The 57,671-nt window shown below is 39.6% G+C and carries 55 protein-coding genes, 1 tRNA gene and 1 riboswitch (1 of these 57 running past the window's edge); of the genes, 32 read left to right on the top strand and 24 right to left on the bottom strand.

Annotated elements, in window-relative coordinates; translation table 11 throughout:
* Positions 1–522, bottom strand: the 5' portion of a protein-coding gene (locus BLQ87_RS30085; protein ID WP_074612611.1) for a hypothetical protein. The gene continues 195 nt to the left of window position 1, outside the view; only the first 522 of its 717 coding nucleotides appear in the window; the start codon lies at positions 520–522; its stop codon lies off the left edge, out of view.
* Positions 523–532: 10 nt separating this feature from the next.
* Positions 533–1,522 carry a hypothetical protein gene (locus BLQ87_RS30080; RefSeq protein ID WP_143010593.1) on the bottom strand — a complete coding sequence of 330 codons (990 nt, stop codon included), beginning with the start codon at positions 1,520–1,522 and terminating at the stop codon, positions 533–535.
* Between the two features lie 199 nt (positions 1,523–1,721).
* Between BLQ87_RS30080 and BLQ87_RS30075 the strand changes: the two genes are divergently transcribed.
* Positions 1,722–3,302: a hypothetical protein gene (locus BLQ87_RS30075; RefSeq protein WP_074612610.1), complete on the top strand. Its 1,581-nt coding sequence runs from the start codon at positions 1,722–1,724 to the stop codon at positions 3,300–3,302.
* Between the two features lie 183 nt (positions 3,303–3,485).
* On the opposite strand, the gene BLQ87_RS30070 is transcribed toward BLQ87_RS30075, so the two are convergent.
* Positions 3,486–4,076, bottom strand: a complete 591-nt coding sequence (locus tag BLQ87_RS30070) for a hypothetical protein (protein WP_245723960.1) — start codon at positions 4,074–4,076, stop codon at positions 3,486–3,488.
* A gap of 466 nt (positions 4,077–4,542) precedes the next feature.
* On the opposite strand from BLQ87_RS30070, the gene BLQ87_RS30060 reads away from it, so the two are divergent.
* The 7 genes from BLQ87_RS30060 (at position 4,543) to BLQ87_RS30030 (ending at position 10,915) form a co-directional block, all read left to right on the top strand.
* Positions 4,543–4,941 (top strand): hypothetical protein, encoded by a 399-nt coding sequence (locus tag BLQ87_RS30060; protein WP_074612607.1) that lies wholly within the window; start codon positions 4,543–4,545, stop codon positions 4,939–4,941.
* A gap of 113 nt (positions 4,942–5,054) precedes the next feature.
* Positions 5,055–5,750 (top strand): flavin reductase family protein, encoded by a 696-nt coding sequence (locus tag BLQ87_RS30055; RefSeq protein WP_074612606.1) that lies wholly within the window; start codon positions 5,055–5,057, stop codon positions 5,748–5,750.
* A gap of 639 nt (positions 5,751–6,389) precedes the next feature.
* A complete protein-coding gene (locus tag BLQ87_RS30050) occupies positions 6,390–7,610 on the top strand; it encodes an erythromycin esterase family protein (protein WP_172664998.1) in 1,221 nt (406 codons plus the stop codon).
* Positions 7,607–8,515, top strand: coding sequence for an ABC transporter ATP-binding protein (locus BLQ87_RS30045; RefSeq protein WP_074612604.1), 909 nt, complete (start codon positions 7,607–7,609; stop codon positions 8,513–8,515). Before BLQ87_RS30050 ends, BLQ87_RS30045 begins: the two co-directional genes overlap by 4 nt.
* Positions 8,508–9,278, top strand: coding sequence for an ABC transporter permease (locus BLQ87_RS30040; protein ID WP_074612603.1), 771 nt, complete (start codon positions 8,508–8,510; stop codon positions 9,276–9,278). Before BLQ87_RS30045 ends, BLQ87_RS30040 begins: the two co-directional genes overlap by 8 nt.
* A gap of 246 nt (positions 9,279–9,524) precedes the next feature.
* A complete protein-coding gene (locus BLQ87_RS30035) occupies positions 9,525–10,142 on the top strand; it encodes a hypothetical protein (RefSeq protein WP_074612602.1) in 618 nt (205 codons plus the stop codon).
* Positions 10,143–10,231: 89 nt separating this feature from the next.
* A complete protein-coding gene (locus BLQ87_RS30030; RefSeq protein WP_074612601.1) occupies positions 10,232–10,915 on the top strand; it encodes a tetratricopeptide repeat protein in 684 nt (227 codons plus the stop codon).
* 41 nt (positions 10,916–10,956) lie between these two features.
* Here the strand turns inward: BLQ87_RS30030 and BLQ87_RS30025 are convergent, their stop codons facing one another.
* On the bottom strand, positions 10,957–11,595 hold the full coding sequence (locus BLQ87_RS30025) for an NAD(P)-dependent oxidoreductase (protein WP_074612600.1): 639 nt from the start codon (positions 11,593–11,595) through the stop codon (positions 10,957–10,959).
* Between the two features lie 76 nt (positions 11,596–11,671).
* Between BLQ87_RS30025 and BLQ87_RS30020 the strand changes: the two genes are divergently transcribed.
* A complete protein-coding gene (locus BLQ87_RS30020; protein ID WP_074612599.1) occupies positions 11,672–12,067 on the top strand; it encodes a winged helix-turn-helix transcriptional regulator in 396 nt (131 codons plus the stop codon).
* A gap of 8 nt (positions 12,068–12,075) precedes the next feature.
* Here BLQ87_RS30020 and BLQ87_RS30015 read toward each other — a convergent pair whose 3' ends face one another.
* From BLQ87_RS30015 to bla, 4 genes are all read right to left on the bottom strand, one after another.
* A complete protein-coding gene (locus BLQ87_RS30015; protein WP_074612598.1) occupies positions 12,076–14,754 on the bottom strand; it encodes a TonB-dependent receptor in 2,679 nt (892 codons plus the stop codon).
* Positions 14,744–15,589 (bottom strand): GLPGLI family protein, encoded by an 846-nt coding sequence (locus tag BLQ87_RS30010; protein WP_083362129.1) that lies wholly within the window; start codon positions 15,587–15,589, stop codon positions 14,744–14,746. The genes BLQ87_RS30015 and BLQ87_RS30010 overlap by 11 nt, the downstream gene beginning before the upstream one ends.
* Positions 15,590–15,598: 9 nt before the next feature.
* Positions 15,599–15,943, bottom strand: a complete 345-nt coding sequence (locus tag BLQ87_RS30005; protein ID WP_074612596.1) for a hypothetical protein — start codon at positions 15,941–15,943, stop codon at positions 15,599–15,601.
* 187 nt (positions 15,944–16,130) lie between these two features.
* A complete protein-coding gene (bla, locus tag BLQ87_RS30000; RefSeq protein ID WP_074612595.1) occupies positions 16,131–17,048 on the bottom strand; it encodes a class A beta-lactamase, subclass A2 in 918 nt (305 codons plus the stop codon).
* 117 nt (positions 17,049–17,165) lie between these two features.
* On the opposite strand from bla, the gene BLQ87_RS29995 reads away from it, so the two are divergent.
* From BLQ87_RS29995 to BLQ87_RS29965, 7 genes are all read left to right on the top strand, one after another.
* Positions 17,166–19,565, top strand: coding sequence for a TonB-dependent receptor (locus BLQ87_RS29995; RefSeq protein WP_074612594.1), 2,400 nt, complete (start codon positions 17,166–17,168; stop codon positions 19,563–19,565).
* 13 nt (positions 19,566–19,578) lie between these two features.
* Positions 19,579–20,544: an NAD(P)-dependent alcohol dehydrogenase gene (locus BLQ87_RS29990; RefSeq protein WP_216857883.1), complete on the top strand. Its 966-nt coding sequence runs from the start codon at positions 19,579–19,581 to the stop codon at positions 20,542–20,544.
* A 48-nt stretch (positions 20,545–20,592) separates the two neighbouring features.
* Positions 20,593–21,213: a Crp/Fnr family transcriptional regulator gene (locus BLQ87_RS29985; RefSeq protein ID WP_074612593.1), complete on the top strand. Its 621-nt coding sequence runs from the start codon at positions 20,593–20,595 to the stop codon at positions 21,211–21,213.
* Between the two features lie 246 nt (positions 21,214–21,459).
* Positions 21,460–23,019: a hypothetical protein gene (locus tag BLQ87_RS29980; RefSeq protein WP_143010592.1), complete on the top strand. Its 1,560-nt coding sequence runs from the start codon at positions 21,460–21,462 to the stop codon at positions 23,017–23,019.
* Positions 23,020–23,030: 11 nt separating this feature from the next.
* A complete protein-coding gene (locus BLQ87_RS29975; protein ID WP_143010591.1) occupies positions 23,031–23,369 on the top strand; it encodes a hypothetical protein in 339 nt (112 codons plus the stop codon).
* Positions 23,366–24,916 (top strand): hypothetical protein, encoded by a 1,551-nt coding sequence (locus BLQ87_RS29970; RefSeq protein WP_074612590.1) that lies wholly within the window; start codon positions 23,366–23,368, stop codon positions 24,914–24,916. Before BLQ87_RS29975 ends, BLQ87_RS29970 begins: the two co-directional genes overlap by 4 nt.
* Before the next feature lie 160 nt (positions 24,917–25,076).
* Complete coding sequence (locus BLQ87_RS29965) at positions 25,077–25,649, top strand: dihydrofolate reductase family protein (protein WP_074612589.1); 573 nt, start codon at positions 25,077–25,079, stop codon at positions 25,647–25,649.
* A 26-nt stretch (positions 25,650–25,675) separates the two neighbouring features.
* On the opposite strand, the gene BLQ87_RS29960 is transcribed toward BLQ87_RS29965, so the two are convergent.
* Complete coding sequence (locus BLQ87_RS29960; protein WP_074612588.1) at positions 25,676–25,885, bottom strand: zinc-binding dehydrogenase; 210 nt, start codon at positions 25,883–25,885, stop codon at positions 25,676–25,678.
* A 501-nt stretch (positions 25,886–26,386) separates the two neighbouring features.
* Between BLQ87_RS29960 and BLQ87_RS29955 the strand changes: the two genes are divergently transcribed.
* The 4 genes from BLQ87_RS29955 to BLQ87_RS29940 all read left to right on the top strand — a co-directional run bounded on the left by BLQ87_RS29955 (position 26,387) and on the right by BLQ87_RS29940 (position 30,633).
* Positions 26,387–26,671: an LDL receptor domain-containing protein gene (locus tag BLQ87_RS29955; RefSeq protein WP_172664997.1), complete on the top strand. Its 285-nt coding sequence runs from the start codon at positions 26,387–26,389 to the stop codon at positions 26,669–26,671.
* Positions 26,672–26,810: 139 nt separating this feature from the next.
* Entirely contained in the window at positions 26,811–28,253 is a 1,443-nt protein-coding gene (locus tag BLQ87_RS29950) for a TlpA family protein disulfide reductase (RefSeq protein WP_074612586.1), read from the top strand.
* Between the two features lie 596 nt (positions 28,254–28,849).
* Complete coding sequence (locus BLQ87_RS29945) at positions 28,850–30,082, top strand: alpha/beta hydrolase-fold protein (RefSeq protein ID WP_074612585.1); 1,233 nt, start codon at positions 28,850–28,852, stop codon at positions 30,080–30,082.
* A 92-nt stretch (positions 30,083–30,174) separates the two neighbouring features.
* Complete coding sequence (locus tag BLQ87_RS29940; protein ID WP_074612584.1) at positions 30,175–30,633, top strand: MaoC family dehydratase; 459 nt, start codon at positions 30,175–30,177, stop codon at positions 30,631–30,633.
* Between the two features lie 101 nt (positions 30,634–30,734).
* On the opposite strand, the gene BLQ87_RS29935 is transcribed toward BLQ87_RS29940, so the two are convergent.
* Entirely contained in the window at positions 30,735–31,397 is a 663-nt protein-coding gene (locus BLQ87_RS29935) for a hypothetical protein (RefSeq protein WP_074612583.1), read from the bottom strand.
* A 195-nt stretch (positions 31,398–31,592) separates the two neighbouring features.
* On the opposite strand from BLQ87_RS29935, the gene BLQ87_RS29930 reads away from it, so the two are divergent.
* Both BLQ87_RS29930 and arr read left to right on the top strand, forming a co-directional pair.
* Entirely contained in the window at positions 31,593–32,822 is a 1,230-nt protein-coding gene (locus BLQ87_RS29930) for an exo-beta-N-acetylmuramidase NamZ family protein (protein WP_074612582.1), read from the top strand.
* Positions 32,823–33,191: 369 nt separating this feature from the next.
* The gene (arr, locus tag BLQ87_RS34310) at positions 33,192–33,617 is read left to right on the top strand and encodes an NAD(+)--rifampin ADP-ribosyltransferase (protein WP_074612690.1); all 426 of its coding nucleotides are present in this window, start codon (positions 33,192–33,194) and stop codon (positions 33,615–33,617) included.
* Position 33,618: 1 nt separating this feature from the next.
* Here arr and BLQ87_RS29920 read toward each other — a convergent pair whose 3' ends face one another.
* From BLQ87_RS29920 to BLQ87_RS29905, 4 genes are all read right to left on the bottom strand, one after another.
* A complete protein-coding gene (locus tag BLQ87_RS29920; protein ID WP_074612581.1) occupies positions 33,619–34,995 on the bottom strand; it encodes a hypothetical protein in 1,377 nt (458 codons plus the stop codon).
* 113 nt (positions 34,996–35,108) lie between these two features.
* A complete protein-coding gene (locus BLQ87_RS29915) occupies positions 35,109–35,954 on the bottom strand; it encodes an AraC family transcriptional regulator (RefSeq protein WP_074612580.1) in 846 nt (281 codons plus the stop codon).
* Positions 35,955–36,025: 71 nt separating this feature from the next.
* A complete protein-coding gene (locus BLQ87_RS29910) occupies positions 36,026–36,721 on the bottom strand; it encodes a peroxiredoxin-like family protein (protein ID WP_074612579.1) in 696 nt (231 codons plus the stop codon).
* Between the two features lie 107 nt (positions 36,722–36,828).
* The gene (locus BLQ87_RS29905; RefSeq protein WP_074612578.1) at positions 36,829–38,133 is read right to left on the bottom strand and encodes a spondin domain-containing protein; all 1,305 of its coding nucleotides are present in this window, start codon (positions 38,131–38,133) and stop codon (positions 36,829–36,831) included.
* 289 nt (positions 38,134–38,422) lie between these two features.
* Here BLQ87_RS29905 and BLQ87_RS29900 point away from each other — a divergent pair, with 289 nt between their 5' ends.
* Both BLQ87_RS29900 and BLQ87_RS29895 read left to right on the top strand, forming a co-directional pair.
* Positions 38,423–39,178, top strand: coding sequence for a DUF3667 domain-containing protein (locus BLQ87_RS29900; protein ID WP_074612577.1), 756 nt, complete (start codon positions 38,423–38,425; stop codon positions 39,176–39,178).
* Between the two features lie 97 nt (positions 39,179–39,275).
* Complete coding sequence (locus BLQ87_RS29895) at positions 39,276–39,959, top strand: DUF6304 family protein (RefSeq protein ID WP_074612576.1); 684 nt, start codon at positions 39,276–39,278, stop codon at positions 39,957–39,959.
* A 52-nt stretch (positions 39,960–40,011) separates the two neighbouring features.
* On the opposite strand, the gene BLQ87_RS29890 is transcribed toward BLQ87_RS29895, so the two are convergent.
* The 3 genes from BLQ87_RS29890 to BLQ87_RS29880 all read right to left on the bottom strand — a co-directional run bounded on the left by BLQ87_RS29890 (position 40,012) and on the right by BLQ87_RS29880 (position 44,153).
* Positions 40,012–41,532, bottom strand: coding sequence for a hypothetical protein (locus tag BLQ87_RS29890; protein ID WP_074612575.1), 1,521 nt, complete (start codon positions 41,530–41,532; stop codon positions 40,012–40,014).
* Positions 41,533–41,603: 71 nt separating this feature from the next.
* A complete protein-coding gene (locus BLQ87_RS29885) occupies positions 41,604–42,530 on the bottom strand; it encodes a DUF4465 domain-containing protein (RefSeq protein ID WP_083362126.1) in 927 nt (308 codons plus the stop codon).
* 141 nt (positions 42,531–42,671) lie between these two features.
* Entirely contained in the window at positions 42,672–44,153 is a 1,482-nt protein-coding gene (locus BLQ87_RS29880) for a PKD-like domain-containing protein (RefSeq protein WP_074612574.1), read from the bottom strand.
* A 349-nt stretch (positions 44,154–44,502) separates the two neighbouring features.
* Positions 44,503–44,708, bottom strand: a riboswitch (cobalamin riboswitch).
* Positions 44,709–44,898: 190 nt separating this feature from the next.
* On the opposite strand from BLQ87_RS29880, the gene BLQ87_RS29870 reads away from it, so the two are divergent.
* From BLQ87_RS29870 to BLQ87_RS29850, 5 genes are all read left to right on the top strand, one after another.
* On the top strand, positions 44,899–45,999 hold the full coding sequence (locus BLQ87_RS29870; RefSeq protein WP_074612572.1) for an SPFH domain-containing protein: 1,101 nt from the start codon (positions 44,899–44,901) through the stop codon (positions 45,997–45,999).
* 4 nt (positions 46,000–46,003) lie between these two features.
* The gene (locus BLQ87_RS29865) at positions 46,004–47,113 is read left to right on the top strand and encodes a TFIIB-type zinc ribbon-containing protein (RefSeq protein ID WP_074612571.1); all 1,110 of its coding nucleotides are present in this window, start codon (positions 46,004–46,006) and stop codon (positions 47,111–47,113) included.
* A 156-nt stretch (positions 47,114–47,269) separates the two neighbouring features.
* Complete coding sequence (locus tag BLQ87_RS29860; protein ID WP_074612570.1) at positions 47,270–48,127, top strand: chromate resistance protein ChrB domain-containing protein; 858 nt, start codon at positions 47,270–47,272, stop codon at positions 48,125–48,127.
* Positions 48,128–48,170: 43 nt separating this feature from the next.
* Complete coding sequence (locus BLQ87_RS29855) at positions 48,171–48,698, top strand: hypothetical protein (RefSeq protein WP_074612569.1); 528 nt, start codon at positions 48,171–48,173, stop codon at positions 48,696–48,698.
* An 11-nt stretch (positions 48,699–48,709) separates the two neighbouring features.
* Entirely contained in the window at positions 48,710–49,888 is a 1,179-nt protein-coding gene (locus BLQ87_RS29850; RefSeq protein WP_074612568.1) for a chromate transporter, read from the top strand.
* 167 nt (positions 49,889–50,055) lie between these two features.
* On the opposite strand, the gene BLQ87_RS29845 is transcribed toward BLQ87_RS29850, so the two are convergent.
* The 4 genes from BLQ87_RS29845 to BLQ87_RS34105 all read right to left on the bottom strand — a co-directional run bounded on the left by BLQ87_RS29845 (position 50,056) and on the right by BLQ87_RS34105 (position 53,620).
* The gene (locus BLQ87_RS29845) at positions 50,056–51,114 is read right to left on the bottom strand and encodes a serine hydrolase domain-containing protein (RefSeq protein WP_074612567.1); all 1,059 of its coding nucleotides are present in this window, start codon (positions 51,112–51,114) and stop codon (positions 50,056–50,058) included.
* A gap of 423 nt (positions 51,115–51,537) precedes the next feature.
* The gene (locus BLQ87_RS29840) at positions 51,538–52,146 is read right to left on the bottom strand and encodes a class I SAM-dependent methyltransferase (RefSeq protein WP_074612566.1); all 609 of its coding nucleotides are present in this window, start codon (positions 52,144–52,146) and stop codon (positions 51,538–51,540) included.
* A gap of 18 nt (positions 52,147–52,164) precedes the next feature.
* The gene (locus BLQ87_RS29835) at positions 52,165–52,959 is read right to left on the bottom strand and encodes a response regulator transcription factor (RefSeq protein ID WP_074612565.1); all 795 of its coding nucleotides are present in this window, start codon (positions 52,957–52,959) and stop codon (positions 52,165–52,167) included.
* Positions 52,960–53,203: 244 nt separating this feature from the next.
* Positions 53,204–53,620: a glycosyl-4,4'-diaponeurosporenoate acyltransferase CrtO family protein gene (locus BLQ87_RS34105; RefSeq protein WP_245723963.1), complete on the bottom strand. Its 417-nt coding sequence runs from the start codon at positions 53,618–53,620 to the stop codon at positions 53,204–53,206.
* Positions 53,621–53,972: 352 nt separating this feature from the next.
* Between BLQ87_RS34105 and BLQ87_RS29825 the strand changes: the two genes are divergently transcribed.
* Entirely contained in the window at positions 53,973–54,440 is a 468-nt protein-coding gene (locus tag BLQ87_RS29825; RefSeq protein ID WP_074612563.1) for a hypothetical protein, read from the top strand.
* Here the strand turns inward: BLQ87_RS29825 and BLQ87_RS29820 are convergent.
* Genes BLQ87_RS29820 through BLQ87_RS29810 form a run of 3 tightly spaced genes read right to left on the bottom strand, consistent with a single transcriptional unit; the run spans position 54,437 to position 56,162 of the window.
* A complete protein-coding gene (locus BLQ87_RS29820) occupies positions 54,437–54,658 on the bottom strand; it encodes a hypothetical protein (RefSeq protein WP_216857882.1) in 222 nt (73 codons plus the stop codon). The genes BLQ87_RS29825 and BLQ87_RS29820 overlap by 4 nt on opposite strands.
* Before the next feature lie 15 nt (positions 54,659–54,673).
* The gene (locus BLQ87_RS29815) at positions 54,674–55,486 is read right to left on the bottom strand and encodes an endonuclease/exonuclease/phosphatase family protein (RefSeq protein WP_245723958.1); all 813 of its coding nucleotides are present in this window, start codon (positions 55,484–55,486) and stop codon (positions 54,674–54,676) included.
* A gap of 10 nt (positions 55,487–55,496) precedes the next feature.
* Complete coding sequence (locus tag BLQ87_RS29810) at positions 55,497–56,162, bottom strand: response regulator (RefSeq protein ID WP_074612560.1); 666 nt, start codon at positions 56,160–56,162, stop codon at positions 55,497–55,499.
* Between the two features lie 124 nt (positions 56,163–56,286).
* Here BLQ87_RS29810 and BLQ87_RS29805 point away from each other — a divergent pair, with 124 nt between their 5' ends.
* Together BLQ87_RS29805 and BLQ87_RS29800 are read left to right on the top strand one after the other, a co-directional pair.
* Positions 56,287–57,072: a hypothetical protein gene (locus BLQ87_RS29805; protein ID WP_074612559.1), complete on the top strand. Its 786-nt coding sequence runs from the start codon at positions 56,287–56,289 to the stop codon at positions 57,070–57,072.
* A gap of 353 nt (positions 57,073–57,425) precedes the next feature.
* Positions 57,426–57,501, top strand: a tRNA-Lys gene (locus BLQ87_RS29800).
* The last annotated feature ends 170 nt before the right edge of the window (positions 57,502–57,671 follow it).

Genomic DNA, 57,671 nt, shown 5'->3' with positions numbered 1-57,671 from the left:
AGCAATTATTCCAGTAATTTTTTGGTTATTGAATAAAAGTCTACCTACTCCGATAAACCACACGGAAGCGAATAACGCTTCTAATATATTCCATAAGCCTTTGGTTACGATGGTGGTTAAAACAGAGGTCATAAGCACAATATTTTCGATTTCAATGGCAGAAGCGTGCAAATAATCTTGCATCAGTAGTGGCCAGGCTACCGCAAGTGTTATGGCTCCGATAGCTCCAATTAATACATAACACAATCCACAATTTGTAATGAGCGAAAGCCATGGCGTACGAAATCTATATTGTTGATCAAAATAAAAAACAAGTGGAAGTAACAATATATAGTAACCGAACATATCCAATATATTAAACCAATAAGCAGCTTTAAATTGACTTGCGTACTCCAAAATGAGTATAGGATCCGAAAATGCTTCAAAATTATAGTTAACCGCAATGGCTCCCACCAACAAACAGGCGATGGATAAAACACCAGAGAGGATACTTAGATAAGCTATAGAAATACGATAATTCATGATTTTAAGTTTAAAGTGTAGCGAGGTAAGCTTTTAATAATGCGATACCTTCGCTATGTTTTATGGTCGTTCCGAGCTTTGGCATGCGCTTATTCTCTAGCTGAATTACAATGGACTTTTTATAGTTTTCCAGGAATGTTTTATTGAAAGGTATTTCATAAGCAGGTCTGAGCACAAGTCGTTTACAAACACCCTGATCATTATGGCAGTGGGCGCAATTCACATCCAAGTAAGCCCGAGCTCTCTCTTCTAGTGTATGGCTTGTATTTTCCCAGTTGGGTAAACGACTAAACGACGTGGGATTGATATTACCAAATATGCCTTCACGTTGTAAGTGGGTTAGCTGATTTATCGGGGTACCACTTCTTGTTACTTCTCTGTTCAGGTTGTGAAGTTTAAAGCCAATGGGCATACTTATTTCAGCAGATTGATGACAGGTATTACATTCGGTATTACTGGGGATGTGGTAATTAACAGTTTTACTAATACCATGTTCATCTACCCAGCTTACATTTTCTGTTGCGCCTGCTGTGATCAGGACAGCATCATTCTGTTCGTTATCCCATTTATAGGTTGCTACATTCCATTTATCTTGTTCCTTAATTAAAAGCCTTGTTTCTATGATTTTCTTTCCCAATAAATGGTTTTGTTTGTCTTTATAATAGTAAAAGGTTTTAACCAAGATTGTACCGTCAGGGAAATTCGGCAAACCATCGCCTGTCGGGGTTAGCTTTGTTCCACCAGGTAATTTTATGAGCCTTTGTTTTTCGGCGTAATCTGTAAACAAGGCTGTTGAAAGTTCATAAACTTTAAAGGTCGCTTCTGGAATTAAATCAGATGGTGTCCCTTGAAAGATCTGATAGTCAGACAGTTTTTCTTTAAACTGCATATTATTGGGGATGGTCACCAAAAAAATATCCTTTTTGCAAGACTGCACATAAACCATGCAGGTAAAGCAGGCTATTAAGCCTACTATTACTTTAAAAGTATTTGAAATCATCTTTTTTTTTCTACAAAGTTCTATTGTAGGCCATAAATAGAATGGCTAAAAGACGACAAAATGAGGGATAGATTGCGACATTTCTCAATAGAATTCAAGGGAATTATTATACAATTTCAATAGTTTAGGGTCTGCTTATAAATTAAATCGGTTTGTATATTTAAAACAAATTTGAAATTCAAACAAAACACCATAAACTATGTCACTAATTAACAATCTATCCAATGCGGGAATTATTGAGCAGCAAGAAGCTATCGAATTGAATAAGAAAATCGGAAAAAGTGGCTCAGAATCAAAAGCTGTTTTAGAAATCCTATACCACTTTTTTATGCAAAAAGTAACTGGGAGCTCTGAAATTGGAAATGTTTTCGTGTCGGTGGGGTCGGCAGAAAAGCAAGACGATATGAACTGTCACAATAAAAAAGAACATTCAAAATTTCTTGAAATCCTATATAAGGAAGGTATAGTCCCAGAGACGGTATACCAAAAAATAAAAACCATTCCACTTACAGCAGATGAGTCTGGTTATTTTGGCATACTCCATTTATCTATAGAATTAATGTCCTTTTATAGATCCTTCACTATTGAGAATCAACTAGCATTTGCCTCCTTACTTGAAGGGAAAAGTCCTTATGGCTCTGATTCCTTGCTCGACGGTCAAAAGAAAAATAAACTTATTCAGGACATAAAGGCCGAAAAACTTGAGACCTATCTCGATTTTTTTAGGTATTGTCATGGATGCAGATTTGTCAATGTTGTGGGTTATCAGGGCAAAGAACATATTCTTTTAAAAGAAGCAGTTAAAATATTGAATCAATTATGCTACAATGCATTTACCATCGTTGAAATTACCAGTTATGATGAGGATTTTGCAGGAGAGCCTTCCTATCACAATAAACAAACTACAATTGTTGTCAGTACTGGTGCCAGAGAACATCGTTATACTTATACATTTTGGCAAAACGAGAATAAAGACCAAAGCGAAAACAAATCAAATTCATTGTTGGAAAACCTTTTGCTACTGGCAAATCAGCTATTAGCCGATTTTAACGCCACTTATAGATTAACAGGAATTACCAATTATTTAAGTGAAGCGCTATTCCCAGACAGTAGAACACAATATGCCATTTGCCGTTTTCAACAGGAAAATCGTAATATCCTAGAATTTTATGCTATGCAAAAAAGGTTTTTGTTTAATCGTCCTTCTCCTGTGTTCATTAGATTTCCACTTTCATATCTGCGAATAGAATATGCTCTTTACCACATTAAAAAGTGTGGGTTATTAGCGCACATAAATAATGAACAATATGATGATATTCTAACTAACATTTACAAAAGCACTTATGATCACGTGGCAAATTTACTCGCTATCTTTCCAAATATGGTTGCTGCTGTTAATCGAACAGTGAGTTCTGGCCAGAAACCATATGATGCTTTCCTATTGGCACTAAATCAAATTTCGCATGGTGTTCTCAACTTTACTGAAATTCACGATGGGATTCCAGAAGATTTTACATTGGAAAGTGAATTAACTTTTAAGGTTTCCTTTAGATGTAATGGCGAATATCATGAGGTAGATTGCAACCTAATTGGTAAAGAATTTAGTGATAACATAGTTTATTACATCATTAATGAAATCATCCGAAAGAAATATACCGAATACCGACTCGTACAACTAATTAATAGTAAACATACACACGATATCTATCTTTTTGTTTCAAATCCACAAGGTGAATATTTGCAAAGCATGAAGCTTTGGGAAACAATAGATCGTTTTTAGTTCTTTATCTGGATAAACCAGAATGTCAGTGAGGTTCACGAAAGCCTCAATGCAAATCGAGGCTTTTTATGTAAAAAGATATTTCAAAATACTCCATGCAGCCAATCATCCACGCTGCAGAATAGCATTCTTCAGAAAATATCACTCATTATACCTGCAAGTGGTTGCTGCTTCGAAGTTAAATTATGAATCATGTACATGATTCTTTAATGTTCCATCTCGGTTAATAAATTTCAATTTGTAATCTTGCTCAATTACCTTACCTCCTGTCTGCAAAAAGCTCCCAAATAATCCACGCCAATCTTCAACATCCTTTTCCTCAGGGGTATCCCACCTTATTAGCCCCAAAGCATCCGTGTCGTCATTACCTTTGAGAACTAGGCCAATTTCATTATTGAGAGATACAATTGTTTCAGGCAAAAATTCTTGATTTCTTTTCCATCTGTCTGTTCTATAAAATATCCTTAGGCCTAGATCCTTGCCTACGTTACCCATTATTAAGTCCCATTTGTTATTGGGATTAAACCACTCCCAAATTCTAGTAAAATCGATAACATTATCACCCTCAACTTCATAAAGCTCTTCGATAAACTCGCCTTTGAATTCTTCAAAGCCGATGCTTGGGTTTAATTTATTCTCGTTTAGGAGCTGCTCTGCAAGATGTAGGTCATCAAACAGTTCAAAAAACTCCCACTGCTTCCAGTAGTCAATCTTTGAAATCCTATTTTGAATATCCCTCTTAAAAAATCGTCTGAACATGTTTCTGATCAACATAAGTTAGATGTTTATAGTTATCCATTCTTATCTACGTTTATCTGAGCAGATAAACCCGAAATTATATACCATATTAGAATATTAAAGCTATTCATTATGCTGAACGTTATTATTGATACTTTCCAAGATCGAGTTTTTTTACTGATGAAAGATACGATCATAAATTGATTTGCATGCTGCTAAATTCAATTGGAATATCATCTTCAGTTCTAACTGAGATTGTGTAATTCAGATGGTATGTGTAAATTGCAATATAATTTTGGCGCGATATGAAAAAAGAATCTAAAGACAATCTTAACGAAGTTCCTAAAACATACGTTACCAAATTATCTGATAATGAGCGTCTGCTAAAAGATATATTCCGACCCGATATTGACAAGCTTAAACTCTTTACCAAAATGTTGTGTACAAATAGTCTTTTAAATAAGGCAGTAATTATTCATAAATAATTTTATGGATGTTTTAGATGAAATATTGCTTCGGTTTTAACCGAAGTACAGATGATTTGGATATTTGGTTATACGATACACTAGATCATAGAAAAAATTTTAGAGCTGCATTTAACGAATTGGATTATGGCGATTTTCCATCTTTTGAAACTATGGAATTTGTACCTGGATGGACCAGTATCTACATAGATAATGCAATAGAATTGGATATTATGACTTCAATGAAAGGATTGGAATCTCTTTCTTTTTTAGAGTGCCTTGATCTAGCATCTATCGCAGCTTTTGAAAATGTAAAAGTTCCGTTTTTACATATCAATCAATTGATAGCTAATAAAAAAGCAGTAAACAGACCTAAAGATAATTTAGGAGCGTTTTTTCATTGCAGGCGTTTGCCAAAGGCCCACACTCTCTATTGAGGGATCAAGGATCAATGCCAAATTGGCACCTTAGAGGTTAACTTTAATACCGCAAGAATCGGGTTCTGTGCAATATACTATTATGGTAGATTTGGTTATAAATAAATATCCATATGCATCAGTTAAGCGAACCCTCAATTCTTTATTTCGGCACTCCTGTAGTGCTAATCACCACCACTAATCCTGATGGAACATATAACATCGCACCTATTTCATCTATTTTCTGGCTTGGTTGGCGTGCTATCATAGGCATTTCGAATTTCTCAAAAACTACTGAAAATATTCGTCGTACTGGTGAATGTGTTCTAAACCTCCCTTCTATTCATCAGGCTGCTGCCGTCAATCGCTTAGCGCTAACCACAGGTGCTTTTCCCGTTCCGCTCGGCAAAATACAGAAAGGCTACGTCTATGAGGCTGATAAATTTGACCTTGCTCAACTTACACCTGTACAATCCGAAACAGTTAACCCACCTAGAGTGGCAGAATGTCCGGTGCAAATGGAAGCTGTAATGGAGAACTTTCATGGAATTGCAGAAGATGATGAGCAACAGCGTGGCCGCCTGGTTACTATTGAGCTACGCATTCAACGTGTTTATCTTGATGAATTAATTTTAATGGATAGAAATCCAAATCGGGTTGACCCGAATAAATGGAGACCGCTTATAATGAGCTTTCAACAATTTTATGGTCTTGGTGAACAGATACATGTTTCTACCCTGTCATCTATATCTGAGGATTTATATCGTAGTCCTGATGTTGAGCGGGCAAAAAATTTCACAAAAGTAGTTGAGCCTTTGTCCAAAGGATAGCTAAAAAATCATTTGAATTTGATCCTTTCCACTTTTATACAATCCTCTATAAAAGTGTTCGATGACGGTACCAGCGGGATCACGAAATGCATCAATTTGCATTGAGGCATTTTGTATTAAAAGGTATGCCGGAATCGGTGTTTTCGATTGGATGTATTGCCGCAGGCACAACGAAGGAGCTATATCGTGTTCCCCCTCCTTTTTTCTATTTTTTGTAATTCTTCTACATCGGCCTTATCCTTCTTCTTCATCAAAGTCCATTTGCTTTAGAACATCCAACAATTTCAACTTATTTACATTGTCGGGTCTTAGCTATAAATCCACATCGCCAGTGCTTCTTGCGTAGCCATGAAATATCACAGAATATAAAGAGGTTCATCCAACTGTAATTATTCTAATGGAGGTCTGTTTTACTCACAAACTACTTTTAACTATTTATTATTCAGAAAGTTCAAAATCTGGAAGACTTTATACAATTAAACTGACGGGTAACTTCGCATCAAGTATAATTTTTGATTCTATAGATTGTTTTGATATGAATATTTATATCTTTAGAAGAGTGGTTAACTTTTAATGATAAAAAAAATATTACTGTCTTTGATAGCTTGCGTTGTGTTGATTGTAATAACCAACATGGTCATGTACCAAGACGTCCCCGAATTAACTAGAAAAGAACATCTTTCTGAAATTGAGCGCTACAAATCGAATATTAGAAGTCTGTCCATAGGCGATACTAATGATAATGATTTAAAAATTTTTGATACCATCCTTTTGAGAAATAAAGTTTTGATGTTAGGAGAAAATACTCATTATGATGGTCAAACCTTAAAAGCAAAAAGTAGACTTATTAAATATTTACATGAAAATCAAGGTTATAATATTGTTTTATATGAAGCGGGGCAGTTCGATACTTGGATAATGAATGAGGAAATGAATAAACATAACAAGTCAAAAATCGCTGCTGATTCAGTTGGTGGACTTGGGCTGTTTTATTGGTGGTGGGCAAATGAGGAAACACAGCCTCTTTTCAGATACTATCTAAAAACAAAATTATCATCGTCACCTATAGAAATAGGTGGATTTGACATCCAGTTTTCAGGAAGCCTTTTGGAAGATAAGCGGACAAGTCAGCTAAAACATTTTCTCGAAAAAAATAAAATTAGCATTGAAAAATATCCGCTCTTCAATAAATATAATGACAACCTTAATTTCTTGTTGGACAACGCTTATGTAAACAAAACACTGAATGCCCAACAGAAAACACAATTTCTTGAAGAGATCAGTGGATTGGAGCAAGCAGTATTAAAGCTCGAGCAGACTAAAGAAAATACCATCTATGCCAGATATCTTAATGATGTAAGAAATAATTACCACAAATCATGGGAATATGAGCCGGGTACATGGCCGAGCATGAATTATAGGGATTCGCTAATGGCCAGAAATCTTATTTATCAGATTGATTCAGTTTATAAAGATCAAAAAATAATTGTATGGTGTGCCAATATCCATACATTTTCACGCAGATTTAGTAAAGATTTTCTACCCTTGGGTGCCTATATCAAAAAGAAATATGGGGTAGCATCTTATATGCTTAGTTTTTCATCTTATGCGCGACATTATGCTGAAAACAAAGTTGTTAATAAGCCGGGAAAGCAAGCGATAGAGAATGATTTTCACAATACAAAATCTCCTTATTTTTTTATTGACTTTAAAAACATCCCTGCAAATTCGTTTTTGAAAAACCATTTCGTCTCCACTATTAATCAGGGAATGGACCAAAAAAAACAATGGAGTAAATTCACCGACGGAATCTTCTATATTGATATAAATAAAAATCCCTCTTATCCAGAAAAAAAATGACTGAGAGCATAACGACGAAAAACCTATGTTTTCAAATTGGTTCTAAAACCATTTTGAATAATATTAACCTGAATGTCCCAAAAGGCAGTATTTACGGCTATTTGGGAAGAAATGGAGCGGGAAAATCAACTACAATTAAACTTCTTCTGGGGCTTTTGGAAGACAAGAATGATCATGTTTTTGTCCACGGTAAAAGTCTAAAACAGAATATTACACAAATTCATGCGATTACCGGAAACCTTATTGAATCCCCTTGTTTTTATAATAAACTGACTGTATTTGAGAATTTAAAATACCTGGACATTATCCATAAAAAAGGAACAAGGAGGATTGAGGAAGTTCTGGAGCTCGTTGATCTCCATGAACAGAAAAAAAAGAAAGCTAGCAAATTGTCTATGGGAATGAAGCAAAGATTAGGAATTGCTATGGCCATATTTCACGATCCCCAACTGCTCGTTCTTGATGAACCATTGAATGGACTTGATCCACAAGGCATTTTTGAAATGAGAAAGCTGTTTCAAAATCTTAATGAACAGGGGAAAACTATCTTCCTTTCAAGCCATATTCTAAGTGAACTAGAGAAAGTAGCAACACACATAGGGATCATTGAAAAGGGAGAAATGATATTCCAGGGAACTAAAAACGACCTTTTAGGGCAGGTGGAAAGGTATGTTAGCTTAAAGGTTAATGATGCGGAAACTGCAATCACTATATTATCAACTTTAGGTTTTTCAATTCAAAATAATGTAAATAATAAAATTTCGGTTAAGATAAACGATGATCAGCAATTCAACTCACTTCTAAAAAGTCTAGTTCATAATGGGATTGAAATCTACGAACTTGAAGCGCAAAATGCTAATCTGGAACAGATATTCATCAATTTAATTTCTCAAACAAATGACTAATACTTTTTTTAAGACTTTTTCAGCCGAACAGTACAAACTCTCTAAAAATAGAGAAATTTTTGGCGTATTGCTGCTCCCTGTCTTGTTAGTGTTTATGGTTGATGGGTACATTATTTACAAGGCTAACACGGAAGTTTTTGCGGAGTCGCTTACAAATCCATGGGTAGTACTATTAGGGAGATATGTTTTCCAGTTCTATAATCTCCTGTATCCCATTCTCGTTGCTATTTTTGTGTATGCATGCTGTGATATTGAATATAAAAACAATAACTATAAAATTCTTTTCACCATCCCAATATCTAAAACTGAAATATTCTTTTCTAAAGCACTCTTTATTACATTGGTTATTTTGTTTTCAGTAATACTACCTTATTTAGCATTCTTGCTAAGCGGATATTTTTTAAGCGTAATGTATCCTGAAATTGGGTTTCAAAATTATGATTATCGAGAAGTTATTTTTTATACCTTTTTTAAACTATTTATCGCCCTGTCTGCTATTTCAATGATTCAGCTATCTATAAGCCTTGCTCTTAATAGTTTTATTTACCCTATTGGCTTTAGCATGTTCATGGTAGTATTTTCGATAGTAGTGGCGCGGAAGGAATTTTCGGATTTTATTCCCTATACCGGAACTTACAAATCTTTTGAAAATATTCTGAGTGAGAATAATTCTTTTGCGCGGCTTGACTACAGTAATATTGTAATGATGATTTTATTTCTACTGGCTAGCTATTACCTGTTTAAGCGAAAAAGAATAATTTAGGATTGTTAATATTAACGAGTCCGATAAGCAGTTTGTTTTACAAATATTTTTAGCTACAAAATAAGTGGTGAGCTATTCGCTGATTTTTACACTAGGTGCCAATCCCAGCGGGGTGATATTTGAAAATAGTCTTCTATTCCATTTCAATACTCATTTTGTGTTCGAGTACTATGAGGTCTTAATATAAAATTATCCTTTAGCCACTTTTCTTAGCAATTTGTATCTTTATTACCTATCATTAGATGAATGGAAGTTCAAGAGGGTGCTACTGCTTTAAAAGAGAATACTGATGTTTGGATATTAAAATACTATCCCCTACTTGATCCTGTACCTGTTTTTTTATTATGGTACACAGATACTGATAAGGAAAGTACAGATAAATTATTCACGTTCAAAACAGGTCAGATATTTGCCACTAATTCCCTAAATGATTTAAAAAATATTATAGTTCAAAATTATGCTGTGATCAAGGAGTTTGAAAACCTTAATGTTTGGCTAAATGATTTCGACAGTCAAGTTTCCAGTAAGTTTATCATCTATGATATTAATAAAATTTATAACGCTGTTAAAGTTCAAAACTTTGAGATTGAAATTCTTGAAGGATTAACGAATTTCATTAATTTATTTGGGGACTATGTTCATCAGGATCATAGCAATAAAAATTTAAAGCTCTTAGTAGATAATAAGTCAATAAGAAAAGCCTGGGACTACTATTACAATTATGTCTTTTGGCCACGATTTAATGATAAAGATCGATTTGAAGCTTGGGAAAGGCCTCCCTTTAAAGTCAATGTTGTGAAACTGATACAGGGACTTGAAAAATTAATAAGATGCTTTGAGGATAAAATTACAATTATAAATTAATCTATATAGTTCTGGTTCAATTCTGTGATTTTTAAACTTCAAATATAAAAGTGTTAGAAATTGGGATATAAATAATACATCGACTCTAAATGACAACAAAAATAAACACAAATGAAGATTGGAATCACATATTAGAACTTGCTGAATCTGATAATAATATGGCACAATATGAAGTTGCTGTAATTTATGACTCCGGACTGGTAATAAAGGGTGTTGAAATTGTTGAAGAAAGTCAATCAGAGGCTTTCAAATGGTATTATAAAGCTTATCAAAATGGCAATATTGACGTTATTACCCGCATAGCCGATTTTTTTAGCGAAGGAATTCATTGTGAACAAAATCTGGAATTAGCAATTGAACTTTATCAAAAAGAAATAGACAAGGGCAATGGTTTAGCGGCAAATAATTTAGCAACAGTTTACCGGGATCTGAAAGATTATAAAAAAGCATTTGAATTTTATAAAATTGCCCGAGATTTGGACAATTCAGATTCATTACCTTTAGCATTGTGCTACTATTTTGGTATTGGAACAGAAAAAAATCTGGCAACATCTTTTGAAATATTACTAAAGATTTCAGAAGACAAATCAAAATCTGGAAATCATCAATATGCTATTGATGAGGCAAACTACTTTTTAGGAAGAATATATTTAGATGGAGAAATAGTTGAAAAATCTATTGTTAAGGCACTTGCATTTTTAAAGATCGCAAACGCAGACAATGATCACCGTTCAGCACAAGAGCTTCTAAATATCGTTGGGGGAAACGATTAAACTTATATTATGCTTATCCTCAAATCCCTGGGTATCAATATTCATGGATTCGCTACATCAATTGTACTTTTAAACGTTCCGCTGTCTGCGATGTGGGTTAACATAAAAGCGGCTAAATCAGCGCGCGAGATTTTCGGGATACCCCTTAGCGGCAAGCCAGTTATATTTTTATACTTTCCTGTTGCTTTGCCATCAGTTAGTTTTGGCGCCCGAACAATCGTCCAATCCAATCCGGATGCTTTTATAATTCCTTCCATGATACGCATATCAGCATATATGGGCTTATAGAGCTTTTGTAAGACATTCTTCAACAGAAAAGTCATGATGAACGAGCTATGGGCTGGAATGTCTAACGCACCTGACGAAATGCAGATTAGACGCTTCGGGCGTGATTTCTCCATAATGCTGACAATATTGCGGATGCCCGACGAATACAGTGTGGTTTGCTGGATTTTAGGAATTCCCAGGCAAGAAACTACTGTTTCACACTCTTCAAGCTCTTTTTCATAGGTTTTGGGGATTAAAACATCTCCTTTAATAACCGTTAGGTTTTGATGTGCTACTGTAAATGCATCGGGATTTCTAATAACAGCCGTTATGGCATACCCAGCGCTTAGGGCCTGTTCAATAAAATGCTTTCCAGTTCCACCAGAACCACCAAATACAAGAATTTTTTTCATTTGTGATATTTTAGTTGAAACAAAGGTATATTTGAACAAACATTTGTACAAGTACGCACCTAAAAGTAAGTGTTAAATGAATAAAATTAAAGCGTCATCGACCATACAATTAAATAAGGAAACGGTCTTTAAATTGTGCCCGGTAACCTATGTCATGGAAAAAATTGGCAGCTATTGGAAACCCATCATCATTTTCCACCTAATGTCCGGATCGAAGCGGTATGGGGAGCTGAAAAAGGCAATGCCCCATGTTACAGAAAAGATGCTTGCACAACATTTGAGGCAGCTTGAAGCAGATGGACTAATCTCAAGGGTAGCATTGCCTGTAGTACCCCCGCACGTTACCTATAGCCTGACGGATGCCGGACAGGCTTTGCGGCCAGTGCTGTACGCCATGGCAAACTGGGCAATCGAAGACGGGCAAAAACGGGAAGAACCACTTTTTAAAACTATGGAACAATTCCCTAAATAAAAATCTATTTAGAAACTATAATCAACACCTAATGCAACATAACGCGGTAACAAGCGATATTCGGTTACTGCCTGATAGGTCTCTGTGATGACCGCGTTTTTAAACTGGCGGGTATTGAAAATGTTCTTCGCGCTGATTTCAAATCTGGTTTTGATCTTTTTTGCATCGTACGACAGAGAAAAATCTGAAAAATAATACGTTTTTGAAGTTTCGGCAAAAAAGTCACCAAAGCGATAAGCTTCGTTATTCAAATTGGCCTGAATGCCCTTCGTAACATTGACAAACATATTGAGAAAGCCATAGGTGTTTTTCAACCGGTTTTTGCGCTCGCTACTGAATGTGGTCATCTGCATACGGTAGCCTGTGTGTAGATTGAACCTGGATTTCCAGACACTCCTGAACGATAAACCATAATCAAGGGAACCCGTATGTATCTTGCGCTCCCCCACTCCGACTACATTGGCCTGGTAATCGGAAAAATCAGCCCCTATATCCAATTTAAAATTTCCGTTTACCGGTTTTAAATAATAATTGAGCTGGGTCTTGTAAAACGTTCTTTTTTTATTCTTCAGCAATACCTGCGCTGCCAGGTTGAAGTTCGGGTTGATCATGCTCTGGCTACTGATATAGTCAAACATCGTTTGATATCCCACCGACAGGTTGGCAAAAAATCTGTCCAGCATATTACCATGGGTGTAGGTTAACAGCGCTCCGGAACTGGTCAATGTTGCCATATCATCTAATCCCTTTACGAATTGACGAATACCTGTGCTATAGTAATTCGGAATGACATCCATCAGCTCAGTATTGGTTTGCTTTAAGGAAAACTCGGCCTCAAGCTTTCCTTTGCTATGTATCTCCCATTTTGTCGACAGCCTTGGGCTCAACAACCAGTTGTTACGATTTCGGATAGCTCCATAAGTACGAAAACCGCTGTGCACAAACCCGGCATGGAACTGTGGTGTCCATTCCCATTTTCTTCGTTTCATTGTGTATTTGGAAATGATACTGGTGTTATTGGTAACAAGACCCACCTGGTTTGAAAATCCGGAAGGATGAATCCCGGTTTTATCATCGGCTTGCAGTACGAAATCGGTCGTCAGTTCCTGATCCTTGTATTCATTGACAAAGGCGACCTCCATAAAGTCACCGCCTTTTTGTTTACGTACGTAATGTGAAGTGAAACCCAGGTATTGAAGGTTATTTTCTACGTGTTGCGATACCTCCGAAATGCCTCCAACCTGAAACAAATCTTCGTAATAGTACCTGTCGATACTATAATCCAGTGGCGATCCCTGTTTAATCCAGCGCGCCGAACTTACCAGGGCTTCTCTGTCAGAAAGTTTATAGGTATAGCTGAGGTTGTGGTTGGTCAGATAGCCTTTAGTGCGGGTTAGCTCTTTAGTGCTGCTTCCATTGAACAACAGGTTATGGGTATCCTGTTTTTCCAGTGAGCCAATGCTTCCATTGTAGCTGAGCGTGGACCGCTTACCTATATCATACTGCAGCTCCCATTTAGAAAAGTAATTGTCAATGCGTTTATTCAATTCATCAACCTCTGTATTGGTAAACTGGATATCTGCAATATTGTACTGTTGCACCCTGTTTTGATAGAATGTTTTTTTTGTCGGATTAACAAAGCCCAGCCACTTCACTTTTAGCTGTTTGGTCGGATTCAGTATGGTATTGAATGACAACAACCTGTCGCGATTGAAATTTGTCCTTTTATAGTCAAAACCTGGTAAATCAGGCGTGTAATCGATGAGCGTAGGCGTATTTACCCCCGCGCCAATCTGTCCCGGTTCGTCGGCCTGGCCGGAATACAGCAGATTGTTGATGCTGCTCACCGCATCCACACCGTTGTTATTGGCTGAACCAAGCAGATAATATTTGTTTTTCTTTCCAAAGTTCATCAGGCTGACGTTCCCTTGGTAGAACATCGGTTTAGTGAGCGTGCCGGAAGCAGAAACCGATCCCAGCCATTGGCTTTTGCTGTCTTCCTTGAGTTGCAGGTTCAGGGCTACCTTATCTGAGTTTTCAATGCCTTTTAAATGCTTATTATTGGAGTAACGTTGCAATACCTGTACTTTATCCAATGGTTTGACAGACATGTTCTGCGTAAGCAGCCGGTAGCCCTTTTCAAAAAAGTCATCGCCCTCTATCATCACCTTCTCCACTTCTTTGTCACCGACTTTTATACTACCGTCTTCACCAACATTGAGGCCCGGAATTTTTCTAAGCAGATCTTCTACCGTACGTTCTTCACCTTGCAGATAGGATTGTACATTCAGCTCAATGGTATCCCGGCTGAGCTTGTAGGGACGCTTCGCATGGATGACAATTTCCTGCAATCGCTCAACACCGCCTGCAACAAGCGCTACATCTATCTTCATATCCGCCTGCCCCAACTCAATTTCCCGGACTGTTGGTTCATAGCCCAAGGCCTTCAAATGCAAGGCCATTTTACCAGTATGTTCAGTGCGTAGCTGATATTGCCCCTCGCTGTCTGTAAAGGTATAAGCAAGAAAAAGAGAGGTACTGTCCCGGCGAAGGTCTACCCGGACGCCACCGATGGGCCGCCCATTCGAAGTCACTTTTCCTCTGATTGATACCTGTGCATGGGAAGGCATGAAATCCAACAAAAAAAAGAACAGAACCAATCCAACCCACCAGAAGCTATTTTTCATGCGGGCCCTTTGGTTCCCATTCATAGATTTGCTCCACCGTACCCCGAACTTTTGTCCTTTCGGTCGTTACCCCTTTTATCGCAGGCATTTTACTTTCCATAATACGCATCTGCTCCTCCACCAGGGCATCACTTTTTTTAATATAGTCTTGTAAGGATAATTTCGGCAGGGAATAGATATATCCCTTGTTTAGAGGAACACTTCCCTCATATGGATAGGAAACTTTCTGGAGCGTCCAGTAGTTCGGGTTGGCACCTTCATTGTACAGCATCACGATCAGCCCAGGCAATCCGCCGAATTTGTAGGGTCCGGCAGGCACCGGAATATCATTGGTGTAATACGCAACGATCTTGCTGCCCCGATAATTGGCTGTTGCCTTATGGCAAACGAATTTGCCTATAGTATCCGTATCCCTATAGTTCGTATTCCACAATAATCCGGGAAATTGATCCGTCACCAGATAATTAGTTCCCTTGACTGCTCCGGTTTCCCGGAGTTCATTTTTATCGCTTCTCTGAATAACAATGTGCCTGTAGTTAATACCGCTACCCAGTACCAGCGAAAAACTGGAAGATACTTCCTCCTCTGAACCTTTCCCCTTTTCTGTATTGGCTTTCACCGGAATCGAGTCACGGATGGCGGTCTTAATGCCATTTTCAAAATAGACGTGCTCCTGAAAGGTAGCCATAGCGGAAGGTATATATTCATACACCACATGTAATTTTTGTGCCTGCACCTTCCACGAAGCACACAGCAGTAAGCAAAATAGTAAATAGTATTTCATTTTCTTAAAAAACAAACAAAGCGAACCAAGAGGTTCGCTTTGTTTGCTCATTGTTGAGGTTTAATTTAAGTAGTTATTATAACTCTGAACCATGTGACTAAAGTACTGACCACAATTAGAGAAAAACATATCGTCCGCTCCGTAACAGGTATAAGTGTGCACATTCGTGCTCATAAGTATACCGCCCTCATTATATACTTTTACAGTCAATCTGCACAATATCTTTTTTCCCTGCTTGATTTCTTCAGCCTGTCCAACGATTTTCATATTGGACTTGCCGACAACAGCTTCGTAAACATTTGTTGTTTCAGCCCTGTCATTCACTGATTTTTTTCCGCCAGTGCTGGCGAAGGAAGCCGTTGACATTAAAGCCACAGCTACCATACTCATTAATAACTTTTTCATACGTTTTTTTTTAAATGAGTAGCAAATATAAAATAAATCTCATTTATGTGATATATTTTATATAAAAAAATACGAACTAAAAATTAACTAACTACCTCAGTGAAAGACTTACCAGGATTCCAAAAATCCTTTTTCTTTCTTGCCGGATGAATATATTTTGAAAGAAACAAATATTTACCGGGTCCGGTTAACGCTTTGTTGTGTAATAATCCCAGATCTCTTTAGAAATTGCGGCAATTACGTTGATACCTCTTTCTTTCGGAGTCTTAAAATCAGAAACAAAGACTGAAATAGCAAGATGTTTGCCGTCAGGCAGAGTAACGATACCTATGTCATTAAAAGCAGCCATTATCCCTTGTTTGTTTGCTCCTGATGCGCCAGTTTTATGGATTAATTCAGTTGCTGGTGGTAAAAGAACGGTAATCCTTTTGCCCCAATCAGGTAATTCCCTCATTATCTGCATCAGAAAGTCGTTGCTCGATTTTGAAAGTAATTTCTGGTTGTATAGCAGTTGAAGTAATTGAAGTGCTGCAGCAGGTTTACACCAGTTTTTATATTGTAATGCCCAATCCTTTTCCATCTCCCCTTCTGTATAAACAATAGAGATCTCTTTTACACCTGCATTATGGAGATATTGATTTACTGCAGCAGGACCGCCGGCTACCTTGGTATATAAAAAATCACATGCATTGTTATCACTCTTTGAAACTGTATAAGTTAGCAAATCGGCTAAGGTCATGTCAAGATCCTGATTGGGAAAATCTTTTACCATCGGGCTCCAGGTATTGGTATCCAGTGTTTCCTTTGGCATATGGAACTTCTGGCTAAGCTGTAGTTCCCCTTTATCTACCTTGCCCAGTATAGCAAAGGCAAGCGGGAATTTGAAAACACTCATCATTGGATACCCATGGTTATTGTTGATGACAAAACCACCTTTGAAATCCATTCCCTTTACCCCTACTCCAATTTTCCCTCCGGCAGTATCGATAATGTGTTTTATCCTTTCCTGTAATTGTAAGATGGATTTGCTTTGCTGAGCGAACATAACCTGGGGGACCAGCATTAACGTTAAGAAAATGGGCTTAAGATTTTTGAATTTGATCATTTTGCAAAAATAGAAAAACTGATTTAACGCACAGCGATTTTCATTTAATAACCGAAGTCAAGAAATATGTTTAAAAGTTAGAGTTGTTTTGCACTCAGTCTTTTAAAACATATATACATGAAACAAATAGGTACAATCATTTTCTTTTTCTTATTTACCTCAGCTTTCTCCCAAAATTTCAATCAAACTGTGAGGGGAGTAATAACAGATCAAGACAGTAAGCAGCCTATAGAGGGTGCCACAATAACCATCGCTGGTAGTCATCCTTTAAAAGTTATACTAACCGACAAAGACGGGAGCTTTAGGTTCAACAATATGCCAATTGGAAGAATTACCTTACACGTGTCAAACGTGGGGTACGAAAAAATTATACTTCCTAATATTGTTGTTAATTCGGGCAAGGAGACCGTATTAAATATAAACATGCAGGAAGCTGTAGCTCAACTGGAAGGTATAGTTTTAACTTTCGATAAAAACAAAGGTCAACCCTTAAATGACATGACCCTGGTAAGTGGCCGGTCTATTTCTCCGGAACAGACGAATAGATATGCAGGTGGTTTCAATGATCCATCGAGGATCTTGTCTAATTTTGCCGGGGTTACCAGTTCTCAGGATGGTAGCAATGATATTATTGTGCGGGGTAACTCTCCTAAATATATTCAATGGCGGTTAGAGGGGATGCAAATTACAAATCCCAATCATTTTTCTGATCAAAGTGCAGTAGGTGGTTCTATTAGTGCGTTAAATAATAACTTGTTAGCAACTTCAGACTTTTATACCGGTGCTTTTTCAGCAGAATATGGAGATGTATTGTCTGGAGTGTATGATGTTAAACTAAGGCAAGGAAATAACGAAAAATTTGAATCAACATTCGGTCTGGGTGTATTAGGCACAGAGCTTACCTTCGAAGGACCATTTAAAAAGGGCTATAAAGGTTCCTTTTTAGTGAATTATCGCTACTCTACCATCTCCTTATTAAGCGATCTCGGACTGGTTGACGGTTTAAACGGCTCATTAAATTTTCAGGACGCCGCTTTTAAAGTTGTATTGCCCACTAAGCAGGCTGGACTATTTTCTTTTTTTGGCCTGGCAGGGCTCAGTAATTTTTTGTTTAAAGATGTATCGCCTGCCATGTGGCAAACACCCGGAAACAGGTTCGTGCCTGACAAAATAGGTGAAGACTACAAAAAAGGTTCGCACCTTGCGAATTTGGGCATGAACCATACCTTGACGATAAATAAAAACAGCCATATTAATACCGGACTGTCTTTCTCGAGCGAAGGTATTGATGATGATGTTTTCGAGAATTTCAACACCGGCGCTTCAGAAAGTAATCAACTAAATTTTAATGGCAGATTGAAAAGATCGACATACAGGGGCGAAATCACTTACAACAACAAACTCGGTTCGAAGCTTAAACTACAGGTCGGCGCTAAATATGCGTTGCTCGATTACAATTTTAATCAAAGTATGTTCAGAGATAGTACGAACGTTAGGTCTACGTTGGTTAATTTTAACAAAAACATCAGTACAATTAGGAATTTCATTAGTTTTAGGTATAGATTTAATGAAAAGTTGACTACTGTATTTGGTGTGCAAAACATGAATGTTTTGCTGAACAACAAGAGTACCATCGAACCAAGATTTTCTTTAAATTGGGAACTAAGTAAGACCAGCGTTCTAAGTGCCGGCTATGGCAAACACAGTACAATGGAAAGTATTCACCATTATTACACCCAGGTGAAATTACCAGACGGAAGTAATACAGAGCCTAATAAAGACCTTGATTTATTAAAGGCGCATCATTTCGTGCTGGGATACGAGAAACGTTTTAGTAAAAATATGATGGTTAAGCTGGAAACGTATTATCAAGATCTTTATGACCTGCCCGTAGCAAACTCTAAAGGGAATATATTCGCTACTATTAATGAGGGTCTCGATTTTCAATACCTTGATTTGGTAAACAAAGGAAGTGGTAAAAACTATGGAGTAGAATTAACTGTTGAACGCTTCTTTAGCAAAAATTTCTATTATCTCGTGAATGCTTCAGTATATAATTCGACCTACAAGGCTCTTGATGGGATCGAACGTAATACACGGTTCAATGGAAACTACCTTGTAAATGTTCTTTTTGGTAAAGATTTCCCAAAACTTGGGAAGGCGCAAAATAAGACAATCAGCTTCAATAGCAGAGCATTTTTTGGAGGAGGTAAAAAAATAATTCCGTTGTTAAGGGCTGCAGATGGGAATTTGGCTGTAGACCCCGCCAACAATAGATTTTATGATTATAGTAAGGCGTATAAAAATGACATCCAGGATATATACCAAATTACGATGTCGTTTAGTTATAAGATCAACAAACCAAGGGCAACCCACGAAATTTTTCTTAATATAGATAATGTTACAAATAACAGAGGCCGACTTACAGAATTTTATGATCCTGGAGAACCTGGCTCTGTTGGTTACATGAAACAGTCGGCCGTGTTCCCTAATTTGATGTACAGGGTTTATTTTTAATTGATTAATGGATATGATGAAAGCTGCAATAAGGTATGAATACTGTACTCCCGATCTGCTGGAAATTGCCAGGGCACCTTTGCCAGGGCTCGGCGACGACGAAATCTTAGTGAAAGTAAAGGCTACTACGGTAAACCGGACAGACTGTGGTGTACTTACAGGAAAGCCTTGGGCAATACGGCTTTTTATTGGCTTGTTTGAACCTGTTCGCCCGGTAACTGGAACCGATTTTGCGGGAATAGTTGTAGACAAGGGTAAGAATGTAGACCAATTTGAAATTGGCGACCATGCCTATGGCTTTTTTGATGAGGGCTTAAGTTCACATGCTGAATATGTAGCGGTGTCGACAAAAAAAGCAGTACTTAAAAAGCCCGAAAATGTGACCTTCGAACAAGCAGCAGCCAGCTTGGAGGGAGCACACTATGCTTTTTATTTCTTAAAAGATCTAAAGTTGAATGCCGGAGATCGAATTCTTATTAATGGGGGAACCGGGGCTATTGGCAATGCGACTCTACAATTTTTAAAGCATTTTAAGGTTCGCGTAACCGTAACCTGTGAAACTGAATTTGTAGAGGTACTAAAATCACAAGGGGCAGAAAGGGTAATTGATTATCAAAAAGAAGATTTTACTACAATTAATGAGCAATTCGACTATGTTTTTGATGCAGTTGGGAAAAGCACCTTTAAAAAATGCAAGCCATTGCTGAAATCCAAAGGGATATATATATCGTCTGAACTAGGGGAAAACTGGCAAAATCCAATCTTTGCTTTATTATCTCCTTTTATGGCAGGGAAAAAAGTAAAATTTGCATTGCCCTACTCCATAAAACGAAGCATGAAGTTTATTCATGAACTTGTTTTGAATGGAGAGTTTGTTCCTTTGATAGATCGAAGATATAGATTTGAGGACATCGAAAAAGCCTACTATTATGTGCTAAGCGGGCAAAAAAAGGGAAATGTTATTATTACTTTCGACTAACTAATTAAACTTTATGGAGTTATATCAGAATTATCCTAATTTTAAGGGATGAAATTTGATAATACAACAGATCTTGACCAAGAGGTGTTAGAGATCAGGAAGTCTTTAATAAGCTCAGATTACAATACACAAGAAGAAAAAGACTTTTTTGCAGACAAAATTATTGTTAAAAAAGTTAAGAAAGGCGAATTCCTTTTAAAAGAAGGTCAGTTCCTCAAAGCTTCATATCATTTGTTTAAAGGATGCATCAGGGAATATTATCTCAAAGATGGTGAAGAAAAGACGGTGGGTTTTCATACCCCGGGTGATAGTCTTTTTGATGATGAAAACAATGCCAGCCAGGTTCCAAGTGCTGTGAGCTGGGAGTGCGTATCTGAATGTATCATTTCTATTTTTACCTTCGAAGTTGAAAAGGAGATGTTTCGAAGATTTCCCCGATTAGAGTCGATGTGCAGGATAGAAACCGAAAAGCAATACTCAAATTACAAAACAGAAGTAAATAACTACCTTTCCTCCAGCCCGGGCGAGCGTTATGAGAATTTAATGAAAACAAAACCTGAGATTTTTCAATTCGTTCCCCTCTATCATATTGCAAGCTACCTCGGCGTAAAGCCCGAATCGTTAAGTAGAATAAGAAACCGGTTACGTACATCTTCATCTTTGAAGTAAATCGTTTTCTATGTATATGACTTCCTGATCATGTTCAGATCCTAAGTCTAAGTGTTAATTTTTTTGAGATTGATTTGTTAATTAAGAACTAATATACTTATCTTCAGCATGTAACCTGATCAATTGACCTGATCGGGGAACTAAAAATTAACGCTCATGAAACATCTTGTCCCTTCGGGGGGAAACCTGTTTTTCAAGGTTTTTTTCCTACTCTATTTTTGCCACATTGCTGTAGATGCCCAGGTCGTGACCAAGCAGAAAACGGTTACGAAAACTTCAACTGCCGTACTTATAGGTGCGACGGAAATTACGCTCGACATCTCAGGCAGGTCATTTTCAGATATACTTCCCTTTGATATACCCTTTATATTGGCCGGTACCCAAGGCGTCAACAGCAAAATAACCTTAGACAAGATTATTAGCATTGAATGTTTTTATAAGGTAAGGAAGGATATAAAAAACAATGAAAAATTTCCTGATCCGAGTGAACAGAAAAGATATCAGGACTGGGAGGATGGTCGCATGTATGCATTCTGGGAGAACAATGGCAGTGATGCCAAATGGAGACTCTCTATCAAAGAGCTTCCACCAAACAGGAATTTCTCATTCTTCTTCAAATTCAAACGTAAATTATCAGACGATGAAAAAACGAAGCTGGTTAATCATGCAGTCAAAATTATTCCAAAACTAATAAATCAAAAGGCCGATAACAGCGTTGTTTCACTCAGCATAAAGGATATGGATGAAATCATGTATGCTACGATTAATCAGCTGAATGTCGATCTGATGGGAAGCGGGCAGGAAATTGATGAAATAGCTTTAAGTGAAATGAATCGTAAAATTGTTTTAAAGGCAATGGAAGAGGTTGCTTTTGCCTTTGAGGAGAGGATTGATGAGCAGGAAAGCATCTCTATGAATTTTGATGCACTTAAAGGCGATTCTACAGCCCTGGCAAAATTTCTATCCGGATACAAAACTTCAGCAGACAAAAACGCCGGGAACGTAAGTGCAATGAACAATGTTGTGAACTCATTAAAGTCCATTTTTTCCTATCCCAAAGGTGAAAATGCCATTAACCCGGAAAATGCGAAAAACTACCTCAACCAAATAGAATATGTTAAAGCAGAGCTTGAGAAGGCGCAATTTCAAGACGGTTCTCCTTTTAACAATATCAAAAATACCTTCATTGGTCACTTGGAAGATTTGGCAAGAAATTTTAATGAATATATAGAAAGTATAAACAATACAATCACGATAACAAACACAGAAACAAACAACTTCATTACTGCTGTGGTCAATTCATTTGAAGACGAAATTATAGTTAATTCGAGCACTATAAACCATAATTTTGTTACCCGTTCGAACTCATTCATCACCGCTGACATTGGGGTCGCTCTTATGCCTTCAATCGCCAAAATGGTTCCCTATCTGGGGACAAATATTTATCTGAGGCCGATCAACCAGGACAGGCCTTTGTTTATGAAAGACCTATTTAAGTTGAGGGATTTTGACCGTCGCTTTTCACTCATGCTCGGACTTACCTACATCACTTTAAAAAAAGATGGCTACAGAGACGATCTCATGGGCACATTTAACCTGATTACTGGTGCGGGAATAAGAATTGCAGATTTTGTAAAGGTAAATGGTGGTGTGATATGGCATACCCGATTAAATCCCAATCCACTAAATACAAATAACACCGTGCGGGGTTTAGGTTTTGTTTCCCTTTCCATCGACCTGCAGATAAATACTGTTTTCAATAAACTTTTCGGTGCTAATGTAATCACTCTACCAACTAAACCTTAATGCTTTCTCATATGCCGTTTCAACTCAGTAAAATCCAGCCCTCTAAAAGTAGCATCACCCCACCGGAGGATGTTTCATTAAACTTTACACTTTCATCAAGTGTTGGGGTAAAGTACATCATCAATTATAGTTTAGCCAAAGCCAACAACCTGTATTTCAAAAAGGCCGATGGCACGCGAACCAAACAATTTTCCTACGAGGGTACAATGGGGTCTGCCGTTGCAGTTTTCAATGAAGATGTTCGAATAGTAAGCGAGGGGCCCAAAGCCTATACTTTTTTTACCATAAAAGTAACGGCAAAAGAGGGCCTGAACGGAGATATTAAAAGCTGTAAAATTTCGATATCATGAACAGGAACCCATTAATTGTCGTTTCATTTCTTTTTCTGTTGCTATTTTCAGGATGTAAAGATGAACCATTATTATTATCGGATGTAATCACAATAACGTCTGTATCAACATCGCCCCAACCTGCAAATGGCATAAATGAATTTGAATTGTTAGTGCATATTGGCACGGACTCAGATAGGGATAAAAGAACGGTCACCGTTACAACTGATGTTGGAACATTCAGTAATAAGCTGGCTACCATAACCGTTACAGTGGATCAAAATGGAAATGGAAAGGTTTATCTAAAATCAAATTCAACAGGTACCGCGACTGTAAAAGCAACAGTATTAACTTTCTCCGCAACAACCCAGGTAAGTTTCAGCTATCCTAGTGGGATAAGCTTTGAGAATGCAGCCATAGAAAGCTTAACGGCAGATAATAATACTACATTGAAAATAACTGCACAAATAGATCCATTAACGCCTACCGATAAAAGGGAGGTCGTATTTACAACCGATATTGGGACTTTTACAAATAATACCAATACGATATCGGTTGTCGCCATAGAAGGCAAAGCCGTGGCTTATTTAAAAGCCAATACAACGGGAACGGCAAATATCAAAGCAGTCAATCTTAGTTTTAGCGTTGCAAAAATGGTTACCCTTACTTCCTCTGGAGCGGTTAATTTCGAAAATGCGGCGACAGAGAGTTTGGTAGCTGATGGTTTTTCTTTATTGAAAATTTCAGCACATATTGATCCAAATGTAGATCCTGCCAAACGTTTCATCTCTCTTAAAACTGATCTGGGTACTTTTTCAAACAACGAAAAAACAGTAATACTGCCAATTGATGCTGCAGGAAATGCGTTTACCTACCTGAAAGGAACAATAATCGGCACAGCTACTATTGTTGCCACAGGTTCATTAACAGCGACTGCGAACAAAACAGTTATTTTCACACAACCTATGCCCGACGATGTATTTAAGATTGATAGCTTTACAGACAATATACCTTCTGATGGTGTTAGCACGATTGCCATACCTGTGAGTATCAATAAAAACCTTGCTACAGCAGACAAAAAGGCAACCTTTACCTCAACAGCAGGTACTTTCCAGGTTTCAAATCCGGTAACAATCAATGCTGACAGCGAAGGCAAACTAACGGGATACCTTAAGCATAATACACCAGGACCGGTATATGTAACGGTAACCTGTGGTAGCATTACCCGAAACCTTACTGTAAACTTTACAAAAGCCAATCCGGACCTTATGTTGCTCACTGGAAATTCAAGTCTTTCCCATGGGCTTAACAATACACTTGCACTCACCATTAATCTCAAACGCTCAATTGGAAATCCGAATCCGGATTTTTTATTCGACTACAAGGCTGTTGATGTATCAGGAAATCAAATTGGCATATTTTCAAATGGCTCCGCAAGTAATGTCGGCGGTACTGCAACGGTTTCCTTTACGGCAGGCGAGACAGACTATAGAGGGATTGTCCTGATTACCGTCTCATTAAAGTCAAACCCGGCTATAAAAGCAACACATCAGGTGATTATTTTTTAACGATTGATAACAGTAATATGAAAAAGGCTGGCGAGTGCCAGCCTTTTTCCTTATCATCATCACACAAGTCGCAATTCCCCCCTTAACTTGTCCCATTTACCTATTTACACGTATGTGGTGTTACTGTATCTTTGAATAAACTAAGTCAGAAAAACACTATATGAGAAAGATAATTTCATTTATGCACATATCGCTCGACGGTTTTGTGGCAGGACCGAACGGAGAAATGGACTGGATCAAAGTTGATGAAGAAATGTTTGATTATGTCGGCAAGCGAATAGCTGAAGGCGATACTGCATTATATGGACGGGTAACCTATCAGATGATGGAAAATTACTGGCCTACTGCAGGAGATAGCCCGACAGCAACCAGGCACGACATTGAACATTCAAAGTGGTATGGCAAAGTTCACAAAGTTGTTTTATTAACAACAATGAAAGACGAGGGCCTGGCCAACACAAAAGTGATTAGCGACAACCTTTCGGACAGCATAAATGAAATAAAACAGCAGCCAGGTGAAGACGTCTTGCTTTTTGGTAGCCCAAGAGCAACACATTCACTTATTCAACTGAACTTAATTGATGGCTACTGGCTATTTGTTAATCCAATAATTCTTGGACAAGGCATTCCATTGTTTGTAGATATCAAAGACAAAATAAAACTCAAACTCTTGACTACTCATCAATTTACTTCCGGAGTAACTGAACTGAACTACATATTGGACAGAGAATAACCCCGCTAATCAAATAAAGGTCTGTCTCATTTCGCATCCTCTATTCTTTGATGAGCATTTTTAACCTCTTCAATTGGATAGATGCTATCTATAATTGGCTTTACATGTCCGATTTCTGTTAATTTGGTAATATGATGGCGCTCAGCAAGCGGACCATCACAGCGCGTGCTGTCCCCTACCGCATCAATAATTACACCCACCCCCTTTTCCTTTAGTATAAGCCTGTATCTCTTCAATGTAGTTTTTTGTATGATGATCAATAACCGGCGGATTTATAGAGGTAGCCCTACTGACTGCTTAAAATTGTTCATTATCTCATGTTTAAATACATGTTTAATAAAAAGAAATAAACATCTGTTATCCGATAAATATTTTTTATACATTTGAGAAAGCCAAACTTTTATTCAAATGCATTTACTCCCCAAATTCAATAAAGAAAACGCTGTTTCCATACTTGTCTCCTTTGTGAACAAACTAAAATGCCCGGGTATTCCGTGTCATCAACCAAACTATCTAAGGTAAAGGCAAGCCGGTGCAGAAGCATCCACAGCATTGACTAAAGAGAATACAGCACTATTGATTAAGCTAAAGAATTTGTATACAAAATGGATTGTTGAGTTGCAACGATGCTGTCCGGATAACCAGCATAAAGTTATAAAATTAATGCCGCGTAAATAACCTGCGTGGAATAGAGGTTTAAAATCTAAAAACTTGTTAGAACCATGAAAATTGTTAAGATGCTCAGTAGAGCAGAAATGAAAAATGTAGGAGGAGGAAACCTCTGTCAACCGAATGAATTTGCATGTGCTAATGGCACTTGTATTGATGCAAGTCTAGTTCTGGATGGTACCAGCGATTGTAGTGACGGCAGTGACGAAGCAGGGGGCTCTTCCCCTAAGATAGAAGCTTGCGCAAAAAGTAAAAGGTATGATCCTTGTTCTTTTGACTATAACGGAACCACATACCATGGAAAATGTGATACACACATGGCCTCTGTATTGTATTGTTCAACGCTCCTTTAACTAATCAATTAATTCCAGTGGATCTTTAAAAAAGATCTGCTGGAATCAAATCAAGATAACTATGACTAACTTAATAAAAACAAGTCTTTTTTGCATATTCAGCGTTTTGTTCTTGTTATCATCTAAACCGTCTGTTGGTATGACAATAGATACACCAGTTATAAAAGCAGGTACGGCGAAAATAGCAGGAAGGATAATAAGTCCGAATGGCACCATTAACAATAACGTCTTTATAAATATTACTGTTCCGCATCCAATTTCGGGAGAATATGCTAAATATAAAGCGCTTGTTGATGGATCAGGAAAGTTCTCTATTGATGTTGATGTTGAAACAGATATTTCTCTGATTGGCATTTACCCAAGTTTAAATCCAGAGAAGTCCCTTCTTGTTAAATTGACAAATGGTGGTGTTACCAATATTGATATTGCTTATAATTCGGATTTTGATATCGAAAAAATTGACGTTAGGCCTGATATGAATAAAAATGATATGACCAGAGGCTTTGAGGTCATGGGTAAAATGATTGAATACAGATCGGGTAGGAAACCGGAGCCTTTGTATAATAAAAGTACGGAGTATTTTCTGAATTATGCCAGAACTATCGTAACCGAAAGATTAGAAATTGTAAAAAATGACACCTTGATATCAAAGGAACTAAAAGAAATCCTATCTAAAGATTTTCGTTTATTCCTGTTTAAAGCACATGTATTTGATTACGAAGAATATATGACCGGGAATTATCGCAATACAAATGATGATAAAAGTAAAAAGCCTGATATCCAGAAAATTGACAGGTCATATTATCGATTCCTGAAAGACTTCAACTTCAATGATCCGCAATATCTGAATTGTTTTACGTTCCTGGAAGTTCAAAAAGCAATTCTTCAAAACGAAATATTAGATCTCCCTGTGATCGGAGACAGCGATATTCCTTCCTGGTTAGCAAGTGTCAAAGCTATTTTATCGGATTTAGTCGGATTTGACAATGGTCCTTATTATGAAATTTTAGCGGCCAATGCCTATGCCAGACAGTTAAATGAAGAAGTAAAACCCCTAACCGCAAAGCAAAAAGAAAATATAGCAAATTATTGGAAAAATGGGGAAATTGCCAAGATACTATTTCGAAAGAACCAGCAGGTTGCTGAATTGGATAAATTCAAATCGCCGGTTGTTGTAAATGACATCTCGTCGGTTCCAGCCGATAAAGTTATAGAAACAATTGTCGCTAAACATAAAGGGAAGGTTGTTTTTATTGATCTTTGGGCAACATGGTGTACTCCTTGCCTGAATGCAATGCAGGAGTTCAGAACTGCAAAAAATGATTTTCGGGATAAGGATGTTGCATTCGTGTATATCACAGACGGCTCTTCTCCCCGAAAGCTATGGGAAGAAAAAATTAAAGGAATAGGAAGTGAACATTATTACCTGACAGCGGCTCAGTGGGATTATATAATGGACCATTTTGGGTTCGAATATATTCCTTCGTATCTGTTATATAACAAAGAAGGTATGCTCGTAAAAAAAATTACAGCCTTTCCTGGAAATGAAGAAGTGAAAAAGGTGATTAACGGCTTGTTGTAAAAAGGCCAGGCGCTGGTTTGCCCAGCAGATATGAATCTCCCCGGGATCACAAAAGCTTCACAGAAATGTGGAGCTTTTGTGCTTTAGACAGGAATAAAATAGAGATCATCGATCAAACGCATGAAGATTATGGGGATAAACTTTCTCAACACGGGGGATTTTTACAGCGCCTGCCATAATAAACTACTGGTAGCTAAATCACTCAAATACAGGAGATATGGTACTCAGATCCTTTTAAGAAAGAACTTAGCAGAGCACCTGCCAGGCCCTCAATTTGGAAGAATATTTAGAATATTTTATTTTACATGAACACTGATCTTATTTGTGGCCCGGTTCTTGTATATATAATTACGAGAGCGTTAATTTAAGATTGAGGTCCTGCCAACCCTGGCTAGGGCCTCTTTCGTTTTCTTAACCTGCATAATTCATCCCTTAGCCATCTGTGGATAGTCTTAAACATATCTGTTTTATTTGTAGTTGTTATTAACCGATTGCATAAAAGGTTAATAAAAATGAGAATAAATAACGTCAGTTCAACAAATTTTCGCGATATTGAAAATGCCTGCTTTTAAACAACAGTAAACCATATATCTACAATGAGAAAATTAATCCTCTCCCTTCTTACCGCTTTTTTCTCCGTATGTGCCCTGGCTCAAAAGGACAATAAAGTGACCATCGGAACAATTGATAGCATCCAATCAAAAATTCTGAATGAACAAAGAAAAATCTGGATACATGTACCAGGTAGCTGGAACGCTGATTCCAAACAGCGATACCCTGTATTATATTTATTGGATGGAGATGCCCATTTTTATTCCGTAGTAGGTATGATTCAGCACCTCAGTCAGGTAAACGGCAATACCATTTGCCCCGAAATGATTGTAGTTGGTATTCCAAACACGGACAGAATAAGAGACCTGACACCAACACGTGTATATCCTGAACATCCCTTTACCGACAGTGTCGCTTTAAAAACATCCGGGGGTGGCGAACGTTTTGTTTCATTTCTTGAAAAGGAACTGATGCCACGTATTGATTCCTTATACCCAACGCAACCTTACAAAATATTAACCGGACATTCACTTGGAGGGCTAACAGTGATGAACGTTGCATTAAACCATACAAAATTGTTCAACTCCTACATTTCTATAGACCCAAGCATGTGGTGGGATAATATGAATTTGTTAAATACAACTCAGAAGTCTCTGAGAGAAAAGAAATTTTCAGGGACCACCTTGTATTTAGGCATTGCAAATACCTTGAATGAGGGCATGGATATCACTAAAGTCCGGGGCGACACCTCTAAAAGTACGAGGCATATCCGTTCGATTCTTAATCTGGATCAATATATTAAAGCGCAAAAGCAAAACGGCTTAAGGTATGAAAGTAAATATTATAGCAATGATGACCACGGATCTGTACCCTTAATCACAGAATATGATGCGCTTCGTTTCATTTTTAACAAGTATCGTTTTAAACTTTCCCCTAAAGACTTTACAGATCCTACGGCAGACTTAATCAATAAATTCGGAAAACATTATCAGGAGGTTTCAAAACTGTTTGGTTATCAGCTTTCCCCACCTGAAAATATGATAAACAGCCTGGGGTATACCTTTTTGCAGCAAAAGCAATATGCCAAAGCCGGAGGGCTATTTAAACTAAATGTTGACAATTATCCTGAGAGTTTTAATGTCTACGATTCTTATGGCGACTACTTCCTGGCAATTGGCGATAAATCAAAAGCGATTGAATATTTCAAAAAGTCTTTGTCCATAAAAGAAACTCCGGAGTCCCGGAAAAAATTAGATAAGTTATTGTCAGGTGAATAATTCCAAATATGGATTTTAAATCAAAATAATATTCTATATTTTACTTCGCTATATAAAACAACATTACACTATTAATCGAAAAGCAGACATCTATGTTAATAATCAATAATTACGAAGAGTATAAAACACATTTAGGTAAGGAACTCGGTGTTTCGAACTGGCATAAAATTGACCAACAACAAATTAATAAATTTGCTGAGGCCACTTTGGACTACCAATGGATCCATGTAGATGAAGAAAAGGCAAAAAATGAAGGCCCATTTAAAGCTACCATTGCACACGGGTATTTAACCTTATCACTCATTCCGTATTTATGGAAGCAGATTGCAGATGTTCGCAATATTAAAATGGAAATAAACTATGGGATTGAATCTTTTAAATTTGGCCAGGCAGTTGTGGTAGATAGTGAAGTGCAACTCAAGGCTAAACTTATTTCTATAGCCGATTTGAGAGGTACAACCAAAGTGGTTATTGAAGCTGTTCTTGTGATTAAAGACCAGCCAAAACCTGCCTATACAGGAGAAGTAGTATTCTTATATCATTTTATTTAATTTGAAAGATAGATCCACGAACATTAGAAAATTATAATCTTCTAATGTTCGTGGATATGGGCTACAAAATAGTTCCGCTTGCGGCAACCGCATGTTAGCGCTTACAGGGTTTTCTTCAGTTTGATCTGTTCCACATCCCCATCGGTTTTGATGGTCACGATTTTGTCGACGTATGCGCTTGCATTCACACCGTAGCTAAAATGCCTTTCAATATCTGATGAGCCCTGGTAAGTATTGTTGATATAACGGTCCCTGCGGCCAACTACTTCAGTCGCATGCTGGGTATGCTCATATCCAAAGCTGGAATACAGGAGAAACTGACCTGGCATCAGGTTGCTAAATTCAAAATGTCCTTCTTTATCGGTTACCTGAGTTACGCGGATACATTCACGGGCCTCTTTAGGCAGTTCTACAACCTTCCCCTGTTTACCGTATTTTTTGCTCACTTCCATCCATTCCTTGAAATAATCGGTAAAAGGGAGCAGCATAACAACCGTACCCGGAGGCGCAAACTGCTTTTTATTAATGTTCAGAATGGCGATGCCTTTCAGACCATTGGAGTTATCTCTGGCAAAAGCCTGGCCCTTGATACTAGATTTTCCGGCAGTCACCAGTTTCATCGTTTGTTCTTTACTGAATGTGGCTTTTTGCGCGACCGTAAAAGATTGGGCATGAACGGTAGTCGTTGCTGACAGCAGGCCGGCAACCACAAGCCTGTTTATTTTCGCCCTCCACAGGGAGCTTAAGGATTTAGGGATATTCATAAGGCAAATTTTAAACAAAGTTATTTCTACTTTAAAATAAAAACAATACCTGTTTACCAGTAGAAATAACCAAAGGTTTGACGCTTACCGGCGAATTGCTGCATACTTTAGCCCAAATTTACTAATTTAGCTCTTGTGGCTTGTAAACACCCAACATAGTAATAATGGTCATAAAGAAATTATAACCTGCTAAAAATGATGAGATTTATTTCTATACTTTTTTTAACGCTTCTGGCGATCAGCAACATCGAATGTGCCGCACAAATTGCATCATCAAATCAAAGTACATCTAATAAATCGGGAATTATTACCGGTGCCGACCAGACTGACAAATATTTGCCTTATCTAAAAGGAAAACGAATTGGGCTGGTTGCCAATCAGAGTTCCATAATCGGCAGAAAAAGCAGCGTAGACAGCTTACTGAGCCTCGGAATTAATATTGTAAAAGTATTTGGACCTGAGCATGGTTTTAGAGGCAATGCCAGTAACGGAGCTGTGGTGGGCGATGAGAAAGATGCTAAAACCGGCATTTCAATCATTTCTTTATATGGTAAAAACGAGAAGCCAACAAAAGCACAGCTGGCGGATATCGACCTGATGGTCTTTGATATTCAGGATGTGGGCTGCCGCTACTATACCAATATCAACACGCTTGAGTATGTGATGGAAGCCTGTGCGGAAAACAACAAAGAACTGCTCATTCTTGACCGGCCAAATCCTAACGCCTATGTAGTAGATGGGCCGGTAATGACTGATGATAAATTTAAATCTGCCATTGGGATCCATTATACACCCATGACGCATGGCATGACTATCGGGGAATTTGCGCAATACCTTAACGGTGAAGGATACCTGAAAAAACAATGCAAAATAAATATTATAAAGGTGGCCAACTATGATCATGATATGCCTTATGTATTGCCGATATCCCCCTCCCCTAATTTAAACACACAGCAAGCGGTGATGCTTTTCCCGAGCTTATGTATGTTTGAAGGGACAGCGATCAATGAAGGCAGGGGAACTTATATGCCATTTACGATATTGGGAGCACCGGCATTGAAAGGCAAGTATTCATTTTCATACAAACCGGTGAGTATTCCCGGAATGAGTGAACAGCCACGTCACAAAGACGCTGTTTGTTATGGCCTTGACCTGCGCAATTATGATGTTAACAAACTTCGGAAGAGCCGCCAGATTGATTTGTCCTGGTTAATTGAATTATACAAAGCCTATCTGGACAAAGCTAATTTCTTTACTCCTGGAAGAGCAAATCAGGACGTATCCGCTTTTGATCTGCGCATAGGTACCGATCAATTGAGAAAACAGATCATAGCGGGCGTATCGGAAGCGAATATCAGAAAAAGCTGGGAACCCGGATTGCAGAAGTTTAAGGCGATACGGGCGAAGTACCTCCTGTATCCGTAATTAATTAAAACAAATCGATGGTACAATAGTGAACAGATAAATCATCAGAACATGGAATTCAACCCATTCAACAATGTAGTCAAACTCTGCCTTCAAGGTATGGGTATGGAAGAAAGCGGTAAACCTGAAGAAGCGAGTAAACTTTTTCTTCAGGCCTGGGAGGAGGCGACAGACGACTTGGAAAAATTTATTGCAGCTCATTATGTAGCGAGGCATCAAAAAAATGTCTCCGACAAATTACAATGGCTTGAAACGGCTTTGCAGTTTGCCTTAAAAATAAATAACAACACGGTGATGAGTGCCCTCCCTTCTCTATATGCAAACATTGCCAAATGCTATGAGGATTTAGGCGATGCTGAAAGGGCAAAAATGAATGATGACCTGGCAACTTCGTTTAATGACAACCCATCTGATAACGGTCCTTTTTATCATGGGACAAAAGCAGATTTGCAGGTCGGAGATTCTTTGATAGCGGGTGGCAACTCTAACTACAAAGCTGAACTCAAAATGAATCACATTTATTTTACCGCTCTCGTTAATGGTGCCGGGCTTGCTGCTGCATTGGCAAAAAGCGATGGGCCGGAGCGTGTTTATATCGTTGAACCGACAGGGAGTTTTGAAAATGATCCGAATGTTACAGACAAGAAATTTCCGGGCAATCCGACACGCTCCTATCGGTCAGAATCACCATTGAAGATCGTTGGCGAAGTGACCGATTGGGAGAGAATCGCACCTGAAGAACTCCAAAAATGGCGTGAAAAGCTGGCCGGTAATCATGGAGAAATTATTAATTAGGCTATGGTATCGCAGGTGGTATTGTCGCACCGGTAAAGGCTCTGGAAGCCTTAAGCAGCGGAGCTAACTGATTTCGCAGTTTGTCGATGATCGGATTTTTATATTTGTCCATATCTGCGCTGCAGATACTGCGCTGTCCGTCTATCTCCCCATCATTGTTTACTTTCCATGTTTTTGAAGCGTTGCCCTTAATGGAATCTTGCCAATGATAGCCCGAAACGCGCTCGCCTATCGGCACACAAGTAGGTGCCAGGCCGCCGCTGCACCGGTTAATCACCTGCCTTTCTTCTACCACATGTATGGAATCAGATCTATCTCTGATCAAAGCTGCCACTTCGCTTTCCACATACCTGGCAGCTTGTCCTGCAAAATTCCGCATAGCCGTAATCGCCGGGCTGTCTTTCGGATCTTTTACCGCAACATCTACTGTAGAAAGATCCTGATAAAGGCCAATGATCGCACTTGCACCTGATACATAAGCAATCAGTGCTGCAGCACCCAGGTTATTGGCACTCAATGCGCCAAGCGTACCGGTCATGCCGGTTACAATGCTTGAACCCCATGCATAAGTATCCTGCATATATCTGATACGTGTCTCGCCTGTAGTGCCTTTGATCTTATTCTTATACGGTAAATAGGTCGTGTTCAGCATATTGTTCAAAGCTGACAACGAACCTTTCAGTAGTGCTACATCATTTTCTTTCGATATTTGCTCTGCCGCACACCTGGCGGTTTTTAACACGTCATTCCAGGAAATGCCTGCCATTGCCTGGCTGGCAAACAGGCTGAGGAATGGCGTAAAGACCGTACCGATCTGGGACGCAGACAGTAACCTGTCGATCATGTCGAATATAAACCGGGTAGCGCCATCGTCCTGTATCGGGAGGTCCCAACCCCAACATGGGTTAGCAGCAGCTATAAGTACCTGTGTTTTTCTCTGATCTACCAGTGCATTGTTTTCGAATTTCAGCCGGGGCGAAGCAAGATGTATGGTGCGGAAATTGGTTGTACGCGTGACCACCGGAGTGCCGACGGCAAGATGTTCCCATTCTCCAGAAAGCAAACCTTTACCGGGTAGACCGGCTAATACTTCGCCGGCCATGAGCGGAAATTCAGCCTCCAGTTCCCGCATCGCACAATCTATTTTTATGTCTAATAAACGCATCTCGGCATCAGAAATTGGTTTATCAGGCGCAGTCTGTAGCGGAAGTGTTACGGGGCCACCGCGCAATTGGTTTACAGCATTGGAGATGGTTGCGTCTGAAGCGGTGTTGAAGCTGTTGATCAGGTCCGTTTCATAGTGAGCCGGAGCTGCAGCAGTGATTCCTTCCACAATGAAAGTGACACCGCCAATGTGGTTGTCGAGAGGTTTTTGCATGAAAATTGAATTTTAAGAGTTTTAATTATCAAAGCAAATTAAGAAAATATTTCCACTAAATATAGAAAGGATACAGTTCGACAGCCCCGGATTAAGTTCAGGAAGTTAAATCTCTACCGCTCCTTAACCCTGAACTCGGAAGCATTTTTTCCGGAATACTGTTTGAAAAAATGGCTGAAATGAGCGGGCGTTTCAAATCCCAGCTCATAGGCGATTTCTTTTACCGATTTATCGGTATAATGCAAGTACCGTTTGGCTTCGAGAATGATCCTTTTTCGGATAAGAACAGAGGGTGCCGGTTGTTTTAACAGCGCAAAGGAGTTGCTGAGTGTTTTAGGCGATTTGTTCAATGCTCCGGCGTAAAACCGAACTTCATGCTGCTGTTTGAAATTCCCTTCAAGGATCAGCGAAAACTGCCGGATCAGGTCCATTTTTTCGTCCGGGAATAACTTGTAGCTTTCGCTTTGCTGCTTGGCAATCCGGGTGGTTTTGATGATCACCCTTTTGAGCAATGTCCTGAGCATTTCCCCCTGAAAGTTGTCCCTGACCTGAAGCTCGCGGGAAAACACATTAGACAAGTGCTCTATTTCTGCCATTTCCGAGGGTTCCAGTTCGATAAACATCGGATGGTGGATTCCATAGAAGAGAAACCCAACACATCCGACCTCCTTATCGTGGTTAAGGATACAGTAAAATTCCCGGTTAAATTGCCAGGCCACCAACGCTTCCGGACGTTCAAACTGAAAGTGCTGGTTGGCAACCAATGGCAGGATGCTACGTCCCGGCATGGTATAGGTCACCTCGTCAATTTTTACCTGCTGCTTAACTCCATTGTTGTAAACGAAAGTATTGATGGGTTCAGGATCAAGATCCCGCAAGCCCCTGCCAGACAACAGTTCGTTGTTGTTGTGCATGACAAAACGCCCCAGTGTTCCCTTTTCTTTATATTCGCTGATCATTTTACTTTTGGTTATTTCATCCAGAACCTACGTGTTCGCTAAGATATCAACTTTTTAATAAGGCATAAAAGCTAGAGCACTTTGTAAATGGTCTGTGCGACCACTTTCAATAACTCAGGATTGAGCCTTTGTTTAAAATCCGTGTTGATGTATTCATACTGAATCTTCCCCATTTTGTCCAGGATGAATACGGAGGGAACAGGCAGCAGCAGATCCTGATCCAGGCCCCCGGTAGTTTTGACCAGCATTTCCGAATATCCTTTTGGTGCCTTGAAAGCAAGACCGAATTTTTTAGAAACATTCAGGTCAGCATCAGATAATAAAGTATAGCCTAAATGTGCTTTATCCAGGGATTTAGACAATTCATCAGGACTGTCCGTACTAACGGCGATCAATTGATAACCCATCGTTTCCAGCTCAGGAAGCAGTTCCTGGAGACCAGAGAGCTGTCTGGTACAATAAGGGCACCATCCACCCCTGTAAAAAATAAGGATGGTTGGTTTGCTGGCTATCGCCCGGTTGAGATCGAAGCCTTTTCCATTCACATCTTTTAAGCTGACCATTGGGATTGATTCGCCAATTAGCAAAGGGCTAATGTCCTCGGGATTTTCAGGAATACGATACTCCTGTTCTTCCATGTTTTTTTCCAACGACATCGCCGCTGTGCCTGTTTTCATTTTATTGCCATTCGTTTTCATTCCCTGGGCGCTTGCAATTCCTGGCATCAGTAATATTGCAATTCCCATTATTATTTTATTGATTTTCATTGATCTGTTGATTAATTAGCTGGTATGCAGATGGTCTTTTCGTTTTCAATTTTTGCAGATAAGAGGAACAACCTCTGCTCCTCTTATATGATGGTTGCTGAGCTGAATTACTGCAGTGTTACTTTGATCATTTTATTGAGATCCGGCAAGGTGGTGAATGTATTAGGATTCGGTACTGCCTGGATTGGTTTACTTTCTTCCAACGGTGTTCCTGCAAGATTGAATTGCGTGATCCCTGCTCCCGGGAATTGGTTCAGGGCAGTGCCATTATCGTACAAGGCGATAGAACTGGAAATATCCCCTTTTTGTGTTGCATCTACACCGTTTTCCTTAGAAGCGAAAAACCAGTCGTTGGAGAAACCATACATCGTTGCAATAGCCAGGCGATCCCCCTGAGCAACGCTCAATTGCTGTGATACACTGCTTCCTGCCTGAGTGCCTATTTTAGGAAGTAAAATTGTTGAATTTGCAGCAGGCAATACATATACCGCTTTTACACCGCTAAGGGTTTTCAGATAGCCAGCCATGCCGGTTGCATCGCCTTTTTGGGCAAGTTCTTTTAGCCCCTTACCACGATCGTTCTCTCCTGTTTTATAGATGGGATTATCGATGCCATTATAAACTACAACCAGGATTGGAGATAGTGGTGTAAAGATACCGGTCTGGCCCTTGATATATTCAGCCAGCGGCATATTGTTACCCATTTCTGCGATACTGGTCAGTCCATTTGCAGATGGTTTGCCAGATTCAAATAAAGGATTTGGATTTAAAAGATTCCCTCCGGCGATGTAAGAAATGGCCCATACGCCGGGGCTAAACGGTGTTGGATTGCTTGTCAGGCCAGACGTATTCTCGATGGTCAATGAGAAGGTAGAGTTGCCTTTGTATTGCAGGGTTGCTTTCATCAGGGAGGAGGCTGTCGCATAGCGGTTGCCTTGCAGGTCTGCTCCCATAACCTGGGTAATGTTCCCCGGGCTGGTTTCTGCCGTCCCTGGATGGCTTACTGCCGCTCCCGGAACCTGATTGATGCGTGTGCCATTATCCCAAAGCCTGATTTGTTCAGAGACATCTCCTGAAATAGGTGTACCATCCGCTTTGTACAAGGCAATACCCAGATTTTGGGGCGCGAAAAACAGGTCATTAGACCAGCCATACATGGTGGCAAAGGAAAGGGCTTGCCCTTTTGCCGCGGAGAACTCGAAGGATATTGCTTCACCTGGCATGATCACGGGCGAAGCTCCTGTATTTTTAAATGTTCCAGATTCTACGAGTGGCCTGGAATCAAGCACGTTTTCAATGGTAATCGTTGAGGGCATACCGGTAGGTGTCCCTTCATTTTTATCCTTTTTGCAGGCGGAGAGGATTAATGGTAAAGCTGCAAGGGAAAGCCAAACTAATTTTCTGTGTATCATAGTCGATGTTTTTGTATTTTGATACGACAAAGGTAGATGGCTGGAATGCGGTTAGAGATACCTGTACTTCCTGATGTACTGTCTATACTTCCCGATAGGTCTTTTTATATCGGTAGCCCAGGGACATTGTTATTTAAGAAAACCGTAATCTGCTTATTCTCAAAGCCTAAACTAAAGTGTAGATTTTGAACATATTTTTACGTCTAATTTTGCAAGAAACAACTTCTGAATGGCTATTTTCGTGGCAGCCACATCTAATCCAAATATTTTAACTAATCCGGCGCTATAAATGGAACATAATTGCTTAAATTGTAAGTATCAGATCATCGATCACTATTGTCAAAATTGCGGACAAAAGTCGAGCACACACCGATATTCAATTAAACATTTTGTTGAGCATGATTTTGTCCATGGAGTATGGCATGTGGATAAAGGAATGCTGTTTACCATAAAGGAACTTTTCACAAGACCCGGGAACAGTATCCGTGAATTTATCCAGGGCAAAAGGATTAACTATTTCAGCTTCGTTACGCTGATACTTCTGATCTTAACGGCATCCAGTTTATTAACCCCTTACATACATTTCAAATTGTCTGATTTGATGCCTCATAACAGCAAAGCTGCAATGAATTCTTTTGAGGAATTTGCCATCAAATACCCAAAAGTATTGGTGGTCGTTACGATACCAATTAATTCATTGTTTAGTTTTATCTGGTTTAGAAAGGCAAAGCTAAATTATTCTGAAAATTTGGTTTTAAATTCCTATAAGGCTGCGTCAGAATTGATTATCGCGCTTCTTTTTACGGTCTTCGCCATATTCTGCAGCAACATTAAAACACTCACTTTTGTTTATTTTTCGCTAATCATGCCTCTGATCTATGCCTACGGAATCTGGTGTTACTTTCAATTTTATTCGGTCTATGGTTATAGTAAAAAAGCATTGCTTTTCAGGAGTATTTTAGTAATCCTCTCCTATTCCCTATTCCAGGTAGTTGTTGGATTTGCCTGGGGACTGGTTCAGGCATTACAACACAAAACTTTTTAATGTAAAGAGTCAGGGCCTTCTATTCCTCTTTATGCTGAAAACAATATTTCGATAGAACACGAAATTGACTTATTGCAATTTCACCATATGGATATATATGATAAAACAACAAAAATATCGCGGAACTTTCACGGACGACTTTGGGACGAATGACATTGATATTTTAAATGATTTTGAGAACCTATATTTTGAAATAGACGGAGTGAAATTCGAGGGGCTGGAATTTGGTGACTTTGAAATTTTAAACAAAAAAGATTATTCAGACCAACAACTGGAAAGATTTACATTTAGTGCTGCAGCAATCTGCAATTACAAAATGACTATTTTTATTCCGCAAGTTATCATTGACAATGTAGAGAATAGAACTTTTACGACTAACCTGATCCTTGAATATGATCTGGGGAAGCCAAAATTACCCAGAGGATTTGACCTTAAGCTAAGGCTAAATGTAATCATTGACGGCCAAATTTTTGAGGGATTTAGTGACTATGATATCAGTTATGCTTTTGATCAGATACTAGAGCAGTTTGGAGATCAGTATAAATTGAAAAATTGCTATGGTTGCTTATACAGCGACTATAGCCCATATGGACAAAAAGGATTTGGCGGATTGTATTGCTTTGTAAGGCAAAAAGAGAAATACCTGAGCGTTGAAATTCCAAAAGACAGTTATAAGTTCGATTATTTTGAAAAATGCGAAAACGATTACGACATTGTCCAGGAAACATTTTGTTGCGACAAGTACGAAATCAGAAAACAAGGAACAGGTTATCGTGGCTGATTTTAATATAAAAGCCTGCAAACAACTGCAGGCTTTTATACTTACTCTTTGATTATTTTATGGTTTCAATTTTTGTTCCTAACAAGTGTAAATCTTCTCCCCTCCCGATTTCGGTTGATGCTTCTCCCAACCATCCATTTTCCTGATCTACTCCGGTGTAAACCTTTACGAAGTCAATGCCCGGAAGCGTTACTTTGTTTCCATTTTTATCAATAGCCCATTCGATATCAATACCGGAATTGTCATGTACATTAGGATAGTTGTCTACATATCCGTAGCTAAACCCATATTGCACATAGTAACTCCCTTGTCCGCTTTCTTCAATACCATTCCTCGCCAGGCGAACACCTTTATAAGTGATCTTATCGTCTTTCACCCAGGCAGGGTAATAACTCTGTGCATGAAAAGTATTCTTCACTTTATAACCCTGTTGCCCCTGGTTATCTGTCCAGCGGATATAGTTGGCGATACTGATATTGTTTTGAGGCGTACCAACGGGGCTTTCCGTTGCCGGCCGGTCATAGGTCATTTCATAACTGCGAAAGGTACGCACATCGTTATTCTTGCCGACAGCGATCGCATACCATAGCTCTTTTTCAGCAGATAAGTTGCCACTGCCCTTTATTTCATACCATTCATCTTCATCGGGCTTGCCGTTCTTGTTTTTATCATAAGCGACCATCACAATTCCTGGCTCGGAACTTCCGCCAAAAGGTGCATTCGGACGAGGGTTCGCAGCAGCACCGAAGGCATTTCCATGAATTCTAAAATCGCGTCTTCCCGCTACATTTACGATGGTATGGTCAAAACCCAAGACTACATATCCGCCCCAGCCTCCCAGGCTGATCGTATTGGCATTTTCTCCCACAAGCTCTTTTCCTGCTTTGCCAACCATTGTTTCATGAGTATCACCAGAGATGTATTTTGGCAGTTCGTTTACAAACTGACCGGGCGCCGGCAGGTAATCGAATACTTTAGCGATATAGGCTGAAGCAAGGCGTTCTGGTTGCCGCACGGTGACGAGCAAGGTATCGGCCAGACTACCCGAAGATATTTTTAGCTTATAAACTCCCCTATCCACGGTTGCAAACATCGCCGAGGTCGTATTTGTGGCGGCAAGACTGTAGCGCTCAGACGAAGGAGACAATACCTCCCATTTCAGATCATTCTGACCTGCAAACTTCTGTGATGCTTCCAGCGCGAGGATTGTATTGGTTGTGGTCTGGAAGTTTAGGTACCGGCCGGTAGTGATCTTTACTACTTTTTGGAAAACGTTACCGGAATTGTAGGCAATAACGACCAGGCTGTAAGTGCCAGGTTCAGCAGGCGCCCGGAAATTGTACTCCATAGCATTGGCTACCCTTTTACCGTTAAGATGCCATACCAAAGAATCTACCTTGTTTTCGATCGCAGGTTTAAGCAGCATGGCCTCTTTGACCACGACGTAATATTCCGCATCAAGTCCGGAGATGCCAGGTGCAGGTGCTGCTATTTCCCTTTCTTTTTTGCAGCCACCGACTAATAATATGGTAACAGCAGTCAGGTATATTAGAAATTTGTAAGATGTATTCATTTTGTCAATTATGATTTGCGCTATCGTGAGCTGATAGCAGTATTATTAAAAAGCCGGGCGTATTTATAGGATTACAAGGTCACCTTGACGTTGTCTATGCACACATAGGCTGGTGAATTTAGTCCGTAACTGCCTGAATCGTTACCTTCAATATTGAACTCAATACGTGTAACGTTACCCAGGTCTGAAAGGTCAAAGTAAGTCCAGGAGGTTAAAGGGCCTGCAACAGGCAAGTGGTTATTGTATCTTGCAAGGTCAATTTCAACAGGGTCACCATTATTTGTGGCTCCGTTGCTATCAAATCCATACGCCAGTAATTTCAAATATCCCGTTCCTCCGGCGATGTCTTTTAGTGGTGTTGCCACTCCGGAACCGAATGTATTGCCATTCTGGATTACTCCATAGGTATAAGAGGAAAGACATACGTACATTCCCTCTACCACTCCGCTGCCGGATGTAAAATCAAGCTTAGGACGTGTAGCGTAAGAAGAATTGTAAGAATCTACGTAACCAAACATGACCGCAAAATTGCTGCTGCCAGCATAGCCACCATTTTTGGCACCATCCGTACCGGAATAAACACTACACTGATTAAGGTAAGAATACCACCAATCACCTGTTTTTCCTGGAGCATTTGATTTGTTGTTCCAGTCGGAAACCACAAAACCTCCGTTCCAATAATCAACCGGGGATCCTCCGCCGGCACCTTTGATCGCAAACTTCAAATTGCTTGGCGAATGTACGTAGGGTGCGATTTGGGTACCAGCCCAGGAAGAATAGGCATTATCTCCATAGGATGTATTGTTAGCCATGTAGCTACTTCCGATACCTTCAAAAGTGATGGTATAGCTTGACAACAGGCTCTTTTGTGGTCCTGCCAGGCTTTTTTTCTGCGAAGGGATCTCTGGTATCAGGTCATTCTGTTTCGTACATGAAGCCAGTACACCAAGGGAAATGGTTGCTATTAGTAATGTTTTGTTAATAAGGGATTTTTTCATCAGATTGTGATTTGTTTTTTTAAGGTTATGAAGCGATCATGATCTTAGTATTCATTTCGTTATGCGATTTGTAAGATCATGATGGTTTCATTGGATTGTGTTTGTTTTTTAGGTTATGAATCGGTTTTGCCCGGCTTTTTTTTAATTTTTGAGGTGTTTATCCAATATAGATCCTACCTGTAACATGCGCCCCTCTTCCATATTGTAATCGGTCATCACGTTACCTGTACTCAGATCCTGTTGAAAAGGATAGACTATCTTCTGCACTTTTACAAAATCGATTCCTGGCAATTGAATGGTCTCTCCTTTTTTGTTCACCGCCAGATCGATGTCAATATTCAATTTCTGAAGAAAGGGAGCAGCACCGGTAAGGTTCCTGCTAATGCGCTTTCCCTTGCGGGAGAAAGAAGTTTTCCAACCATCTAGCATGGCCGTTTGTTTTGTCGCGATGTCGGTCACGGCCAGTCCTGGAAAGAACCCCCTGCTAGAGAACGCTCCAGTAGTGGTCATGGAGCTGGTAAAGGTTTTGTTGGTCACGATCTCCCCCTTTCCAAGGCTCGGTTGGTTATCTTTCCAATTAAAATAGCTGTATATCCTTTTAGCGTCCGTTTCCGTTTTATTATAGGTAAAGATCATTTCGTATTCCGGGATATCTTCCTGTCCGTAATCATCGTTTTTCAGCTCACACCATTCGTCTTCGTCCGGAGTACCGTTTTTATTACGGTCGTAAGCCACATAAACTGCTGGTAGGTCACGGTTCGAGTAAAAAGCGGTCAACTCCAGATCGGTTTTACCGGAAACATTGGCAACGGTATGGTCAAATTTAAAAGTGGCAGATCCACCCCAGCTACCCAAAAAAAGTGCAGCGTTGGCATTTACTTTTCTTATACTGGTTGCTTTAGTCAGAAAATCATTGTAAGCAAGTGGATATTCGTCTCCATATTTCCAATTGTCCGCAGATCCGATAATAGACCAGTTGTGGTTTTTACCCGGTGCAGGAGCATACTCGAGTACAGTATAGGCGTTTTTCACATACTGTTCGGCCTTTACGGTTATCTTACGTGTAGACGTTACCGTCTGTTTTCCAGCTGTGGCACGAAGTGTAAGCTCAAACGTCCCCGCCTCAGGGGAAATAAAGCTCAGGTTTAATTTCCTGCCGATAACCGATTCTCCGATAGACCATTCATAATCGTAATCCTTACGGTCCGGACCGGTAATGGCCGGTGTAATCTCCAATACGTTACACATGGAGACATCCAGCTGATCAGTTAGTGAGATCACAATCGGCTTTTCTACAATTAATTTGAAAGATTGCTGGTCGGTACCGCCTTTATTGGTTGCTTTGAATGTTACCTCAAAAATTCCTGGCGCAGTGGCCTGAAAGGTGTAATTGAGTTGACCAGAGGCGGTTTCCTTGCCATTCACCAACCAGATATAGTTGTTTCCTTTGGTGTTCGTGATATTGGGTGCTAAGGTCAATTTATCGCCGATGTTTAGGATTGTTGCGTCTGTGTCGACCCCGGAAATGCTTGGCTTAACCTGTAATTCCTTTTTGCAGGCAGAGGCAAAGAGAATAACGATGACCAATAGTTTTAGAAAAATAATATCTTTCAAGTTTTTCATGTTTGGGTTTGGGTTGTCTGAATTTTAATAAAATCTTTATCTGTTATTTGGGGAACAAGGCAAGTAGGTTGCGAGGTTTTGCTCAGGAATGAGTTCTTTAGGTACAGGAGCAGCTCCCATATCCGGGAATATAGCATCGCAGAAGGTCTGCTGTCCATATAGATTATTGCCAATAAATGTTAAAAACGTTGTCAATAACGTTTGCAATGCGTTTGAGATATACATCAATATTGATTCAAATAGCTTAGCGGATGACATGCGAAAACAACTCGGAGATGACCACGGGGGGCCTGCGAAGTAAAATAACTCCGGTCCGGTTTGGATTCAAAACCTCATCCTCGAAGGCTTTAAAAAATTATATGTATTGGCAGGTCTCCTGACTTATTCCCAATTTGACGGCCTTCCCATTTTTATTCACTAAAAACAGTGGCAACTAGATGTCAATTGTTGTTATAGAACTTACAGTAGCGGGTCTGTTCAGGATTTTCACCTGATTCCCTATTAATTCTAGCATTGTGAAATTTTATGCTAAAAACCAATTACGGCGCAATAGTACACAAAGTTATTGATATGAAGAAGAGGTTATAGTAATAAGCACAGGTATTATCAAAAGAACTAATGGTTTTTTAAATGTAAGAAAGCCCTGTGTTTTGTAACAATTAATCTTTCTGTTCCTCTAAGTTAATACTTGATAGATTGAAGAATAAAACTAATTTTATCAAAAAAAACTTACAATTATCACCCTATGGGACTATTTAGCAGATTATTAGACGAGTTTATAGATGTTATTGAGTGGGTAGACAACAGTCAGGATACTTTAGTTTGGAAATTCCCGCGTAATGACAACGCCATAAAAATGGGCGCTAAACTCACTGTGCGTGAGTCGCAGGTTGCCATTTTCATGAACGAAGGCCAGATTGCGGATGTCTTCAGTCCTGGTATGTACGAACTCAGTACTCAGAACATTCCGATTCTGACTACCCTGAAGAGTTGGAAATATGGCTTCAACAGCCCCTTTCAGGCAGATGTTTATTTTGTCAGCATGCGTCTTTTTGTAAATCAAAAATGGGGTACTAAAAACCCTGTGATGCTGCGTGACGCCGAATTCGGCCCTGTTCGTTTGCGTGCTTTTGGTACATTCAGCTTTAAAGTGCTGGATGCCAAAGCATTTCTCACCCAAATTTCCGCGACGAATCCTAATTTTAGTATAGAAGAGATTAATGACCAGCTGCGTAATACTGTAGTTTCCCGGGCAATGGACGCAGTAGCGGAGTCTAAAATACCGGTACTTGATCTTGCTGCCAATTACAATGAAATGGGTCTGTTGATTACCCAAAACATACAACCTGATTTTGCCGAACTCGGGCTTAGCCTCAGCAAATTGCTTGTTGAAAATGTATCCTTACCACCTGAAGTAGAGCAGGCACTCGACAAACGCAGTCAAATGGGGATCATAGGGAATCTGGGTGCTTATGCTCAGTTTCAGGCAGCGAATGCGATCGAAAAATCAGCGGAAAACACCATTGGTGGCAACCTTGGCGCAGCAGGTATGGGAATCGGTGTTGGTGCAGCTATGATGGGACAAGTGGGTAATATCTTTCAGCAAAACCAGTTTGATCCCAATGCAAGAGGTGCGGATACACCACCATCGCTAAATACGGTGGAATATCATTTCGCAAAGGACGGAAAACCTGATGGCCCTCACAGCCTTGATACGATTAAAACGCTGATTGCTTCTAATGTGATTAACAGAGAAACCCAGGTTTGGAAAAAAGGAATGGAGACATGGGCTCCGGCAGGATCGGTGACTGAACTGTTTGACCACGAACCACCACCACTAGCTTAATTTCATGAACAATACGATTAGTCCCGGCACCCTCACTCCTTCTCTGAAATGTAATGGCTGTGGTGCATTGCTGTACTTTACACCTGGTACAAGGAACCTCAAATGTGATCATTGCGGCGACAGCAATACTATAGGAACTGATGAAACAGATACATCAATCAAATCTATTGATTATGACCATTTTATAAACCATCTTAGGGAGAACAAAAAGAGTGATGATTTGAAAGTGGTCAACTGCAGCAATTGCGGTTCACAGACTACATTAAGCTCTTTTACCACATCAGATAAATGCTCGTTTTGCGCTGCACCATTGATCTTGAGTCCGCAGGATGGGCAGCAATATCTGCCGCCACATTACATTTTACCATTCGAAATTAACAGGCAGCAAGGTATTGATTACTTTCAAAAATGGCTCAAGGGGCTTTGGTGGGCACCAACGGATTTGGCAAAAAATGTAGACAGCAGTTCTTCCGGCCTTCAGGGAATTTACTTGCCACATTGGATCTACGATACGGACACCATTACCGATTATAATGGACAGCGTGGCGACTATTATTACACCACTGAAAACTATACTGTTACGGTTGAAGGCAAAACAGAAAGCAGGACAAGGGAAGTTCAGCATACCCGATGGTCATCGGTATCCGGTAGGATTACTTGTAGCTTTTCTGATCTTATTGTACCTGCAAGTAAGTCTCTTCCCTCTAAAACGTTAAACAAACTTGCTCCCTGGAATTTCCATCGGTTGGTTAAGTTTGACGAACGCTACATGAGCGGCTTCCGCTCCGAAACCTATCAGATTGACCCTCAAGAAGGTTTGTTGATGGCCATTGAACAGACCAAGGACCAAATCAGATCTGCAATACGAAATGATATTGGCGGAGATGACCAGCAAGTTGGCGATATCGAAACGGATTACCCCAATAAGGCCATAAAATATATCATGCTGCCAGTCTGGGCCAGTGCTTATTCTTACAACAACAAAATCTATCAGTTCACGGTTAATGCCAGTACCGGTGAGGTAATCGGGCAGCGGCCCATAAGCGCGATGAGGATCGTTCTTTTTATATTAATGGTCTTGGCCGTCATTGCGGTTGGAATGTTGCTTTTGTAATGATCTGTTAAATTGGTAAAATAGTCATTCGTACATTTAATGTTTAGCAAGCAGGCCTGGATGGAAAAAAGGAAAATCACACCAAGTTTATCTGGTAAATTGTACGGCATAGAGATAGAAAAATAATGCTAAGTTTGAGGTATAGTTGAGCTAAAAATGAATTGGATTACACGTGAGAGACCAAAAATAGACCGCATCGCCTGCCCTTGGCTGATCAAAAGATTCATTGATAAAAATGCTGTTTTCTTTTATGTTCCATTTGACCAGGTAATTGATATCGCCTCCGAATTGGATGCCATTCCTTTTGATGTTCCCGGAGTTGAACTCACGCATCAAAAAGATCAATGCACTTTTGACGCTTTGATTAAGAAGTACAAATTAACTGATCCTGCGCTTCAGATAATGGCTCCGATAGTGAGAGGCGCTGATACCGACCAGCATCACTTATCCAGCCAATGTTCAGGTTTATGGGCAATAGCTGCAGGCATGGCTCATAATATTAAAGACGACCAGGAATTGTTGGAGGCTGGGAAAATCATCTATGATGCACTATATACATGGGCAAAACATCTTCAAGATGTAAAGCATACCGAAAGTCCTGTTGAACAATTACTGGTTGATGTTTATCAGAAGTTCCTTAAAAAAGGAAAGACTGGCAAAATCCCTGCCTGGGCAACTGAGCTAAAAACCATCATACAAGATCAGATTGATACCAACCTTGCCCTGAGTTTAACAGGGATTTCTCAGGAATTGAATGTAAATCCGGCCTATGTTTCCAGAGCGTTCTCTAAATATTTTGACAATCTATCCTTTGGGGAGTATATCCGTAAACTCAGGATAGATAAGGCCATCGCATTTATCGAAACCAATAACTACGCGCTATCTGAGATTTCCTATTTGACAGGGTTTTCTGACCAAAGCCATTTTACCCGGATTTTTAAACTGGAAACAGGTAAAACACCATCCGAATACAAAAAAAGCACTACAAAAGGTAAAATACGTTCTAAGAGTTAAATCTATTCTATTTTCAGCTTGAGATACAGCGTAGCATTGTACTATGCAAACTCAAACTGATAAACCCTATTTTGCCATACTCCTTGTTGGTAGCCTCCTGATTTCAATTACTGGTTATTCACAGCAATCAGCTACCCCAATATATCCTAAAGTAACTGGATATGTTGGCATTGTCCACCCCATTGTTACCTTTAGCTCAGGAGGAAGCCACACCAATTTTAAAGACAGCTATGTTGTTGGAATGCCTATAGGCATTAACATCTGGAAGAGTGCAAAAATCGGTTTCAGTACCGAAATCGTTCCCTTTGTGAAAGCTACAAATAGCGGTAGCAGCGTAAACAATGTATTGTTCCATCCTGGTGTACTTGTTGCAATGGGTAACGGCTTTACTTTTGCTGGTCGCGCGGCATTTGAAACATCAGGCAGGTATGGCCTCACTCCCGTTTTTAATAAGGTAGTGAAGAAAAACAAAGGCAGCAGCTACTTCATCGCTGTTCCCTTACCCGCCCGTTTTGGGAATGATCTTCCCTTCTCTTTTGGCATTGGTTTCCAGTTTGGGATTTCATTTTAAACAGGTTAGACATGGAAAAAGAACGGATCATAAAGCCCGATTATTCAAGAACTGAACTTAGTACCTATTTTTTAAAATTAGGCACCTGGGGGTTCGGCGGACCTGTAGCCCTTGTAGGTTACATGCATCGTGATTTGGTGGAGCACAGGAAATGGATTACTGAAGAAGAATATAAAGAAGGCCTCGCCCTCGCACAACTGGCACCGGGGCCATTGGCGGCACAACTGGGCATTTACATTGGCTTCGTACATTACAGGCTAATCGGTGCTACTTTAGCAGGGCTCGCCTTTGTCCTGCCATCCTTTATTATGGTAGTCCTCTTAGGCATTGCCTACAAGTTATATAGTGGATTACCGGGGATGCAGGCCGTGTTTTATGGGGTAAGTGCTGCTGTAATCGGGATCATTGCCATCAGTGCTTATAAGCTGACCATTAAATCAGTGAGTAGCCTTGACTTTGCAGCCATCAGATCCAAGTGGCTGTTATGGATTTTTTATCTGGTTGGAATTGTGGTCACTGTGATCACTGAAAAAGAAGATATTTTGCTTTTTGCAGGTTGTGGCCTGATCTACATGGTTGTTAAGTCGCCACCAAAATGGATCAAACGACCTGCCTCTGCCCCATCTATCCTATTATTTGGCATTGGATTTTGGCAGTATGATGGAAAGACCCTTCAGGAAATCGGCTGGTTCTTTCTAAAGGCGGGTGCATTCGTATTTGGCAGCGGCCTGGCTATCGTTCCCTTTTTACATGGCGGCGTGGTTCAGGAATTTGGCTGGCTTACGGAACATGAGTTTTTAGATTCCGTAGCTGTAGCGATGATCACCCCCGGGCCTGTAGTCATTACAGTTGGATTTATCGGCTATCTCGTGGCTGGCTTTCCCGGAGCCTGTGTAGCTGCATTAGCTACTTTTTTACCTTGTTATATTTTCACAGTAGCACTGGCACCTTCCTTCAAAAAGATTGCAAAGAATGCCAGTATCAAAGCATTTGTAGATGGGATTACAGCCGTGGTGATTGGTGCGCTTGTAGGTGCTGTAATTATTATCGCTCTGCGGGCAATTGTAGATATTCCTACTGCCTTAATCGGCATATTTAGTATGCTCGCTTTGATCTATCTAAAAAAAATAAAAGAACCGCATCTCATACTAGCATCGGCTATAGTTGGAATCATACTTAAGACACTTTAATTCATTTGGGCTACCTTACCAGCAAAGCTCGCTTGAACCCTATATGGAAAGGGAAACAACCATTTTCTTGACAAATATGTCCCATAAAAAACGAAAAGCTGAATTGCTAAAGCAGTTGTTCGAAATTTCCGAACAACTGCTATTTGAATAATTAGTTATTGACTTATTTATTTCGAGAAAGCGTCAGAGATTCCTTTCAGGATGCTATTTCTCAATTTGGAGTTCTGACGGTCCAGTAGTATGATCACACCCCAATTTTTTGCTCTATTGTAAGCTATCATCGAAGATTGTCCCAGAGTATCTCCAGATTTGATATAATTTGTCTTCTGATCATCTGTCATTATATTTATCCCTAACCCCAATTCTCTATTTTCATATTTATAGTAGATTTTTTCCGTAATTAACGCAGCTTTACCTATTGCAACGTCCTTGTTTAAAACCGCTTTTAGATACTTAACCATGTCAGCAGCATTAGATTTCACCAATCCGGCGGGAGCTGTAACATTCCATTTCATGAATTCCTGAACATTGCCATTTGGACTGTGGCCAGTTGTCCTGTTTTTTACATTAAAATCTTTTGTCAGCGTATTTTTCATACGTAATGGCGTTATGATTTTGCCGCTGATAATTTCATCGTAACTCTTGCCATACACTTCTTCCACTATCTGTCCAAGCAAAGCAAATCCAATCGTAGAATAACGATATTTTCCATAATCTTTTAACTCAGTACAATTGTTGATGATCGCAGTCAGTGTTTCTTGATTTACACTACTCATAGGCTGTTGCGGATCCAGTGCGATCAACTTTGCTAAATCCAGATCAGGTAAACCAGATTGATGAGATGCGAGATCTGAAATCTTTACCTTGTTTTTAAGGTTTTCATGTAACACATACGCTTTCGGAAGGAAGTTGTCGATGTAATCATCTATTTTTATTTTATGATCAAGAACCGCCTGGGCGATTAAATTTGCTGTCAGAATTTTAGTAATCGATGCAATTTCGAATAAGGAGTTTTTATCGATAACAGTTTGATTTTCTGCATTCAACTTACCATATGTCGCATAGTGTTCTTCATTATTTTTGATAAAACCAACACTAATACCTACGTCAGGATTTTTTTGATGATGATCCGCTATTATTGAATCAATCTTTTTGGAGATGTCTTGTCCAAAAGAAAAGTTGCTTAGTAATAATAATGCTGCGAAAAATTTAAATGAGGTTTTCATTGTATCGAATTTTTATGTTAATAATTATTTCGATACAAATATGTGGAAGATGAAAACGCTGTGCGACCGAATAAAAACATTCGTACTCATTTGTTTGAAAAAATGAGTACGAGTATTTAAAAGAACAAGTACGAGTAGTTACAAAAATCTGTTTTACAGGTTTTTACGACAATAAGTTGGTATACTGCCTGTATGTTTTTTAAATGCGCTATGCGATTGGTATTCACTAAATCATAAAAACGCTCTTCTACGATAGACTTCTTTAGTTTCAACAACTCTTCACTGTATTCTTTTACAGTTACAGCTGTCGGAAATTGTAAGAAAAAAATTGAGCTTACTTATCCTTTCACAAGCATCAAACCCATAATTTTTTTGATGATATAAGACCGAAACGATGACTCCATAGATTATATATTGCAGGTGCTATTTCTGCAGACACCAGGTGGTCATTGCCCGCAGATTCTGGACATTGGTGGTCTTGATTGGCTCATGTTGGGTCGCGCCCAGCGCTTTGGTAAAGCTGAGCAGCATTTCCTGACTGACCAGAAAACGCTCAGATCCGTCTGGCAGAAGATACCTCCCGTTTCCGATTGATCTGACGAGATGCTCGATACCAATATCCGAAGCCAGGCGGCAGAACAGATACCCTCCCGGACGGACCACCCGCCACATCGAGCTCAACATTTCCTCGAAATGCAGGGCGTCATTCGCAAAGTGGAGTACCGCGCTACTGATCACCAGATCAAACGTTTCATCCTTGAATGGCAGATTTTCCACAGCACCAATCCTGAAATTGTCCTGTGGCGAATGATCAGAAAACGGTGCAGCCAGCTGTTTGATACTGGCAATATGGTTTGCTGATGAGTCAACACCGTAAACCTGGTATCCCGACTGTAGAAAGTAGGCAACATTCCTCCCCTGCCCGCATCCTGCATCCAGGACCAACTGACAGTCGTCGTATGTCCCCTTTAATAACTGATCAAATAAATAGATGTCGATATTACCAAACTGCTGGCGTAACGCTTCTTTCATAAAGTTTGTGTTTTAAAATTATGGGTGATGCAATAAGCCTGTAGCCTTCGCAACCCGGCAGGCTTCCATTGCGTTGCTTACATTAAGCTTCTGAAAAATATTCTGCCTGTGCCTGTTCACGGTATGGATACTTAAGGACAGTTTACCGGCTATCTCCTTACTTCTCTGTCCGAGGTTGATCAGCTGAAGGATCTGACCTTCCCGCGCGGATAGTATATCTTCGAACCTTCCTTCCTCACTATCTATAATTTCCCCTGTGCTGGTGTTGATGATCACACCTTCCGGAACCTCAAATCCAGGATGATCATACACCATGTTGTACAGACAAAGGGCCAGCCAGACGTTTCCTTGTTCGGTACTGCTCAGATACAGCAAACGATGTCGGATCAACTGGTATTTATTTTCGCTGTTCCTTATTCTCAACTTCGTAATCAGGTTGTAGTTAAGACGTTCATTGGGTTCAACTGACTTGATCAGCTTAAAAAAGTTAAATTCAAGCCGGTACTTCTTTTGAAGGTCTTCGGGATGCACCCGGCTAAGCAAATCATCTTCCCAGATGGAATTAATTTCTGTCTGGCCAGGTTCAAAACCCAGCTGTTGGGCAAGTCCACCAGGATAGATAAAGCTTTTTCTGGCCTCCATGTCACTCAGTACACTGATGGTGTTTTCCAGCTTTGCATAAAGCCTGGCGATCGATTTGCAATCGTCGAGCTGCAGAACAGGCTGGGAAAAATCGGAAAAAGGTTGAGAGAACAGTTTTATATCCAGCAATTCACGTATCTGTGGGTTGTTCTGATGGTTATTTATAGCCATTTGGGTTGCATTGTCATTCTGTAAATTTGGAAGGGACAAGGTAAGATTTCAGATCGGAAATCCGCAACTTTCACATTATGGGAATTCCTAAAAAACCAGCTTAATGATACAAAAAACCTGTCTGCTCTTGCTATTGTTTATTGGAATAAAAAATGTAGTTACCCAAGACAGACGTAGCAACTTAGACCTGTTCTTTTCCAGCTTATTGCAGACCGGGCAATTCGTGATTGGCGTTTTTACAAGGCTATCTCCGTCTACTTAAATTTAGCGCTCTTTGGATTCGCGGCCGATTGTACCGTTGAAGGAAAATCGGATAAAGGTTTAATAAGATATTTAATATAAGTAAGGACAATGATTTGATCAATCCAAATTTGAATGCCACAAAAACATTAAAGCCCAGGACGATAAGCAGTATAATTACATGATCCAGTTCGGATTTTTTTGTCCGATAATATAAATTCATCAAAGCTTCGGTGTTTTTTTCTATTGGGCTGGACTTTCTAATGACTTTTTCCCAACCAACCCAAACCAATAATTTTCTGAAAAAGTTTATTCCAAGATGTTCGTATACCTTCCCTTTCTGCTCCCAGCCCTTTTCATTGAAGTAAGAAGAAGCAAGCGGACTTTTTAAGGCATCAGTAAAAAAAACTACAAATAGCATCAATAGGAAGTTCAGAATCCAGGCGAACGGAAAACCATCCATTTTAATATAAATAACCAGGGCATAAATTGAACCAATTGTAATTATTGCAATTAAAATTAACGTTAATATTTTCTTCATCTATTTAGGCTTCTAAGCTATCGTACAAGACTCAAATATATAGAATAGACCCGGTTACTAAAAACTAAAAAAGTGCATTTAACTAAGTTGAGCAAGTGTTTGTTGATTTTTCGGATGACGTTTTTTTGATACTTCATGAACATCATGGCATTACGGGAACCCATAAGGATATCTGATTAGAGCAAAATATATTTGCGCCAATATCAAATTAACTAAAAACACTACATTTTAAATGAAAAAAATTCTATTCCTGGCAGCCATCGCAATTGGCGCTTCCGCTTGCAAAAAAGACAAAATTGAGTATGAAAATGCTGCCTTCGAAGTATCATGTAACACCTGCTCCGTCACCTACGACAATGATGGCGATCAATCTAGTCAGGTAGTTAGCCCATCACTAAAAAAAGATCTAAAGCGACCTAGTAATGCGAAGATTACGATTACTCCAAAAGGCAGCACAATATTTCGATTTTATTTAACTGCTCAGGAAGTTTATTCAATAGTTGTAAATAGAGCCACAACATTTCGTTACGACTATAAATCAAATACTTTAAGCGATGGAACCAATACGAAAAGTTTTGGGGCTCCAAAAAGCAATTCCGGCAGTAAAGAAAGCAGCAAGGTATGTGGTGCCAGGACGAAAGAAGGAGGAAGCTGCCAGCGCGTGGTTAAAGGCGGTGGATATTGCTGGCAACATAGCTAATAACAGACTTTACATGCACGGTACTTGTATTTGCGAATGGCATCTGATTTACTGACTTTGATAACTTTTCGGCTGCAGGCTTGTATCCCCTTGCAGCCGTTCCTGGATTTGTGATAGGCAACTGCTGTTGGGCTGGTACAGATATACACCCGCGTGGTATCCGGCCTTTGATCCATATTGAGGTGCATTAACAACACTAAGTGTAAAAGTATTTTCATGATGAATGATATAATTTATAGCTCGTAGACGGCAAAAATTGGAATGTGATCAGAGACCTTGCGCGACTGTGCAAGATCTGGCAGTAGTCGGTAAAAATGAATCACTCCGGCAACTTTTAGCCTGATCCCGGCTGGCCTAAAGTAAAAGTTATCAAATTCTGAAGCGAGGCAGTCTTCATTCAAACAACGCTGGCGTAAGGTCGTTTTCTGTCTGATCAGTACCGGGATATAGCCCATTGATCTTAGAGGATTGAATACGCTATGGGACTGCGGCAGATTAAAATCCCCGCAGAAAACCAGCTGATCGTCAGGATAAAGTGCAGGTAGAAACTTGAAATATTTGACTTCACGCTCAGGTTGCTGAGATTTCGTAATCGCATGATAGTTGACCAGTGTCAGATTTTGACGACCTAACCGAAACCTGCCGTAAAACGGCTCCCGTTCAATCTCGGATCCATACTGACGTTCCAGCCAACCCTTACCTACTCTGCTGACTCTGGCACTTTTCCACAAAAAAGCGTAACGTTCCGCCTTATACGCCGAATATCCGGAAGTCACCTCACTAACCTCATATTCCCATTTCGTTCCCTTTCTATTCAGTTCATCGGCCAATCTCGCAACTGCCTGTGCTCCTCCAGGTCCGGCAACGATCTCCTGGATGGCCACGATATCATATGCTGAAAGGGTTTTGGCGATTATTTCTATTACCGCGTCACTTTTAGACTTACCCATGTCTTTAAGATTCCAGGAAACAATGCTCAGCCTGCCCTGAGCGATGGCACTCAGATTGACAACAAGAAAAAAGAGGATTAGTAGTCGTTGTTTCAATGTCTTTAGGTTAGATAAGTCCGTTGTCTTTGCAATGAGCCACCAACTGTTCATTCTTGGAGAATCCGAGCTCATCCTTCATTATTCTCAAACGTTTTTCTATACTGCTCAGCTTTGAAGGAGTAATCTTGTTGGCCTCCAGGTAGGCAGGGATATCCTTCTGAAAGGTTCCCGAGGAAAGCTGAGAGATAATGGCAATATCCAGCGGTGTAAAGTGATGCGCTTTTTTCGTCCTCATTACTTCTCTGAGGTCAGGTGGCATATAACGTTTACCCTTTGAAATTTCTTCAATAGCCAATTTTAGATTCTTGGCGTCATGCCTGGCCTTACAGACGTACGCATTTATGCCCAGCTCCGTAAAGAGCCGCTCTACAGGGGCAATCCTGTTCTCCACAGAAAACACCAGAACCTTTAGCGCAGGCTGAAATACTTTAGCTGCGCGAATCAGTTCAACTCCTCCAGACAGGTGCTGCTCACGGTGATCCGGCTCAAAGGAAAGATCGGTGATCAACAGATCAAATGCATTACCGCTCTCTTTGGCTTTCCTTAAGAACATCAGCGCATCATCACAGTAATAGGTATAGGCAATTTCAGTTATGCCTAGCTGCTCCACGGTTCTGGTCAGTGACATGCTGATCATTTCCTGGTCTTCAACTATGAGTACTTTTTTGAACATGGTTATGATATTAATGTATCCGGAATGTTGGCAAAAGTAATCCATCTCACAAATGAATCCATACGGTTTCCCGTAGCGTACGCATTGCTTGTTTTCCTACATTGCACCCTTCAACGCATCAGAAATGTTCAAGGACTATAAAGATCTTGTCGTAAAAAGTTATAGGGAAAAGCTTGCAAGCCGGGAACTATCCAATAATCTGTCCGATCCGACCCCGGCAAAACTTAGAGATGAATGCCTGTTGGTTTATACTTCAAGGTACGATAAAGAGAGAGATGCTAAGACGCTTGAGGCTTTTTTCGGAAAGCCGGGCGAAAATGACGATTACTATCCAATCATTTATAACGTCAAAGTATCATTATTTAAACCTCTGGCTCAATATCTGCATGACACGAGCAGGAAACCCAATACGCGTAATATAGAGCTCTTAGCCTGGCTGATCAATTACCAGCCCAGGCCTTTTAGAAGTGGTTCCACTATAGTTGAACCAATACCGGCCTGGAAAGAATGGATCAAAAAACATCTGAGAGAAAGTGCAGCTGTACTTCTTTTAACCGGAATTATCGTGTTCTTGTTAATGAAGATACCGCAGAAAGAGCAGTGCATGTACTGGTCGGGAGACCGCTATAAAGCTATAGATTGTGATCAGAAGCCGTTCGATGCCCAGAGTATCGCACTGGACACATTTAAGCTTAATCATTTTAAAAGAATAACAAGACCGGACACGATGACGGCTTATTCCGTTGGAAGGGTCTGGTGTGTACAGATCGGAGAAATTCCGGATTGTTTCACTACCGATGGCAATCACCCCTTACATCCGGAGCGGGAGCTGAAAAGATTATCCCTGACCATATTAAGGAAACACTTCGGAACCAAATTACCCGATAGTTTACAAGATCAGCCAAAGTGATCACAATGATGGGCTGCGTTAGTAAGCCAATTCTAATAAAAGTCATCTTTGTTCCTCAACTATTTTCTCTAATGGGTTTAAAATCAGTGTTTACTACCACGATTATAGACATATTTCATGAAGTATAAGATTCAATTCTGAAAGAATTTATAAAAAAAGGCATGTTATGTGATCAAAATCCAGGTATAGAGACCGCATACTGCATTTTTAGTAAAAAAAATGAAAATTTTTAACCCTATATATCAACAGATTAGAAAGGAAATTGATTTAATTTTCAATATACAGCAATCAGGAGGTAGAATATTTGAGTAAAAATTATACTTTTGCACTCCCGAAACAAGGGAACAATAAATGATTCCGTAGCTCAGCTGGTAGAGCATTACACTTTTAATGTAGTGGTCCTGGGTTCGAATCCCAGCGGGATCACCAGATTCATCATCAAAACGTATAAAACCCTGCAAACACAATGTTAGCAGGGTTTTTGTTTTTTCAGGGGTATCAAAAGGATCAATGCCAAATGTTGTGGAGCAGTAATATGTTTTTCCGATTTTAAGCATATAGTTGAGTAAGTCTGAAAAGGAAGAATTCAATGTTTTTGA

This window comes from Pedobacter steynii (assembly GCF_900103665.1).
Taxonomy (GTDB): domain Bacteria; phylum Bacteroidota; class Bacteroidia; order Sphingobacteriales; family Sphingobacteriaceae; genus Pedobacter; species Pedobacter steynii.
The sequence above is the reverse complement of the archived record's forward strand: the minus strand, read 5'-3'. Positions and strand labels throughout refer to the sequence as shown.

What these genes read in the sequence shown, in the direction of transcription:
- BLQ87_RS34105 (WP_245723963.1), bottom strand. Translation starts at nt 53,620, where the DNA reads ATGCTATTTGTAGTTTTTTTTACTGATGCCTTAAAAAGTCCGCTTGCT.
- BLQ87_RS30080 (WP_143010593.1), bottom strand. Translation starts at nt 1,522, where the DNA reads ATGATTTCAAATACTTTTAAAGTAATAGTAGGCTTAATAGCCTGCTTT.
- BLQ87_RS29940 (WP_074612584.1), top strand. Translation starts at nt 30,175, where the DNA reads ATGTTAATAATCAATAATTACGAAGAGTATAAAACACATTTAGGTAAG.
- BLQ87_RS29860 (WP_074612570.1), top strand. Translation starts at nt 47,270, where the DNA reads ATGAATTGGATTACACGTGAGAGACCAAAAATAGACCGCATCGCCTGC.
- BLQ87_RS29965 (WP_074612589.1), top strand. Translation starts at nt 25,077, where the DNA reads ATGAGAAAGATAATTTCATTTATGCACATATCGCTCGACGGTTTTGTG.
- BLQ87_RS29955 (WP_172664997.1), top strand. Translation starts at nt 26,387, where the DNA reads ATGCTCAGTAGAGCAGAAATGAAAAATGTAGGAGGAGGAAACCTCTGT.
- BLQ87_RS29945 (WP_074612585.1), top strand. Translation starts at nt 28,850, where the DNA reads ATGAGAAAATTAATCCTCTCCCTTCTTACCGCTTTTTTCTCCGTATGT.
- BLQ87_RS29835 (WP_074612565.1), bottom strand. Translation starts at nt 52,959, where the DNA reads ATGGCTATAAATAACCATCAGAACAACCCACAGATACGTGAATTGCTG.
- BLQ87_RS29810 (WP_074612560.1), bottom strand. Translation starts at nt 56,162, where the DNA reads ATGTTCAAAAAAGTACTCATAGTTGAAGACCAGGAAATGATCAGCATG.
- BLQ87_RS29880 (WP_074612574.1), bottom strand. Translation starts at nt 44,153, where the DNA reads ATGAAAAACTTGAAAGATATTATTTTTCTAAAACTATTGGTCATCGTT.
- BLQ87_RS29840 (WP_074612566.1), bottom strand. Translation starts at nt 52,146, where the DNA reads ATGAAAGAAGCGTTACGCCAGCAGTTTGGTAATATCGACATCTATTTA.
- BLQ87_RS29805 (WP_074612559.1), top strand. Translation starts at nt 56,287, where the DNA reads ATGTTCAAGGACTATAAAGATCTTGTCGTAAAAAGTTATAGGGAAAAG.
- BLQ87_RS29990 (WP_216857883.1), top strand. Translation starts at nt 19,579, where the DNA reads ATGATGAAAGCTGCAATAAGGTATGAATACTGTACTCCCGATCTGCTG.
- BLQ87_RS30005 (WP_074612596.1), bottom strand. Translation starts at nt 15,943, where the DNA reads ATGAAAAAGTTATTAATGAGTATGGTAGCTGTGGCTTTAATGTCAACG.
- BLQ87_RS30010 (WP_083362129.1), bottom strand. Translation starts at nt 15,589, where the DNA reads ATGAGCAAACAAAGCGAACCTCTTGGTTCGCTTTGTTTGTTTTTTAAG.
- BLQ87_RS30075 (WP_074612610.1), top strand. Translation starts at nt 1,722, where the DNA reads ATGTCACTAATTAACAATCTATCCAATGCGGGAATTATTGAGCAGCAA.
- BLQ87_RS29920 (WP_074612581.1), bottom strand. Translation starts at nt 34,995, where the DNA reads ATGCAAAAACCTCTCGACAACCACATTGGCGGTGTCACTTTCATTGTG.
- BLQ87_RS29950 (WP_074612586.1), top strand. Translation starts at nt 26,811, where the DNA reads ATGACAATAGATACACCAGTTATAAAAGCAGGTACGGCGAAAATAGCA.
- BLQ87_RS30050 (WP_172664998.1), top strand. Translation starts at nt 6,390, where the DNA reads ATGTACCAAGACGTCCCCGAATTAACTAGAAAAGAACATCTTTCTGAA.
- BLQ87_RS29845 (WP_074612567.1), bottom strand. Translation starts at nt 51,114, where the DNA reads ATGAAAACCTCATTTAAATTTTTCGCAGCATTATTATTACTAAGCAAC.
- arr (WP_074612690.1), top strand. Translation starts at nt 33,192, where the DNA reads ATGAATGATGACCTGGCAACTTCGTTTAATGACAACCCATCTGATAAC.
- BLQ87_RS29975 (WP_143010591.1), top strand. Translation starts at nt 23,031, where the DNA reads ATGCCGTTTCAACTCAGTAAAATCCAGCCCTCTAAAAGTAGCATCACC.
- BLQ87_RS29825 (WP_074612563.1), top strand. Translation starts at nt 53,973, where the DNA reads ATGAAAAAAATTCTATTCCTGGCAGCCATCGCAATTGGCGCTTCCGCT.
- BLQ87_RS30025 (WP_074612600.1), bottom strand. Translation starts at nt 11,595, where the DNA reads ATGAAAAAAATTCTTGTATTTGGTGGTTCTGGTGGAACTGGAAAGCAT.
- BLQ87_RS29865 (WP_074612571.1), top strand. Translation starts at nt 46,004, where the DNA reads ATGAACAATACGATTAGTCCCGGCACCCTCACTCCTTCTCTGAAATGT.
- BLQ87_RS29890 (WP_074612575.1), bottom strand. Translation starts at nt 41,532, where the DNA reads ATGAATACATCTTACAAATTTCTAATATACCTGACTGCTGTTACCATA.
- BLQ87_RS30060 (WP_074612607.1), top strand. Translation starts at nt 4,543, where the DNA reads ATGAAATATTGCTTCGGTTTTAACCGAAGTACAGATGATTTGGATATT.
- BLQ87_RS29985 (WP_074612593.1), top strand. Translation starts at nt 20,593, where the DNA reads ATGAAATTTGATAATACAACAGATCTTGACCAAGAGGTGTTAGAGATC.
- BLQ87_RS29850 (WP_074612568.1), top strand. Translation starts at nt 48,710, where the DNA reads ATGGAAAAAGAACGGATCATAAAGCCCGATTATTCAAGAACTGAACTT.
- BLQ87_RS30055 (WP_074612606.1), top strand. Translation starts at nt 5,055, where the DNA reads ATGCATCAGTTAAGCGAACCCTCAATTCTTTATTTCGGCACTCCTGTA.
- BLQ87_RS29900 (WP_074612577.1), top strand. Translation starts at nt 38,423, where the DNA reads ATGGAACATAATTGCTTAAATTGTAAGTATCAGATCATCGATCACTAT.
- BLQ87_RS29905 (WP_074612578.1), bottom strand. Translation starts at nt 38,133, where the DNA reads ATGATACACAGAAAATTAGTTTGGCTTTCCCTTGCAGCTTTACCATTA.
- BLQ87_RS30035 (WP_074612602.1), top strand. Translation starts at nt 9,525, where the DNA reads ATGGAAGTTCAAGAGGGTGCTACTGCTTTAAAAGAGAATACTGATGTT.
- BLQ87_RS29870 (WP_074612572.1), top strand. Translation starts at nt 44,899, where the DNA reads ATGGGACTATTTAGCAGATTATTAGACGAGTTTATAGATGTTATTGAG.
- BLQ87_RS29915 (WP_074612580.1), bottom strand. Translation starts at nt 35,954, where the DNA reads ATGATCAGCGAATATAAAGAAAAGGGAACACTGGGGCGTTTTGTCATG.
- BLQ87_RS30015 (WP_074612598.1), bottom strand. Translation starts at nt 14,754, where the DNA reads ATGAAAAATAGCTTCTGGTGGGTTGGATTGGTTCTGTTCTTTTTTTTG.
- BLQ87_RS29970 (WP_074612590.1), top strand. Translation starts at nt 23,366, where the DNA reads ATGAACAGGAACCCATTAATTGTCGTTTCATTTCTTTTTCTGTTGCTA.
- BLQ87_RS29910 (WP_074612579.1), bottom strand. Translation starts at nt 36,721, where the DNA reads ATGAAAATCAATAAAATAATAATGGGAATTGCAATATTACTGATGCCA.
- BLQ87_RS30020 (WP_074612599.1), top strand. Translation starts at nt 11,672, where the DNA reads ATGAATAAAATTAAAGCGTCATCGACCATACAATTAAATAAGGAAACG.
- BLQ87_RS29995 (WP_074612594.1), top strand. Translation starts at nt 17,166, where the DNA reads ATGAAACAAATAGGTACAATCATTTTCTTTTTCTTATTTACCTCAGCT.
- BLQ87_RS29885 (WP_083362126.1), bottom strand. Translation starts at nt 42,530, where the DNA reads ATGAAAAAATCCCTTATTAACAAAACATTACTAATAGCAACCATTTCC.
- BLQ87_RS30040 (WP_074612603.1), top strand. Translation starts at nt 8,508, where the DNA reads ATGACTAATACTTTTTTTAAGACTTTTTCAGCCGAACAGTACAAACTC.
- BLQ87_RS29930 (WP_074612582.1), top strand. Translation starts at nt 31,593, where the DNA reads ATGATGAGATTTATTTCTATACTTTTTTTAACGCTTCTGGCGATCAGC.
- bla (WP_074612595.1), bottom strand. Translation starts at nt 17,048, where the DNA reads ATGATCAAATTCAAAAATCTTAAGCCCATTTTCTTAACGTTAATGCTG.
- BLQ87_RS29820 (WP_216857882.1), bottom strand. Translation starts at nt 54,658, where the DNA reads ATGAAAATACTTTTACACTTAGTGTTGTTAATGCACCTCAATATGGAT.
- BLQ87_RS30030 (WP_074612601.1), top strand. Translation starts at nt 10,232, where the DNA reads ATGACAACAAAAATAAACACAAATGAAGATTGGAATCACATATTAGAA.
- BLQ87_RS30070 (WP_245723960.1), bottom strand. Translation starts at nt 4,076, where the DNA reads ATGTTGATCAGAAACATGTTCAGACGATTTTTTAAGAGGGATATTCAA.
- BLQ87_RS29855 (WP_074612569.1), top strand. Translation starts at nt 48,171, where the DNA reads ATGCAAACTCAAACTGATAAACCCTATTTTGCCATACTCCTTGTTGGT.
- BLQ87_RS30045 (WP_074612604.1), top strand. Translation starts at nt 7,607, where the DNA reads ATGACTGAGAGCATAACGACGAAAAACCTATGTTTTCAAATTGGTTCT.
- BLQ87_RS29935 (WP_074612583.1), bottom strand. Translation starts at nt 31,397, where the DNA reads ATGAATATCCCTAAATCCTTAAGCTCCCTGTGGAGGGCGAAAATAAAC.
- BLQ87_RS29895 (WP_074612576.1), top strand. Translation starts at nt 39,276, where the DNA reads ATGATAAAACAACAAAAATATCGCGGAACTTTCACGGACGACTTTGGG.